The 57,671-nt window shown below is 48.8% G+C and carries 57 protein-coding genes and 1 riboswitch (2 of these 58 only partly in view); of the genes, 50 read left to right on the top strand and 7 right to left on the bottom strand.

The annotated features are described in order from the left end of the window. The 7 genes from AB4Y93_RS12285 to AB4Y93_RS12255 all read left to right on the top strand — a co-directional run. Positions 1-357, top strand: partial view of a UDP-glucose dehydrogenase family protein gene (locus tag AB4Y93_RS12285; RefSeq protein WP_441892263.1) — the end only. 1,002 nt of this gene lie to the left of the window's left edge; only the last 357 of its 1,359 coding nucleotides appear in the window; its start codon lies beyond the left edge, outside the window; its stop codon occupies positions 355-357. Further along, positions 354-1,391, top strand: a complete 1,038-nt coding sequence (locus tag AB4Y93_RS12280) for a GDP-mannose 4,6-dehydratase (RefSeq protein ID WP_441892261.1) — start codon at positions 354-356, stop codon at positions 1,389-1,391. The genes AB4Y93_RS12285 and AB4Y93_RS12280 overlap by 4 nt, the downstream gene beginning before the upstream one ends. Beyond that, on the top strand, positions 1,384-2,091 hold the full coding sequence (locus AB4Y93_RS12275; protein WP_441892259.1) for a glycosyltransferase family 2 protein: 708 nt from the start codon (positions 1,384-1,386) through the stop codon (positions 2,089-2,091). Before AB4Y93_RS12280 ends, AB4Y93_RS12275 begins: the two co-directional genes overlap by 8 nt. A gap of 2 nt (positions 2,092-2,093) precedes the next feature. Next, positions 2,094-2,417, top strand: coding sequence for a lipid-A-disaccharide synthase N-terminal domain-containing protein (locus AB4Y93_RS12270; RefSeq protein ID WP_208420382.1), 324 nt, complete (start codon positions 2,094-2,096; stop codon positions 2,415-2,417). 413 nt (positions 2,418-2,830) lie between these two features. Beyond that, entirely contained in the window at positions 2,831-6,925 is a 4,095-nt protein-coding gene (locus AB4Y93_RS12265) for a galactose-binding domain-containing protein (RefSeq protein ID WP_441892257.1), read from the top strand. A gap of 191 nt (positions 6,926-7,116) precedes the next feature. Then, entirely contained in the window at positions 7,117-7,383 is a 267-nt protein-coding gene (locus AB4Y93_RS12260; RefSeq protein WP_441892255.1) for an autorepressor SdpR family transcription factor, read from the top strand. 4 nt (positions 7,384-7,387) lie between these two features. Beyond that, on the top strand, positions 7,388-8,071 hold the full coding sequence (locus AB4Y93_RS12255; RefSeq protein ID WP_441892253.1) for an SdpI family protein: 684 nt from the start codon (positions 7,388-7,390) through the stop codon (positions 8,069-8,071). Between the two features lie 879 nt (positions 8,072-8,950). On the opposite strand, the gene AB4Y93_RS12250 is transcribed toward AB4Y93_RS12255, so the two are convergent. Next, positions 8,951-9,637 carry a TetR/AcrR family transcriptional regulator gene (locus AB4Y93_RS12250; protein WP_441892251.1) on the bottom strand — a complete coding sequence of 229 codons (687 nt, stop codon included), beginning with the start codon at positions 9,635-9,637 and terminating at the stop codon, positions 8,951-8,953. A 179-nt stretch (positions 9,638-9,816) separates the two neighbouring features. On the opposite strand from AB4Y93_RS12250, the gene AB4Y93_RS12245 reads away from it, so the two are divergent. The 18 genes from AB4Y93_RS12245 (at position 9,817) to AB4Y93_RS12160 (ending at position 29,073) form a co-directional block, all read left to right on the top strand. Beyond that, positions 9,817-11,268 carry a DHA2 family efflux MFS transporter permease subunit gene (locus tag AB4Y93_RS12245; RefSeq protein ID WP_441892249.1) on the top strand — a complete coding sequence of 484 codons (1,452 nt, stop codon included), beginning with the start codon at positions 9,817-9,819 and terminating at the stop codon, positions 11,266-11,268. Between the two features lie 273 nt (positions 11,269-11,541). Then, positions 11,542-12,339 carry an ABC transporter permease gene (locus tag AB4Y93_RS12240; protein ID WP_441892555.1) on the top strand — a complete coding sequence of 266 codons (798 nt, stop codon included), beginning with the start codon at positions 11,542-11,544 and terminating at the stop codon, positions 12,337-12,339. 16 nt (positions 12,340-12,355) lie between these two features. Continuing rightward, positions 12,356-13,255, top strand: a complete 900-nt coding sequence (locus AB4Y93_RS12235; protein ID WP_441892247.1) for an ABC transporter permease — start codon at positions 12,356-12,358, stop codon at positions 13,253-13,255. A gap of 81 nt (positions 13,256-13,336) precedes the next feature. Then, complete coding sequence (locus AB4Y93_RS12230) at positions 13,337-14,953, top strand: FAD-dependent oxidoreductase (protein ID WP_441892245.1); 1,617 nt, start codon at positions 13,337-13,339, stop codon at positions 14,951-14,953. Next, positions 14,950-15,282: a 4Fe-4S dicluster domain-containing protein gene (locus AB4Y93_RS12225; RefSeq protein ID WP_167279085.1), complete on the top strand. Its 333-nt coding sequence runs from the start codon at positions 14,950-14,952 to the stop codon at positions 15,280-15,282. The genes AB4Y93_RS12230 and AB4Y93_RS12225 overlap by 4 nt, the downstream gene beginning before the upstream one ends. A gap of 47 nt (positions 15,283-15,329) precedes the next feature. Continuing rightward, positions 15,330-16,400: an ABC transporter substrate-binding protein gene (locus AB4Y93_RS12220; RefSeq protein WP_441892243.1), complete on the top strand. Its 1,071-nt coding sequence runs from the start codon at positions 15,330-15,332 to the stop codon at positions 16,398-16,400. 30 nt (positions 16,401-16,430) lie between these two features. Further along, entirely contained in the window at positions 16,431-17,231 is an 801-nt protein-coding gene (locus AB4Y93_RS12215) for an alpha/beta hydrolase family protein (protein ID WP_441892241.1), read from the top strand. A gap of 66 nt (positions 17,232-17,297) precedes the next feature. Then, positions 17,298-18,923 (top strand): FAD-dependent oxidoreductase, encoded by a 1,626-nt coding sequence (locus AB4Y93_RS12210; protein WP_441892239.1) that lies wholly within the window; start codon positions 17,298-17,300, stop codon positions 18,921-18,923. Further along, positions 18,920-19,300 carry a 4Fe-4S binding protein gene (locus AB4Y93_RS12205; RefSeq protein WP_441892237.1) on the top strand — a complete coding sequence of 127 codons (381 nt, stop codon included), beginning with the start codon at positions 18,920-18,922 and terminating at the stop codon, positions 19,298-19,300. Before AB4Y93_RS12210 ends, AB4Y93_RS12205 begins: the two co-directional genes overlap by 4 nt. A gap of 130 nt (positions 19,301-19,430) precedes the next feature. After that, positions 19,431-20,108: a response regulator transcription factor gene (locus AB4Y93_RS12200; RefSeq protein ID WP_441892553.1), complete on the top strand. Its 678-nt coding sequence runs from the start codon at positions 19,431-19,433 to the stop codon at positions 20,106-20,108. Continuing rightward, complete coding sequence (locus tag AB4Y93_RS12195) at positions 20,105-21,484, top strand: sensor histidine kinase (protein ID WP_441892235.1); 1,380 nt, start codon at positions 20,105-20,107, stop codon at positions 21,482-21,484. Before AB4Y93_RS12200 ends, AB4Y93_RS12195 begins: the two co-directional genes overlap by 4 nt. A 65-nt stretch (positions 21,485-21,549) precedes the next feature. Further along, positions 21,550-22,677 carry an ABC transporter permease gene (locus AB4Y93_RS12190; RefSeq protein WP_441892233.1) on the top strand — a complete coding sequence of 376 codons (1,128 nt, stop codon included), beginning with the start codon at positions 21,550-21,552 and terminating at the stop codon, positions 22,675-22,677. Next, entirely contained in the window at positions 22,674-23,351 is a 678-nt protein-coding gene (locus AB4Y93_RS12185) for an ABC transporter ATP-binding protein (RefSeq protein ID WP_441892231.1), read from the top strand. The genes AB4Y93_RS12190 and AB4Y93_RS12185 overlap by 4 nt, the downstream gene beginning before the upstream one ends. Before the next feature lie 351 nt (positions 23,352-23,702). Beyond that, positions 23,703-24,239, top strand: a complete 537-nt coding sequence (locus tag AB4Y93_RS12180) for a hypothetical protein (protein ID WP_441892229.1) — start codon at positions 23,703-23,705, stop codon at positions 24,237-24,239. A 147-nt stretch (positions 24,240-24,386) separates the two neighbouring features. After that, positions 24,387-24,926: a hypothetical protein gene (locus AB4Y93_RS12175; RefSeq protein ID WP_441892227.1), complete on the top strand. Its 540-nt coding sequence runs from the start codon at positions 24,387-24,389 to the stop codon at positions 24,924-24,926. A gap of 146 nt (positions 24,927-25,072) precedes the next feature. Further along, on the top strand, positions 25,073-26,092 hold the full coding sequence (locus AB4Y93_RS12170) for a LacI family DNA-binding transcriptional regulator (RefSeq protein ID WP_441892225.1): 1,020 nt from the start codon (positions 25,073-25,075) through the stop codon (positions 26,090-26,092). A gap of 35 nt (positions 26,093-26,127) precedes the next feature. Continuing rightward, entirely contained in the window at positions 26,128-28,320 is a 2,193-nt protein-coding gene (locus tag AB4Y93_RS12165) for an alpha-galactosidase (RefSeq protein WP_441892223.1), read from the top strand. A gap of 105 nt (positions 28,321-28,425) precedes the next feature. Then, positions 28,426-29,073 (top strand): hypothetical protein, encoded by a 648-nt coding sequence (locus AB4Y93_RS12160; protein WP_441892221.1) that lies wholly within the window; start codon positions 28,426-28,428, stop codon positions 29,071-29,073. 179 nt (positions 29,074-29,252) lie between these two features. Here AB4Y93_RS12160 and AB4Y93_RS12155 read toward each other — a convergent pair whose 3' ends face one another. After that, positions 29,253-30,101: a helix-turn-helix domain-containing protein gene (locus AB4Y93_RS12155; RefSeq protein ID WP_441892219.1), complete on the bottom strand. Its 849-nt coding sequence runs from the start codon at positions 30,099-30,101 to the stop codon at positions 29,253-29,255. A 123-nt stretch (positions 30,102-30,224) separates the two neighbouring features. On the opposite strand from AB4Y93_RS12155, the gene AB4Y93_RS12150 reads away from it, so the two are divergent. Both AB4Y93_RS12150 and AB4Y93_RS12145 read left to right on the top strand, forming a co-directional pair. Beyond that, positions 30,225-32,633 (top strand): glycoside hydrolase family 2 TIM barrel-domain containing protein, encoded by a 2,409-nt coding sequence (locus AB4Y93_RS12150; protein WP_441892217.1) that lies wholly within the window; start codon positions 30,225-30,227, stop codon positions 32,631-32,633. 45 nt (positions 32,634-32,678) lie between these two features. Beyond that, positions 32,679-33,758 (top strand): glycoside hydrolase family 172 protein, encoded by a 1,080-nt coding sequence (locus tag AB4Y93_RS12145; RefSeq protein WP_441892215.1) that lies wholly within the window; start codon positions 32,679-32,681, stop codon positions 33,756-33,758. Positions 33,759-33,800: 42 nt separating this feature from the next. On the opposite strand, the gene AB4Y93_RS12140 is transcribed toward AB4Y93_RS12145, so the two are convergent. Continuing rightward, a complete protein-coding gene (locus tag AB4Y93_RS12140; RefSeq protein WP_441892213.1) occupies positions 33,801-34,211 on the bottom strand; it encodes a cupin domain-containing protein in 411 nt (136 codons plus the stop codon). Next, positions 34,208-35,083: an AraC family transcriptional regulator gene (locus tag AB4Y93_RS12135; RefSeq protein ID WP_441892211.1), complete on the bottom strand. Its 876-nt coding sequence runs from the start codon at positions 35,081-35,083 to the stop codon at positions 34,208-34,210. The genes AB4Y93_RS12140 and AB4Y93_RS12135 overlap by 4 nt, the downstream gene beginning before the upstream one ends. A 174-nt stretch (positions 35,084-35,257) precedes the next feature. Here AB4Y93_RS12135 and AB4Y93_RS12130 point away from each other — a divergent pair, with 174 nt between their 5' ends. From AB4Y93_RS12130 to AB4Y93_RS12110, 5 genes are all read left to right on the top strand, one after another. Continuing rightward, a complete protein-coding gene (locus AB4Y93_RS12130; protein ID WP_441892209.1) occupies positions 35,258-36,622 on the top strand; it encodes an MATE family efflux transporter in 1,365 nt (454 codons plus the stop codon). A gap of 691 nt (positions 36,623-37,313) precedes the next feature. Then, positions 37,314-37,676 carry a hypothetical protein gene (locus tag AB4Y93_RS12125; RefSeq protein ID WP_441892207.1) on the top strand — a complete coding sequence of 121 codons (363 nt, stop codon included), beginning with the start codon at positions 37,314-37,316 and terminating at the stop codon, positions 37,674-37,676. A gap of 77 nt (positions 37,677-37,753) precedes the next feature. Next, on the top strand, positions 37,754-39,637 hold the full coding sequence (gene htpG, locus AB4Y93_RS12120) for a molecular chaperone HtpG (protein WP_441892205.1): 1,884 nt from the start codon (positions 37,754-37,756) through the stop codon (positions 39,635-39,637). A gap of 189 nt (positions 39,638-39,826) precedes the next feature. Beyond that, positions 39,827-41,347, top strand: a complete 1,521-nt coding sequence (adh, locus tag AB4Y93_RS12115) for an aldehyde dehydrogenase (RefSeq protein ID WP_441892203.1) — start codon at positions 39,827-39,829, stop codon at positions 41,345-41,347. A gap of 5 nt (positions 41,348-41,352) precedes the next feature. Next, entirely contained in the window at positions 41,353-41,724 is a 372-nt protein-coding gene (locus AB4Y93_RS12110) for a DUF779 domain-containing protein (RefSeq protein WP_441892201.1), read from the top strand. Between the two features lie 91 nt (positions 41,725-41,815). On the opposite strand, the gene AB4Y93_RS12105 is transcribed toward AB4Y93_RS12110, so the two are convergent. Further along, positions 41,816-42,034, bottom strand: coding sequence for a hypothetical protein (locus AB4Y93_RS12105; protein ID WP_441892199.1), 219 nt, complete (start codon positions 42,032-42,034; stop codon positions 41,816-41,818). A gap of 153 nt (positions 42,035-42,187) precedes the next feature. On the opposite strand from AB4Y93_RS12105, the gene speD reads away from it, so the two are divergent. The 5 genes from speD to AB4Y93_RS12080 all read left to right on the top strand — a co-directional run bounded on the left by speD (position 42,188) and on the right by AB4Y93_RS12080 (position 45,871). Then, entirely contained in the window at positions 42,188-42,997 is an 810-nt protein-coding gene (speD, locus tag AB4Y93_RS12100; protein ID WP_441892197.1) for an adenosylmethionine decarboxylase, read from the top strand. Between the two features lie 150 nt (positions 42,998-43,147). After that, positions 43,148-43,636, top strand: coding sequence for a CYTH domain-containing protein (locus tag AB4Y93_RS12095; protein ID WP_441892195.1), 489 nt, complete (start codon positions 43,148-43,150; stop codon positions 43,634-43,636). 13 nt (positions 43,637-43,649) lie between these two features. Further along, positions 43,650-44,243 (top strand): AAA family ATPase, encoded by a 594-nt coding sequence (locus AB4Y93_RS12090; protein WP_441892193.1) that lies wholly within the window; start codon positions 43,650-43,652, stop codon positions 44,241-44,243. Beyond that, positions 44,233-44,763, top strand: coding sequence for a hypothetical protein (locus AB4Y93_RS12085; RefSeq protein WP_441892551.1), 531 nt, complete (start codon positions 44,233-44,235; stop codon positions 44,761-44,763). Before AB4Y93_RS12090 ends, AB4Y93_RS12085 begins: the two co-directional genes overlap by 11 nt. A gap of 319 nt (positions 44,764-45,082) precedes the next feature. Next, positions 45,083-45,871: a hypothetical protein gene (locus tag AB4Y93_RS12080; RefSeq protein ID WP_441892191.1), complete on the top strand. Its 789-nt coding sequence runs from the start codon at positions 45,083-45,085 to the stop codon at positions 45,869-45,871. Positions 45,872-45,914: 43 nt separating this feature from the next. On the opposite strand, the gene AB4Y93_RS12075 is transcribed toward AB4Y93_RS12080, so the two are convergent. Further along, on the bottom strand, positions 45,915-46,727 hold the full coding sequence (locus tag AB4Y93_RS12075) for an ABC transporter permease subunit (RefSeq protein WP_441892189.1): 813 nt from the start codon (positions 46,725-46,727) through the stop codon (positions 45,915-45,917). Then, entirely contained in the window at positions 46,727-47,626 is a 900-nt protein-coding gene (locus AB4Y93_RS12070) for an ATP-binding cassette domain-containing protein (RefSeq protein WP_441892187.1), read from the bottom strand. The genes AB4Y93_RS12075 and AB4Y93_RS12070 overlap by 1 nt, the downstream gene beginning before the upstream one ends. A gap of 150 nt (positions 47,627-47,776) precedes the next feature. Here AB4Y93_RS12070 and AB4Y93_RS12065 point away from each other — a divergent pair, with 150 nt between their 5' ends. From AB4Y93_RS12065 to AB4Y93_RS12005, 13 genes are all read left to right on the top strand, one after another. After that, complete coding sequence (locus AB4Y93_RS12065; RefSeq protein ID WP_441892185.1) at positions 47,777-48,379, top strand: TetR/AcrR family transcriptional regulator; 603 nt, start codon at positions 47,777-47,779, stop codon at positions 48,377-48,379. A gap of 86 nt (positions 48,380-48,465) precedes the next feature. After that, positions 48,466-48,645, top strand: a complete 180-nt coding sequence (locus tag AB4Y93_RS12060) for a DUF3934 domain-containing protein (RefSeq protein ID WP_441892183.1) — start codon at positions 48,466-48,468, stop codon at positions 48,643-48,645. 249 nt (positions 48,646-48,894) lie between these two features. Then, the gene (gene tenA / locus AB4Y93_RS12055) at positions 48,895-49,578 is read left to right on the top strand and encodes a thiaminase II (protein WP_441892549.1); all 684 of its coding nucleotides are present in this window, start codon (positions 48,895-48,897) and stop codon (positions 49,576-49,578) included. Next, positions 49,575-50,390 (top strand): ABC transporter ATP-binding protein, encoded by an 816-nt coding sequence (locus AB4Y93_RS12050; protein ID WP_441892181.1) that lies wholly within the window; start codon positions 49,575-49,577, stop codon positions 50,388-50,390. Before tenA ends, AB4Y93_RS12050 begins: the two co-directional genes overlap by 4 nt. After that, positions 50,390-51,142: an ABC transporter permease gene (locus AB4Y93_RS12045; protein WP_441892179.1), complete on the top strand. Its 753-nt coding sequence runs from the start codon at positions 50,390-50,392 to the stop codon at positions 51,140-51,142. The genes AB4Y93_RS12050 and AB4Y93_RS12045 overlap by 1 nt, the downstream gene beginning before the upstream one ends. Before the next feature lie 39 nt (positions 51,143-51,181). Next, positions 51,182-52,204: an ABC transporter substrate-binding protein gene (locus AB4Y93_RS12040; RefSeq protein ID WP_441892177.1), complete on the top strand. Its 1,023-nt coding sequence runs from the start codon at positions 51,182-51,184 to the stop codon at positions 52,202-52,204. A 227-nt stretch (positions 52,205-52,431) separates the two neighbouring features. Then, on the top strand, positions 52,432-53,454 hold the full coding sequence (locus AB4Y93_RS12035; protein WP_441892175.1) for a thiazole biosynthesis adenylyltransferase ThiF: 1,023 nt from the start codon (positions 52,432-52,434) through the stop codon (positions 53,452-53,454). Between the two features lie 24 nt (positions 53,455-53,478). Then, positions 53,479-54,123 carry a thiamine phosphate synthase gene (gene thiE, locus AB4Y93_RS12030; RefSeq protein ID WP_441892174.1) on the top strand — a complete coding sequence of 215 codons (645 nt, stop codon included), beginning with the start codon at positions 53,479-53,481 and terminating at the stop codon, positions 54,121-54,123. Next, on the top strand, positions 54,107-54,304 hold the full coding sequence (thiS, locus tag AB4Y93_RS12025) for a sulfur carrier protein ThiS (RefSeq protein WP_441892172.1): 198 nt from the start codon (positions 54,107-54,109) through the stop codon (positions 54,302-54,304). Before thiE ends, thiS begins: the two co-directional genes overlap by 17 nt. A 4-nt stretch (positions 54,305-54,308) precedes the next feature. After that, positions 54,309-55,088 carry a thiazole synthase gene (locus AB4Y93_RS12020; protein WP_441892170.1) on the top strand — a complete coding sequence of 260 codons (780 nt, stop codon included), beginning with the start codon at positions 54,309-54,311 and terminating at the stop codon, positions 55,086-55,088. 41 nt (positions 55,089-55,129) lie between these two features. Next, complete coding sequence (thiO, locus tag AB4Y93_RS12015) at positions 55,130-56,236, top strand: glycine oxidase ThiO (protein WP_441892168.1); 1,107 nt, start codon at positions 55,130-55,132, stop codon at positions 56,234-56,236. 27 nt (positions 56,237-56,263) lie between these two features. Then, positions 56,264-57,091 carry a bifunctional hydroxymethylpyrimidine kinase/phosphomethylpyrimidine kinase gene (thiD, locus tag AB4Y93_RS12010; protein WP_441892166.1) on the top strand — a complete coding sequence of 276 codons (828 nt, stop codon included), beginning with the start codon at positions 56,264-56,266 and terminating at the stop codon, positions 57,089-57,091. Positions 57,092-57,152: 61 nt separating this feature from the next. Further along, entirely contained in the window at positions 57,153-57,503 is a 351-nt protein-coding gene (locus AB4Y93_RS12005; RefSeq protein ID WP_441892164.1) for a hypothetical protein, read from the top strand. Between the two features lie 85 nt (positions 57,504-57,588). After that, a riboswitch (cyclic di-AMP (ydaO/yuaA leader) is annotated at positions 57,589-57,671 on the top strand; it runs 54 nt beyond the window's last position.

Here is a 57,671-nt window from a genome sequence, read left to right as displayed (position 1 = left end):
CGTTATGCTCCGAGCTATGAGATTATCCAAGGGCTGCTCAGCAGAGGAGCTTCCGTTAAGGTCTATTGTCCGCAAGGGATGAGATTAGCGAAGCAGCATTGGACGGAGCTAAGCAGCCGCATTCAATATTGCGATAGTGAGGCGGAATGCGCACAGCAAGCAGATGCTATCGTGCTTATGACGGAATGGGAGCAGTTCCGCACGAGCAATTGGGAGAAGATTGTAAGAACGATGCGTGGCAATGTCTTTTTCGATATGCGAAATATGTTCACCGAGGATTCAGCTGTGCGTCAATGGTTTCACTACTACCCAGTTGGTTCCAGCGAATACGGGTATCCATTGCAGGAGGCACAATGAAAACCTATTGCGTAACCGGGGGAGCGGGTTTTATCGGCTCTCATCTTTGCGAGCAATTGCTCAGTCAAGGTCATCGTGTCATTAATATCGATAATTTCAATGACGTGTACGACTATAAAACGAAAATCAGGAATATCCTGAGTAGTACAGGATCGAATTTTCCATATTCTTATTCGGGAGATAAAGCGAAGGATTTGGCCAAGCTCCAAGCTATGGTGGAATCAGATCATTACCGTCTTGTGATCACGGATATTCGTCATATGGACGAGCTGGACATGGTATTTGAAAGCGAGAAGATTGATGCGGTCATTCATCTTGCAGCAATGGCTGGGGTTCGGCCTTCTATTGATGATCCACTGCTATACGAGGAAGTGAATGTGAAGGGCACCCTGCAAGTGATGGAGGCGATGCGTAAGCATGGCGTTCGCAAATGGCTGTGCGCTTCTTCTTCTTCGGTGTATGGAAACAATAAGAAGGTGCCTTTTTCCGAGGAAGATGTGGTAGATTACAGTATTTCACCTTATGCAGCGACCAAGAAGTCTTGTGAGGTGCTGGGACATACTTACTACCATCTGCATCATATCGATACGATTATGCTGCGTTTCTTCACGGTCTACGGAGAGCGGCAGCGGCCGGATTTGGCGATCCACAAATTCGCGAAGATGCTCGATCGTGGTGAAGAACTAACGATGTACGGGGATGGTTCCTCGAGACGGGACTACACGTATGTCGGTGATATTATTGCTGGTATTCTTGGCGCATTATCGTATGTTGAACAGAGCACTAACGTTTATGAAGTTGTGAATTTGGGCACGAACCGAACCATTACGCTCCGAGATTTAATTACAAGCTTGGAACAGGAGTTTGGCAAAAAAGCTCTTATTCGTATATTGCCTAACCAGCCGGGAGATGTGGAGCAAACTTACGCGGACGTATCCAAGGCGAATCAGTTGTTCAACTATCAACCACGGACCGATTTTGCCCAAGGATTACACAAGTTTGTTAGATGGTATAGGGGGAATTCAAATGGTTAAATTATCGGTCGTTGCGCCAATTTATAACGAGGAAGAGAATATTAAGCTGCTGCATGAAGCTATTACGAATGCAGTGAAAGATAAAGTTGAAAGCTATGAGATTGTACTGATCAACGATGGCAGCAAGGATCGCAGCGCACTTCTGCTGGACGAATTGGCAGAGCAGGACCCTAACTTGAGAGTGATTCATTTCGAGAAAAACTGCGGTCAAACCGCGGCCATTTATGCAGGCTTGAAAGGCTCTACGGGGGAGCTTGTTGCCCTAATAGATGCCGATTTGCAGACCGATCCACGTGATATTTTCAAGCTGATGCCTTACATTCCGAACATGGATTTCGTAAACGGCAAACGCGTTAGACGAAGAGACACGGTTGTGAAGAAAGTATCTTCGCGTGTCGGGAATGGTATACGTAACTGGCTGACGGGTGATCAAATTTATGATACGGGCTGCCCGATGAAGCTGATGAAGCGTGAAGTGGCAGACAGCTATTATTTGTACGAGGGACAGCATCGCTTCCTGCCGACATTAGCGAAGATTAACGGCTTTAAGGTGATTGAGATTGCGGTATCCCACCAGGAAAGACAGCATGGCGTTTCCAAATATGGCGTATTGAATCGAGCATTCGTAGGACTTATGGATGCAATCGTCATTGGCTGGCTCCGTAAACGGGTCATTCGCTATCAGATTAAAGGTCATTAATCATGTGGTGGCATTCGATAATAGGCAATGTGTCGGCTGGCAACATGGGATGGATTATCTTTGGTTTCATTGGGCAAATCATGTTCACGATGCGGTTTATAACCCAATGGCTGGCAAGCGAAAAAGCGAAACAAACCGTTATACCTCAGTCTTTTTGGATCTATAGCATTCTAGGCAGCGCCGTATTATCCATTTATGCGATTTATCGCAAGGATCCGGTATTCCTGCTTGGTCAACTGCCTAGCGTCTTCATTTATTTCCGCAATATTATGCTGAATCGTAAAGCGCGATTGCAAACCTCGAACAGCAATTCCGTTGATCTATGAACGTTTGATGCACCTCTGGACAAGATCATCGGCTTACCTCTTTAGGTAATCCGGTGGATTTTTCCGGGGGTGCATTTTTATTTGACCAAGACGATGTGATTACAAAAGGACAAGCTCAAGAGATCGTGGCATAAAACGCTAATTATTGGCATGTTCTTCCTTTATGCCCTAGAAGTATACTAATCCGTGCATGGTGATGAAAGCGTTGCCAGTAATCGTTGATTTGGAAAGGAGGGCTGACAGGAGGCAAATCATGCGATTGACTCCAACTTAAGCGAAGCCATGAAATGATTATTTAAAATATAAGAAAGTATAAGTTTTCTCTATACTGTGCTTATATTTCATCCGCGAAACGACTGCTCCCCCTAAGGACGCAGCAGTCGTTTACGCTTGTCTAGGGAGGGAATCAACGAATGTACACCATTTATCGGACAACGACGACGAACAAGCTGCTTGTCCTGACGCTTTGCGCTGTCATGCTGGTCTCACTCGTATCGTCATTGTTCATCCGCGAAGCACACGCTGCGGGCTCTTATTTATTATCGCAAAACAAAACCGCATACGCTTCTTCAGTGGAAGGCGGAAATGCAGCAAATCTGGCCGTGGATGGTACAACGGGGACACGTTGGGGAAGCCAATGGGGCGTTGATCCGCAATGGCTTTATGTCGATCTTGGTGCAAATGCTGCTATTGACCGTGTAAAGATTCAATGGGAAGGCGCTTTTGCAACGGCCTATAAGGTTCAAGTATCAAGCGACGAATCCACATGGACGGACGTCTACTCCACAACGACCGGAGACGGTGGTGTGGATGATCTGACTCTTACAGGCAGCGGACGTTATGTAAGAGTGTACGGCACACAGCGGGCCCTCGCCGCTTATGGCTATTCCATTCTGGAGTTTGAAGTATACGGTACTGGCGGATCGACAGCGCCACCGGTTGACTACGGTCCAAACGTTGCGCTGAACAAACCAGTTACGGTTTCATCGACTGAAAATTCCGCCTATTTGCCGCCAGGCTCAACACTTGCTTCCAATGCTGTTGATGGTAATGTAACGACTCGCTGGTCATCCAATGCGACAGATAGTGAATGGATTTATGTGGACCTTGGTGCAGCCCATCAGATCGGCCGGGTTGTCCTGAATTGGGAAGCCGCAGCCGGACGGGCTTATGATGTTCAAGTATCGAATAACGGATCGCAATGGACAACGGTCTATCGTGAGCTCCACTGGGCGGGAGGCAAGCAAGAGATTCCGCTATATACAAACGGACGTTACGTTCGGATGAATGGCATTGGGCGTGCGACAAGCTTTGGTTATTCCCTGCTTGAGCTTGAAGTCTATGATTATATCGCTGGCCAGCCGCAGCCGACGTATTCGATTCCGGCTTTGCCAACACCAACAACTGTACAATCGGGCTCTGGTAGCTATTTGACGAATGATATGCATATGCCGCAGCCGAAATATCCGGCAAACAAGTCATCCAATATTACGACCCCAATCCCGTCGAATGACTGGTGGCAGTCCATCCTGATCAAGCCTTATGGCGACTATCTGGTGACATTGCCGCTGAAAGCGAAGTACTTCCAGCAAGGTCTTGGTATCTTGAACCCGGGAGCAGGCTGGCTGTCTTCAGACGGCAGAGCGGTTAATGCGGATGGAAATCCTGATCTATACGTCATGGCAAGCAGCATTAATACATCCAAGATTCAAACCCGTGTCACCGGTTACGGAGACTGGTCGGTAGACGCTGTTGTAAGTGATGACGCAACAGACAAGATGAAATCTACTTTTGTAAAAGGCTCGCCTTACGTGTATAACACATTTGCGGATCCAAACTCGGTAGAAATCTATTCTTCGCTTATCACGCAATTATTCGATGATAACGGCAATTCCGTTCTGGCAACAGAAGGCGCAACACTAACAGCAGACCACATCGGGGTTAAGCTTACGAATACAGATGGCAGCGGCGCATCCTACACCCGTTACTATGGCATTTTCGCTCCTGCCGGAACGGTGTTTAAGAAGGTTGGAGCTAAGGTGAAAATCCAGCTTGGCAGCGGTGGAAATTACCTGTCAATTGGTGCAATGCCGGCGGCTTCGAACCTGAACTACTTCTATCAGCATGCATATGCCTATGTAACGGATACGAAGGTAAACTACAACTATAACGAATCAACTTCGCAAGTCACAACAGATTACACGTTGACGACTGCGCTCAAGCGTACAGGCTTCTCGAATCAGGCGCTGACAACACTGCTTCCGCATCAATGGAAAGTGTCTTCGGCACCACTTACAACGCTGACGTATCCTTCAGTCCGTGGAACGTTGAAATTGAGCGAAGGAAATACATTTACAACGGTGGACCGTTTCTACGGTATTGTACCGCAGTTCACACAGCCAACGGATTCGGCTTATGACAAGTCGCTTATGGTTTCTTATTTGAAAGCATTGGATGAAGAAACCACAAGTAACTTAATGGCTGCAGATGCTTACTGGCAAGGCAAGAAGCTTCATCCGCTTGCAATGGGCGTACTTGCAGCTAATGAGCTTGGCGAGACGGCTTACCGGGATAAATTCCTGTCACGGATCAAGACTATTTTGACAGACTGGTATACGTACACGAATGGTGAACCGGACTACTTCCTGTACTACAACTCGGATTGGGGTACAACGTATTACAAATCCAGTGAGTTTGGCGCAAACAACGGCATTACAGACCATCACTTTACGTATGGCTACTATGTCTTTGCTTCAGCTGTACTCGCTACATTCGATGATGATTTCAGAACACAATACGGACCAATGATTGACCATCTGGTTCGTGACTATGCGAACCCATCACGTACAGATTTGATGTTCCCGTTCTTCCGCAGCTTTGACCCGTATGAAGGCCATTCATGGGCAGGCGGTTATGCGGATAATGACAACGGTAACAACCAGGAAGCGGCAGGAGAATCACTGTTTGGCTGGGTAGGTCAATACATGTGGGGCTTGACCAATGGAGATACGGCATTCCGCAATGCGGCCATTTATGGCTTTACGACAGAATTGAATGCCGTTATGCAATATTGGTTCAACTTCGACGGAGACAACTGGCTTCCGCAATATACGCACAAAACGGTTGGACAAGTGTATGGTGCCTCCAACTTCTTCGGCACCTTCTTCAACGGAGATCCGGTTTATGTATACGGTATCCACTGGCTGCCAACTGCTGAGTATCTGACAAGCTACAGTCTTCCACAGGGCAAAGCAGCCGCTCTGTACAACGGCTTTGTCGCCGATAACGGCGGTCAGGAGACAGACTGGTATCATATTGTGTGGCCGATCCAGGCGTTAAGTGATCCACAGGCGGTCATTAACAAATGGAGCACGACAAGTATGCAGAAAAATGAGATTTTCAACACGTATTGGTTCGTTCATAACATGGCAACACTTGGTTCCCGCACGAAAGACGTCTGGGCTACAGGCTGGACAAGCGCAACCGTGTATAAGAAAGGAACCACTTATACAGCGCAAGTATGGAATCCAACTTCCAGTCCTGTAACGGTAACGTTCAAGAACGCTGCAGGTACGACAGGAACAGCAGTTGTAGCGGCGAAATCGCTCGTAACCGTTAATCCGATGGTGAATTCGAATACCGGCGATAACTGGGCTCCAGTTGGAAGCGGCGGCGGAGACAACGGTGGCGATAACGGCAATGGCGGCAACAATGGCACAGACACTAACGTAGCGCTTAACAAAACGGTAACGGTATCGTCTACAGAAACACCATTTGCCGGTACGAATGCGGTTGACGGCAGTGCGGCTACACGCTGGGCATCCGTGACGAGTGCAGATCCGCAATCCATTACAATTGATCTTGGCTCCTCGCAGCAGCTTAGCCGTGTAAAGCTGAACTGGGAGACAGCTTACGGCAAATCGTATAAAGTGCAAGTGTCTGTTGACGGCTCGAGTTGGTCCGATATTTACACGACAACAACTGGCGATGGCGGCACGGATGATTTTAACGCAGCAGGTACAGGACGTTATGTAAGAATCTATATGACCGAGCGCGGGACAACCTTCGGCTATTCGCTTTATGAAGTTGAGGTATACGGTCATGCGGCAGCAACGTCGAACTCTTCGCTTCTGTCCGTAGGCAAGACGGCAACCGCATCATCTTACCAAGCTCCTTTCGTTGCGGCTTCGGCATTTGATAATGATCCAGGCACACGCTGGGGTTCGGAAACAGGTGTTGATCCACAATGGCTTATGGTTGATCTTGGGCAGAATCGCGCGGTAACCAATATTAAGTTGAAGTGGGAACCCGCTTATGCGAAGTCGTTCAAGCTGCAAATCTCAACTGACGGCAATAGCTGGACCGATCTGTACAGTACAACAACAGGCACAGGCAGCGATCTTGATCAGAACGTAAACGGCAGCGGCCGTTATGTACGAATGCTTGGCACAGAGCGTGGGACGCAGTGGGGTTACTCGCTCTGGAGTTTTGATGTGTACGGGTATTAATATTTTATAATGGACTGAATGGTAGGTAAGCCCTGCAGCCGATTGGCTTCAGGGCTTATCTTGTTAATAGAATAGTTGTGCGGGCAGAGGGGAAAATACAAATAATGTTACTCCGTTACTCCTTGCCTTAATTCGATATTTAGATTATTATCTAAATATCGAATAGAACGATTTATAAGAAGGTGAGCCACTTGAATGATGCGTTCAAGGCGTTGTCCGACCCAACTCGTCGTCAGATCCTCCAGATGCTAAAGGAACAGGATTTATCCGCCGGACAAATCGCCGATCAATTTAATATTTCCAAGCCGAGTATTTCCCATCATTTGAATCTGCTTAAGCAAGCGAAGCTGGTTAGCGAAGAACGACAAGGACAGAACCGGGTATATTCGCTGAATATGACCGTCGTGCAGGAAGCGATGGGCTGGTTTCTCGGGATGCTTGGGACGAAAGGGGAATGAACGAATGATGAATGAAACAACGGAACAAACGGTACGTTGGACAAGGCAAGATTGGATTTTGCTTGCTGTTAATGCCGTTATCTTTGGCATTGTATTTCTATCTTTTAATCACCGTCTTCCTGATGTTGTGGGTACTCATTACAATATGAGAGGCGAACAGAATGGCTCGATGTCCCGATTCCACATGTGGCTTGTCTATGCTGGTATTGGTATCGTGCTTCCAGCTTTTCTGTCGATGATGAGATTTGTTGATCCTCGGCGGCAAAACTATGAACGTTTCAGCGGCTACTATACATTAATGCGTTGGGTCATCAGCTTATTTCTTCACGGTACCTTCGTGCTTATGATGATGCAAAATCTAAATTACGATTTGCCTTTCTTCCATATTGTGCTTGGCGGGCTAGGCGTTATGTGGATGATAATCGGCAACCGGATGGGCCAGCTTCGCAGCAATTTCTTTGTTGGTATTAAGACACCTTGGGCAATCTCCGACGAGAACAATTGGCGCAGCACACATCGGTTGGGCGCACGGCTTTGGTTTATAGCGGGAATTCTGATGTTTGTTGGCGCATGGGTTCTCCCAGCAAATTGGCTGGTCGCTGATCTTGTCTTTGCCGTTGTACTTAGCTCAGGCGTGCCGTATTTCTATTCCTACCTCTTGTATGCTCGTGCAAAAAAGTCATCGTAACCGAAAAGCAGCTTTGCGGGAACTATCCCTGCAAAGCTGCTTTTTGGTTTAAGGGTTGTAGTAACTTCGTTGGCTACGTTGGAGTTCATACAGTATAATGCAGCGTTCTCGCCCAGTAACTTGAGCTACATTGGATTGCATACAGTATAATCCGAACATTCCAGAGGATAAAAGCTGGCCTGGTGATTATTATTGGAGTAAATCCAACGTAGTACCGGACTACTCCAGTGTAACCTTATTTCACTGGAGTAAATCCAATGTAGGATGCTAAGCGAAAGCGATTTTTCAGAAAGCAAAGGCATCTTTCTGAAAAACGCTTAACAGTCGCGATTTTCCCGAAGCAAGAGCACTTCGGGAAAACGCTTAGACCGCGAATTTCCCGAAGCAGAACACTTCGGGAAAACACTTAGACCGCGATTCTCCCGAAGCAGAACACTTCGGGAAAACGCTTAGACCGCGAATTTCCCGAAGCAGAACACTTCGGGAAAACGCTTAGACCGCGATTTTCCCGAAGCAGAACACTTCGGGAAAACGCTTAGACCGCGATTTTCCCGAAGCAGAACACTTCGGGAAAACGCTTAGACCGCGATTTTCCCGAGGCAGAACACTTCGGGAAAACGCTTAGACCGCGAATTTCCCGAAGCAGAACACTTCGGGAAAACACTTAGACCGCGAATTTCCCGAAGCAGAACACTTCGGGAAAACACTTAGACCGCGATTTTCCCGAAGCAGAACACTTCGGGAAAACGCTTAGACCGCGATTTTCCCGAAGCAGAACACTTCGGTAAAACGCTTAGACCGCGATTTTCCCGAAGCAGAACACTTCGGTAAAACGCTTAGACCGCGATTTTCCCGAAGCAGAACACTTCGGGAAAACGCTTAGACCACACCAAATGTAACTTTACGTACCAAATAGTCTACTTTTTCCGACATAACCTCATCGTTAACCTGAGGGATTATATCGTGTTTGAAGAGCTGCTGTTTCTTGATTTGATAGTAGTCCCAGATTGCGTTACGCAGCGTAAGGTTGTTTTTCATGAGATAAAGGGGATCGAGCAGCTTCTGGAAGATCAGCTCATCCTGCAATATATACAGCATTGCGTTCAAATCATTCATATAACCTTCGGCAATACCTCGCTCATAAAACGACCGCAAGCGGTTGTTTCGATCACTAATCGCCACCTCGATCGAGGCCATCAGCTGCGGATATACCTCACGCAAATCATGGAAGAAGGCTTCCGTACCATAGTTTGCAATTAGAAGCGTCTGGGCAAAGGTGGACTGAAAGCCCTGAATATAAGCTTCACTGCTGCCTTCCTTCAATTGGCTCTCATCACATACGACATATCTGATATAAAGGGCTGTAAGCCGTTCGATAATCTCATCACGAGAAGGGAAGTACTTGTATAATGTCGCTTTGGACAGATCCATCGCTTTGGCGATGTCATCCATGCGAAGTCCTTGGAAGCCGTTCGCCTTTATGGGATGCAACAGCTTTGCGACATATTTGTTTTTGGTTGTTTCATCGGTGTATCGGCAGCTCTGCGTTTCGTTTGTTGTTTCCATACGCGCTCACACTCACTTCCTATGTAAGGAGTATACATGATTTTTTCGGATAAAGAAATGGACTAGTTAGTCAAAGTAAACTAATTTTATGTAAATGAGTTTACTTTGACTAACTTTTGCAGTATGATCATTTCTACAATAGGCCAACTGGCCAATAGAGAACAGGAGAAGAGAAACATATGAGTACTTCATCCAACCAGAATATTCGATTCTGGCCGATTATGACTGCTATATTTTTTGGTGCTTTTCTAAGTATCCTTGGGATCAGCACCATTAATGTGGCGTTGTCGATCTTTATGCAGGACTTCCATACGGACCTAAGTACGGTGCAGTGGACCTTAACCGGCTTTATGCTTTCCTTAGGAACAATAGCGCCGTTGACTGGTTTCCTGGGGAATAAGTTCGGTTATAAAAATGTTTATCTTTACGCAATGATTGGCTTTGTTCTATTTTCCTTATTGTGTGGATTTTCATGGAATGCGGGATCTCTGATCACATTCCGTATAATTCAAGGTATCTTTACAGGGCTTGTCATGCCAGCGACAATGACGATTATTTTCCAAACCATTCCGAAAGAGCAGCAGCCGTTTGCCGTTAGTATCTGGGGCTTATCCGGTATGCTTGCACCAGCTTTTGGGCCAACGATCAGCGGCTGGCTTATCGAACAATTTAACTGGCGTTGGATTTTCTTCATGAATGTGCCGATTGGTATCGTTGCGATCTTGTTTATTATCGCGATGATTCCGGATATTAGATTAGGCGCTGCCAAACAGTTAGATAAACTCGGTCTTGCTACCGTTGTTCTCAGCAGTGTTGCACTGCTAGTGGCTTTGAGCGAAGGCCGCCAGTGGGGCTGGGATTCAGGTAAAGTCATCGGCTTGTTTGTATTTGGCGCCCTCATGCTTGTTGCGTTCATATGGCGTGAGCTTAAGGCCGAGAATCCTTTACTTGAACTGAGAGTATTTAAGAACTATCGTTTCTCCATCACGTTAGTTGCCAATACGATCATTACAATCAGCTTGTACTCCGGTACGCTGCTAGTACCTTTGTTCTTGCAAAACGTTCAGGCGATTACGGCGATGGACACAGGACTTATCCTGCTCCCATCCTCGCTTGTTATGGCGCTTGCCATGCCGATCGCTGGTAAACTGTATCCGCGGATCGGTGCCAAATGGATGACCATTGGCGGGCTTGTACTCATTATTGCGGGCAGTTATGAAATGACTCATCTGCATACGGACAGCTCGCATTTCTATATTATTTTCTGGATGGCTGTTCGTAATCTTGGTGTTTCGTTTGCTGCTGCTGCAACAAGCACAGCTGGTATGGAGGAGATTCAACCGCAGATGGTGGGTCACGCTTCTTCCGTAACGAACTGGGTTCGTAATGTGGGTGGATCCTTTGCGATTGCCTTATTTACATCACTGCTTGCTTCCCATACGATTACGCATGCTACTGATCTGACGCAAGCTGGCCAAGAGAGTGCGAAGACTATACCATTGTTCGCCTTTACACTGAGCGTCAATGACGTCTTTATGATCGCGACTTATATTGCTGTAGTAGCCATTCCGTTTACGCTCGTTATTCGTAAAAAAGCGATGCGCGCAAAGACGGTTACGGCTGCAGCCTGATGAATAATAAAGAAGCACTATGATTCATAACAGAAGCCCGAGTGTCACTTTTCAAAGTGCCATTCGGGCTTCTGTTTAGGTCATGGTCATTTTTTTGTTATTGACAGTAAAATACCTCCATGCTAATCTTAAACCACAGTTAATCAATAGGAATTAATGTAATTAATCATATCGTCTACCGTTCTAACGGAGGCATTCTCTCGCATGATGAGGATGCCTCCTTTTTGTTTTCTACTTGTCCTTCATAATGAGATGGTGAAAGTGGTGATGAAGATGAGCAGTCAAGCTGCAGCAGCGGTCAAAACGCCAGGCAGGCTGGCGCTTACAGGACTTGCGCTTGTTTTTCCGGTAACCTTACTTGTCCTATGGCAAGTACTTGGGCATTACGGCTATATCTCTGAATTGCTGTTCCCTACACCGTATACGATTATTGAGTCTGGTATTTCCTTAGCGGCCTCCGGAGACTTATGGACGAACATTCGGGTCAGCGTCATAAGGGCTCTGCTGGGATTTGGGCTTGGCGGCTCGCTTGGATTGGTGTTTGGTATCGCAGTAGGGCTGTTCAGAAGGACAGAAAAGCTGCTTGATCCTTCCATTCAGATGATTCGGATGATTCCAAGTCTTGCTGTTGTGCCGCTGTTTATATTGTGGTTCGGCATCGGCGAGGAATCCAAAGTACTGCTTATTGCCAAAAGCGCATTTTTCCCGCTGTATATCAATACGTTTCTTGGGATCCGCAATGTTGATAATAAGCTGTTTGAAGTGGCGAGAGTGCTTGGCTTCAGTCGTCTCAAGCAAGTGACTAGGCTTATCCTGCCGGCGGCGCTGCCGAACATCATCTTGGGGGCGCGGCTTTCGGTCGGACTTTCCTGGCTGGGCTTGGTTGTAGCAGAGCTGATTGCTTCGACCTCAGGGATCGGCTATATGATGTCGGATGCGCGGCAGTTTGCCGATACGCCGGTTGTATTCGTGGGGATTTTCACCTTCGCCATACTGGGACTGTTTACGGACTCCTTGCTCGCTTTGATCGAACGACGGCTGCTCAGATGGAAAGACCGTTATGACGGATAGACAGGAGGGATAAAAGATGAGCAATTCTATCGAAGCAATCGTTCCGCCTCAAGTGGCAACAGAAGCTGATCATGGAACGGGGCCAGCAGGACAGGAGAGAGCGGTTAGAAGCGGAGCGGCAAGGCACAAATGGCGGCCATCGAAGCTTGTTGCAGTCGTACTGAAGGATATAGCGATTGGTGCAGCTATTCCCGTTATTCTCCTCATCTTATGGCAGATTGCAGCATCGGCCGGATATATCTCCCCGACGTTCATGCCATCGCCGGGTTCCATTCTGCAGGCTTTCTGGACACTTGTGACATCGGGAAATTTGCTGCATCATCTGCTGGTCAGCATGGGCAGAGCCGGTCTTGGCTTTCTGATCGGAGGAGCAGCAGGGCTTTTGCTCGGATTATTAAATGGAATGTTCAGGAAAGCTCAATATTTGCTTGATCCAAGCATTCAAGCGCTTCGGCTAGTTCCACATCTTGCCATCGCACCGCTTATTATCCTCTGGTTCGGTTTCGGAGAAACCTCGAAAATAGCGATAATCGTGACCGGTTCCTTCTTCCCGTTGTATATCAATACGTTTCTAGGGATCCGCAATGTGGACAATAAGCTGTTTGAAGTGGCAAGTATACTAGGCTTCAGCCCACTGAAGCGATTGATTAAACTTATTATTCCGGCATCGCTTCCTGATATTCTGATTGGTATGCGCATCTCGCTTGCCGTGTCCTGGATTGGGCTTGTTGTAGCGGAGTTGATCGGCTCCCGTTCAGGTATTGGCTTCCTCATCAATGAGGCGAAGCAGAATTCGGAAACCTCTATTATATTCGTTGGCATAATTATATTTGCCGTTATTGGCAAGCTTATCGATTCTTTCATGAAAGGTTTTGAGAGCAGATGGCTGAACTGGCGGGACAGCTATAAAGGTTAACGACTTAAAGCTGTCCTCGCCCTGCAAGCTCTATAATAGTCGAAATATTCAATTAATTATTTAATGAGGGGGAATAGGAAAATGTCGATTTTATCATTAAGTGGTGCTATTCAATTGCAAGCGGATGTACTTGTTATCGGTGGTGGACCAGCGGGAACATGGGCAGCGATCACAGCTGCTTCGCAAGGAGCGAAGGTGATTCTGGCGGACAAAGGCTATTGCGGCTCAAGTGGTGCAACAGCTCCATCCGGTACCGGCGTTTGGTATGTGAAACCCGAAGATCGGCTGCGTGAGGAGGCGAAGGCGAGTCGTTACGAAATGGGCGGCCGCCTAGCCGAGCACCGCTGGATGGATAGAGTGCTTGACCGTACGTACGAGAACATGAACCGTCTGGGCCATGCGGGATATCCGTTTCCGAAGGATGATGACGGAAATCTGCATAAGAGAGGGCTGCAGGGGCCTGAATATATGCGGTTAATGCGAAGACTGGTACAGAAAGCAGGCGTAAAAATTTTGGATCACAGCCCTGTCCTTGAACTGCTTGTGGATCAATACGGCGTTGGCGGCGCGTCTGGCGTACAAACACAAACCGGAGATGCATGGACGGTACATGCTGGTGCCGTTGTAATCGCTACGGGTGGATGTGCATTCCTCAGCAGGGCACTTGGCTGCAATGTCTTGACTGGTGATGGATATTTGCTCGCAGCTGAGACAGGCGCTGAGCTGTCGGGCATGGAGTTTTCGAACGCTTACGCAATCAGCCCGACCTTCTCTTCCGTTACGAAGACGGCTTATTATTCCTACGCTTCATTTTATTACGAGGATGGTACGCCGGTGGAAGGCGCAGGTTCGAAACGCGGCCGCTCTATCATTGCCCGTAAGCTTCAGGAGGGGAGGCAGGTGTATGCGAAGCTGGATCTTGCTCCGGAGGAAATTAAACCGCTGCTGCGGGTGAACCAAACGAATTTCTTCCTGCCGTTCGACCGCCGCGGAATTGATCCGTTTACGGATTTGTTCCCGGTAACGCTTAGGCTTGAAGGGACTGTTCGCGGAACAGGCGGTATCCGCATTACAGATGAGACCTGTGCTACATCGGTGCCTGGCTTATATGCAGCCGGTGATGCAGCTACACGTGAGCTGATCTGCGGCGGGTTCACTGGGGGCGGCAGTCATAACGCGGCTTGGGCGATGTCCTCTGGCTCATTCGCTGGGGAAGGCGCTGCCGCTTATGCGAAAAAAGCAGGAGACCATGCAACTGACCGCAATCTTCGTAGTGCTTCCACTTCAGTCATTACGAATACTGCAGCCTCGTCTTCTGGCAAGACGGAGGAAATAGTCCGTGCGGTGCAGGATGAGGTTACGCCGTATGATCGCAATCTGTTCCGTACGGAGCAAGGGCTGAAAGGCTCGCTCGAGCGGCTTGATGGGCTGTGGAATGACCAGCGGAATCAGGTGGTGGAGCGCTCGGCTAAGGGGGTAAAAGCACGCGAAGCTGCTGCGATGACCGCTACGGCAAGATGGATGTACAATTCTGCACTTGCCCGGAAGGAGACACGCGGCATGCACAAGCGTGAAGATTTCCCGACATTGGATGCGGGGCAGCATTATCGTCTGATCAGCGGAGGGCTTGATCAGGTATGGGTGAAGCCGGAAGCCGTCAATGAAACTCCTGCAGTGAAGGAGGTTATCGCACCATGATTGAGGTAGTAAGCGAGTCCCGGTGCGTCTCCTGTAACCAATGCGTATCCGTATGCCCAACGAACGTATTTGACCGCGGGGAGGATGGCATTCCCGTCATCGCCAGACAAGACGATTGCCAAACCTGCTTCATGTGTGAGCTGTATTGCCCGGTTGATGCGCTGTATGTGGCACCGGATTCGGAGCAGGTGATCGGTATTTCGGAGCAGGAGGCTGAGCAGCAAGGTCTGCTTGGCGGCTACCGAGAGAAGGTCGGCTGGGGCAAAGGCAGAAAGCCTGTAGCTTCGCATGATTACATGTACCGGCTGTCGCTGTTCGCAAGGTTCTAATCATTTAATGTAATTTGATCATTTAACCACTGAGAGGGGTCTGTTTTATGAAGAAGAGTAGAGAAAATCAAAGAGGATTGCGTGGGCCGATCAGGCTCGCCTTAATGGCGATGCTGATTCTGGCTACAGCATGGCTGCAGGCTTGCGGAGCTAATGGTAACTCGAATTCGAATTCGAAGGATAAGAATGCGAGTGCTTCAACAGGCACGGAGACAGCAGCAGCAGCGGATACGAACAGTAAAGTCCCGTCTGTGCTGAACTACGGCTACATTGGAAGCAATGATAAGAATCTTCCCGGCGGAGCGGAAGGCTGGGGCTTTTACAAAGGCATCATTCAAGAGGAATTGAAAAAGTATGGCATTGAAGAAGTAAAGCTGACGGGCTTCCCGAACGGCCCAGACCAGACGGAATCGCTCATCAGCGGACGGCTTGATTTTGGCGGGTTGGGTGATACTCCTGCGATAATTGCGCATGGATCTGGTGCAAAAACAAGACTGATCAATCAAACGAACATTACCAATGTCGGTTACTTAATTTCCGGACCTAATGGTCCTAAGACGATAGAAGAGCTGAAAGGCAAAACGATTGCGATTCAAAAAGGCTCCTATATGCACCGTTACGTTGTTGGTCTGCTTAAGCAGGCGGGCATTACAGATTACAAGCTGGTGCATATGCTTATTCCTGATGCACAGGCCGCACTGGCTAAAGGCGACGTGGATGCTATGACAAATACGGGCTACACAGCTCAAAAGCTGCTGGCACAAGGGTATACGCTGATCGATGATTCAACCAAGCATCCTGAGCTGCATGGAACAGGTGTGACCGTTGTATCGGAAAGCTATCTGGAGAAGTTCCCTGACTTCCCGAAGGTATGGAACGAAGCTCGTCAAAAAGCGCTTGAGGATTTAAAACAGCATGAAGAGGAGTACTACCAATTTATTGCTGATCTGAATAAAACAACGGTGGATCTGGCAAAGAAGGTAAGCCCAATCAGTGATATTACCGTAGAGCCATTCCCGACAGATGGTATTACGCGAATTACCGGCACGAAGGACTTCCTCGTTGAGGAAGGTCTGGCGAAGAAGGATTACAAGATCGAGGATTGGGAAGTGAAGTAACTCGTAAGGGGACGAAGGAGAGGGATAAGCATGGGGAATCATACGCTGACCATAGAGTCATTCACATTAGTATCAAGCAAGGGGAGCCGTTTGCAAGGAGAGGTAAAAGTGTTGGATGATGGTTTGCCTCACCCGGCCATTATTGTCAGCCATGGCTTTAGAGGACACAAGGATTGGGCGTTTTGGCCGGAGGTTACAAGTCGTTTGGCCGAAGAAGGCTTTTATACGGTCAGCTATAATTTCTCTCGTGTTTCCGCTAAGGAAGACGACTTGGAAGAAGGAGCTGTTGCAGCAGCATCTACCTTCTCTCAAGAGTTGGATGATTTGGATTTAATTCTTGAAGCTCTGCAGGGCGGCGATTTGCCGCTTCCTTATGCGGCGGATAAAGCGCGAATTGGGTTGCTTGGCCACAGCAGAGCTGGCGGAAGCAGTATTGTGACAGCGGGTGAACATGCTGAGCAGGTGAGTGCGCTGGCTGTATGGAATGGCGGTCCTCCGCCTTCCCGCCAGCCGCAGGAAGGCGAATCGGAACTGTCTCTGTTAGAGCAAGTCGTTCAGGAGGATTGGAAGCGGAATGAAAAGCGTTTTAATGTTCGTGATGCATTCACCGGCCTGCGGATTCCCGCCCTTATTGTGCAGGGGGATCAAGACCGCGAGCCGCTGCTTGCGCAGCTTCGCTACTTCCGGGAAGAGGCACCCCATCAGCAATATGTGCTTGTGCAAGGAGCGGACCATACCTTTAATGCAGTACATCCATACGAAGGGGCAACTCAGCAGCTGCAAGTCGCCTTGCAGGCGACAATCGACTTTTTCAAGAAGCAATTGGATTAAGAAAAAAGGCGCTTGAAGCGATTCAAGTGCCTCTTTGATGTGGATAAGCCAAGAAGGAGGACAAGAATGAGTGATTCAGCAGAACGTCAGCTGACGGCTGATGTATTGGTCATTGGCGGAGGCCCCGCGGGTGCTTGGGCGGCGTGGAGCGCCGCAACAAATGGGGCAAAGGTTGTGCTGGTAGACAAGGGGTACCTTGGCAGCAGTGGTGCAACCGCACCGGGTGGAACAAATCTGCTTTATTTGCCTCCGGACAAGGAAATGAGAGAGCAAGCTGTTGCAAGCAGGATGAAGCAAGGCGGCTATCTGGCTGAACCGGCATGGATTCATCGGGTGCTCGATCAGGTCTATACGAACATGGAGCTGATTGAGAAGTGGGGCTATCCTTTCGTGCGCGATGAGAATGGAACGCCAATGCGTGACCATCTGCATGGTCCGGAATATATGGCGATTATGCGTAAGGTCGTAAAGCGAGCTGGAGTGAAAGTTCTCGACCAATCACCAGCTCTAGAGTTACTAGTCGATGAGTTTGGTGTAGGCGGTGCCCGCGGCGTATCCCGTCAGGAAGACCAGACATGGGAGGTGCGCGCCAATGCCGTTGTGATCGCAACGGGCGGCTGTGCATTTTTGAGCAACGGGCTTGGCTGCAATGTGTTGACAGGTGACGGTTACCTGATGGCAGGTGAGCTTGGCGTCGAGTTGTCGGGAATGGAGTTTACCCGCAAATATGCACCGTCTCCAGCATTTGGATCAAATACGCGCTCCAGACTGCTTGGTTGGGCAACTTATTATGATAGCGACGGTAATGAAATTGTCGGCGGTCGGCAGGGAGATTTTCTGGCAGAGGCCCTCCTGAAGGGACCAGTCTACGCCATTATGAATAAGGCAGATACCCCAGAGAAGCAGGCTTTCCTAAGAAAATCCCATGCGATTTTCTTCCTACCGTATGACCGGGCGGGTATCGACGTGTTCACCGAACCTTTCCCTCTGACGCTTCGATATGAAGGAACAGTCCGCGGTACAGGGGGCATTCGAATTGTAGGCGATGACTGCAGCACAACTGTTGGCGGATTGTTCGCGGCAGGCGATGCAGCGACACGTGAGCGGATTACCGGTTCGGCATCCGGAGGAGGTGCGTTTAACGCTTCGTGGGCGATCTGCTCTGGAACTTGGGCGGGCAAAGGTGCGGCTGCTCATGCTTTATCCCATAGCCAAAGCGCTGCGGTACGTGATTTGAAGCCGGCCGGGCGATATGGGCTTGGTGCTGCTGCTACTTCGGGTGAGAATGCCGTCCCTTCGCAGGAGTTAATTAAGGAGATTCAAGATCAGGTGCTGCCGCTCACCATTAATTATTTTCGTACAGAGCGGGGGCTGAAGCAGGCATTACATCGTCTCGATGACGTATGGAATCGAGTGAACAGTCAAACCCCTCAGAACGTGCGGGAACAGGTCCGTGCACGAGAGACGGCGGCAATGGCCGCAACTGCCCGTTGGATGTACACAGCAGCTTTATCCCGGAAGGAAACCCGAAGCGGAGGTCTGCACGGGCTGGTGGAATATCCTGGACAGGATGAAACGCAGCAGCATCGGCTGCTCGTATCCGGGCTTGAGGAGATCCGTGTCCAAACAGAACAGGTGCCGGAATTACCTGCTGCCTTAACGGCAGCAGTCGAGGGGGTGCAGGCGGGATGATTGAGTTAGTAAGTGAGGAGCGGTGCATATCCTGCAATATTTGCGTCAAGGTATGCCCGACTAACGTATTTGATAAAGGCGAAGACGGCGTGCCTGTCATTGCCCGGCAAAGTGATTGCCAGACCTGCTTCATCTGCGAAGTTTATTGCCCGGCAGATGCACTTTATGTCTCTCCGTATGCCGAGCAGACGGTAGAAGTCAACGAGCAGGAGCTCGCGGACAAAGGTGTACTGGGCAGCTGGCGTGCGATTATCGGGTGGGGACCAGGTCGTACGAAGATCGCGGCGATTGATACGACGTCGTTCATTGACCGAATCCTGCCCCCTCGGACTGTCCGTCCGCAAGGTGTATCGGAAGTGTTGCGTGGCGGTAGCTAAATGAAAGGGATAGACGGAAAGAGCAAGGCCTAGGGAATCGTACTGCGATCCTGGGCCTTGTTTTTGTTTGTTGGGTAATGTGCTATGCTAGCAACGAAAAAGTACTGGAAATAGACAGGAGGTTACTATGATGAATCACCTGCTCCTGGCTGACGATGATCCCAATATCAGAGCGCTTGTCCGTTTCGTTATGACCCGTGAAGGTTATCAGGTGCATGAAGCGCGCGACGGGGCTGAAGCGATAGAGGTGATGACACGCGCGCCGATCAATCTGGCCATTATTGATATCATGATGCCGCATCTGGACGGGTTTGAGCTTTGCGAATATATTCGGGAGCACTTCGATATTCCGATCATTATACTCACGGCCAAGGATCAACTAATTGATAAAGAGCAAGGCTATCTAAAAGGGACGGATGATTACGTGACCAAGCCCTTCGAGCCAGAGGAGCTGCTCTATCGGGTCAAGGCGCTGTTTCGCCGTTATAAAAAGGTATCCAATGACATCATCCGAATGAATAGCATTACGATTGACCGTATAAACGTAGAAGTTACTGATGGAAAATCGGTACTATTGCTGCCGATGAAGGAATTTGAGCTTCTCGCCCAGCTTGCTCAGTATCCGGGCCGCCTCTTCTCCCGTGACGAGCTGATTCGTCTTGTATGGGGGGCGGATTTCGAGGGAGATGATCGGACCGTAGATGTTCACATCAAGCGACTCCGCCAGCGTTTTGCCGATTATGCTGATGATTTTACGATACAGACGGTACGGGGAATTGGCTACAAGGTAGAGGTGAGAGGCAAATGAAGTCATTGTACTTTAGGGTCTTTTTCATGACATTAGCGGTTATTCTTGTCAGCAGTATACTCGGGTTTCTGGTCTCTAACTATTATTATCATATAAAGCTTAAGCCTTATAACGATGACAAGCTGGTTAGTATTGCTGAGCAAATGAAGGATTTCATTGAGGCGGAGCCTGCCGGTATGGATCGTTATTTGCGCAATGCAGCAACTCTTGGCTATGAGATTTATGTGACGGACGGGCAGGGAGAATCACATGATTACGGCCGGAGCTTTCGTGAGCATGACTTGGACAATCAGGCTGTTGCAGCTGTTCTTGCTGGAGGAGTATACCACGGCGTAGCACAGTTTCCGAATAAGCCGTTCATAACCGGATTTTTCGAAAATCGGTTAAGCAACACCGTTGGCGTGCTCGTACAATCACCCGATAAGAAATATGCCTTGTTTATGCGCCCTGACGTTCTGCTGCAGTTCGGCGAGCTTCGAACTTTCTTTGCTCTGATTGGGTTGTTGACGGTAATCATCAGCGTTTTATTTTTTATAATCAGTACACGTTATTTGGTCAAGCCCATTACACGACTGACGGAGGCCACCAAACGGATCGCACAAGGGAATTACAATCTTCGCCTGCCAAAAAGAAGACGTGATGAAATCGGACAGCTTGCCGAGCATTTCATGACAATGAGTAAGGAGCTCGAGCGGGTTGATCAGTCACGTCAGCAGTTTGTCTCGAATGTCTCGCATGAAATTCAATCACCGCTTACCTCTATCCAAGGGTTTGCCAACGTATTAGCAGAGCAAGAGCTTCCGAAGGAGGAGCGTAAGCATTACGCCTCTATTATTGAAGCTGAAAGCCGGCACCTCTCTGTACTCAGTAAGCAGCTGCTAATGCTTTCTTCGTTGGAACAAGGGGAGGAGGCGTTAAACAAGAAGCACTTCCCCTTGTACAAACACATTCGCCAAGCTGCACAGGTTATGCAGTGGCAGCTCGAGGAGAAGGAGCTGCTGCTTAAGCTGTCCATTCCCGAGTCCATCACTCTTTACGGAGATGAGGTGCTGCTGCAGCAGGTGTGGATGAATCTGATTGGCAATGCGGTAAACCATATTCCGCCAGGGCGAAGTATTGAAGTTCGGGCGGAACAGATGCAATCCCAAATCATCATTGTTGTAGCGGATACAGGTGAGGGTATTCCTGCCGAGCATCTGCCGTTTCTGTTTGACCGGTTCTACCGCGTCGACCGCGCCCGCGAGCGTGCTTCAGGCCGGACAGGATTGGGACTGGCCATCGTCAAAAAGGTTGTACAGCTGCATGAAGGCAAAATCGAGGCAGGCAGTTCACTTGGTCAAGGCACCTGGTTTACGGTGACACTGCCCCAATTGTAATGGTCCGTTCATATGCCGTTCATTTTCGCTTCCTAAACTTGAGTCATTAAAGGGAGGGAAGCATCATGTATCTGGCCATTCGTGAGATTAGATTCGCCAAAGTTCGTTATTCGCTGATCGCAGCCATTATGCTGCTGGTCGCCTTTCTTGTGCTGTTCGTTACCGGGCTGGCGCAAGGTCTAGCCTATGATAATGCAGCTTCCATTGAGAATATGAATGCTACGCATTTTGTGATGGAGAAGGATTCCAATCATCGTTTTACACGGTCCCAGATTAAAGAGCAGGCGCTGACCCAAGCGGAGGCCATAGTCGGCGAGAATAACGTGCAGCCACTGGGTGTTCGTATGACAACCGTGACGGCCAAAGCTGCAAGCCTCAAGCTTGACGTAACACTGCTCGCTGTCAAGCCTGAGGGCTGGCTTTTGCCATCGGTCATTGAGGGGAACACCCTCACAGTGAAGAGTGAAGGACAAGTGCTTGTGGACGACAAGTTGAAGGATTCAGGGATTCGGATTGGTACGGTGATCGTAGACCAGACATCTGGTATGAAGTGGACCGTCAGTGGTTTTGTAACCCAGCAATCATTTAGTCATTCACCTGCGGTATTCTTAAGTGATCGAGACTGGCAGCAGCTTCAGTTGGTGTCGGCGACGAGACAAGGTGTCAGCGGGACGGATACCGATAAAGCTTATAGCGCATTTGCCATTCATTCAGATAAGGCACAAGTTGAACGTCTTGCGGCTGCTTTGCCGGATGCTGAGATCGTGACCAAATCGGCTGCAGTCTCTGCGATCCCGGGCTATAAGGAAGAGCAAGGCTCGCTAAAAATGATGATTGCATTTTTGTTTGTCATTTCTGCATTTGTACTTGCGGTGTTCTTCTACGTCATTACTATCCAAAAGAGCAGCCAGTTTGGCATTTTGAAGGCTATCGGTACACGTACCACATACTTGCTTTTAAGTGTTACCTTACAAGTGCTGCTCTTATGTGCAGGGAGTCTTATGATCAGCGTACTGCTCGTCCTTGGAGTAAAAGCATTGCTGCCAAGCGGCATGCCGTTTCAGCTTGATGCTTTTACACTAGCCGTTTCTTGTGGTGCATTTCTCGTCATGTCACTCGCAGGCTCCTTGTTTTCCGTATGGAAAGTGGCCAGAATTGACGCCTTGGATGCAATCGGGAGGACAGCGGCATGAGAGAAAGAATAATTCTTCATAATATAACCCGTAGGTTCGAGGATGGCGGTATACAGCGTACGATCCTTGATCAGTTGAATTTGTCTGTGTCGGAAGGAGAGCTGGTTGCTGTAATGGGACCTTCTGGTTCCGGTAAAAGCACATTCCTGTCCATTGCAGGTGCGCTTCTAGAGCCTACAAGTGGAGATGTTCTGCTCGATGGAGAATCGATCATCGGTAAAGATAAGCAGGCACTCTCGGATATGCGGCTGCATAAGCTCGGGTTTATTTTTCAAAGCGCGAATTTACTTCCTTATCTAAAGATTGAGGAGCAGCTGTTATTTGTGGCAAAACAAGGAGGTATGGACAACGTGCAGGCAGTTGGAAGAGCGAGGGGACTGCTGCAAAAGTTAGGCTTAAGCCAGCGCAGCCACGCTTATCCAGATAAGCTGTCCGGAGGGGAACGCCAGCGCGTCGCCATTGCTCGAGCACTTATGAACGATCCGGCTGTGCTCCTGGCTGACGAACCAACGGCAAGTTTGGACGCAAACCGGGGGATGGACGTTGTGCGTATGATTGCAGACGAGGTTAAGGAGCAAGGGAAGAGCGCGATCATGGTCACGCATGACGATCGAGTTCTGCCGCTTTGCGACCGAGTACTGTATTTGGAGGATGGACGTCTGGTTGAGCATTAAACGCGCTGTTCTGCTGGTCGCCAACTGAAGGAATGGAATGCGCTACGTTGGATTTCATGCAGGATAAGGCTCCATTCTCTCTTGGGAACTTGAGCTACGTTGGATTTCATGTAGTATAATCCGATTGTTTCGGCGGTAGAAGCTCCATTCATCGATTTTTTATTGTAGGGAATCCAACGTAACTAAGCCGTCGTTTAATTTAGCCTCCTTTTATTGGAGGAAATCCAATGTACAAGGCTCTGGAGTCTGATGAACTCTAGAGCCTTGTTTTTATTTGAACCTTTTTCGCCATTGCGCTCGTTATATCTCATATGGTAATTTCTAGGAGTAGAGAGGGGCACGGCGTTGATCATGAACAGAACATTGAAAATATCCGGAATCGTATTATTTATTCTACTGGCTGCAGCCGGATTGATCATATGGAAATATGACTTTCCGAAGAAGATTAATCTTACTTATCCGGCAGTCGAATTCAGGGCGGGTGATCCGTCTTCGGTGGATAAAACAACGATAACGATTAAAGGAACGTTGCACCGGAAGCTATGGCGCAATGAAAGCTTTTCAGGGCAGATTGATATTGCGAAGTATGAAGTAACAAAGTCGAGGATGGCTCCGTTTATCTTCCATAAAGAAATAAATTATGGTTGGGGCGTTTTAACTTATTTTAATGAAGCCTATAAAACGACGGGGGCAGTTAAAAGTTCAATTATTGTAATGTTAAGCTCAATTTGGAAAATAGGTGAGTTCGAGAGCTTAAAGCTGCTGCTTAATGAACCTGTTGGACAAAGTCCAAGTCAAGGAAAAGACCTCGAAATCATGGCCCCGGCTACTGATTACGAAAGTGCTCTTGCATTAGACCGTCAGTACAAGGAGCGGAATCAAAAATAATTAAACACGCGAAATCGAGCGAAGCATGCGATGGCCATCCCGGCCACCCGCAAGCTTCGCTCTTGTTTTTATTTGAACCTTTTTCACCATTGCGCTCGTTATAGCTCGTATGGTAATTTTTAGGAGTGGAGAGGGGCAGCATTGATCATGAGCAGAGCTTTGAAAATATCAGGAATCGTAATATTCATTCTACTGGCTGCAGCCGGATTGATCATATGGCAGTATGATTTTCCGAAGAAGATTAATCTTACTTATCCAGCAGTGGAATTCAGGGCAGGAGATCCGTCTTCGGTGGATAAGACAACGATAACAATTAAAGGAACTTTGCACCGGAAGCTGTTCCATGAACAAAGACGATTCACTGGGCAGATTGAAATTACGAAGTATGAAGAGACGAAGTCGAAGATGGCTCCGATTATATTCATTAAAGACTTTAATAATGGAGGGGGTTTTTTGAATTATATTGGTGCAGACTATAAACCAAATGGTGCAACTAAAAGGTTATATACAATCGGGATGGGTAGCATTTGGAAAGTGGGAGAGTTTGAAAGTATGAAGCTTCTCCTCTTTGAACCCGTTGGGAAAAGTGAAGGTGCAACCAAAGATCTCAAGATCATGGCCCCTGCTACTGATTATGAAAGTGCTCTTGCCCTAGACCGTTTATACAAAGAGCGCAATCAAGATTAATTAAGTATGCTAAAAATCGAGCGAAACCAACCAAGGCCTATAGGGCCTCATGTTGGTTTCGCTCTTGTTTGTTTTCGGCCAATTTGCTACAATAGAATTGTAGTTTAGTAAATTTATTAACTAAATTTTAAGTGAATGAGGCATATATGGCTACGATTAAACAAATTGCAAGCGAAGCAGGCGTCTCGTCTGCAACGGTATCCCGTGTGCTGAATAACGACTTGTCGCTAAGTGTCAGCGAGGAGACACGCAGCCGCATCTTTAATATTGCCGAACAGCTGCAATATAAGCCATCGCGCCTTAAGCGAATGAAGCAGGACAAGCTGCTATCGACGTTAAAGATTGGCCTCGTGATGTGGTCAACGCTTGAAGATGAGCATAGTGATCCTTATTTCAGTGCCATCCGGCGCGGGATTGAGACGCATTGTGAGGAGCTTGGCATTGCGATTGACAAGGTTATACGAGGTGCATTGAAGTCCGATATGACACCACTTAACGAGCTGGATGGCCTTATTGTCGTTGGCTCAGTTGATGATCAGGAGGTTAACCGGCTTTACCCGCATCGGGACAAAATTATTTTTGTAAACCATGATCTTGCTCCTGATGATTGTGATTCCGTTGAGCTTAACTTCGGGCAGGCGATGAAGGAAGTGCTTCGTCATTTGCACAAGCTTGGGCATACGGAGATTGGTTTTATCGGAGGCAGCTCTAATCCTGTCTCGCAGCAGGAAGAGGGGGATCAGGAGGATCCGCGTACAAGGATATTCGCAGAGCTTCAGCAGAAGCGCGGATTTTACAATCCCGATCTCATGTATTTGACGGATTGGTCTTCGAACGGCGGATACGAGACGATGCTTCGGATGCTGGATGCCGGGCATAGGCCTACGGCCTGTTTCGTAGCCAGCGATCCGATGGCTGTAGGTGCTCTTCGTGCGCTTCATGAGCGCGGTTTGCATGTGCCAGAGGATATGGCGATTATCGGCTTCGATGATATTGAGGTCTCCGCTTTTCTCACACCGCCGCTGACTACCGTTCGTGTCCATACCGAGCTGATGGGTCGGACGGCTGTGCAGTTATTGCTCGAGCGGGCAGAGGGCAGAGAAGTGGCCTCGCATATCACGATTAATACGAAGCTGATCATCCGAGAGAGCTGCGGAAGTAAGTAAACAAACTTTCCCTAACATGAGGAGGAACTAAGACAATGGCTATTTTTTACGATAAGGAACTAAATCTATTTCATCTGCAATCGAAGAATACAAGCTATGCTTTTCAAATTCTGAAGCAGGGTTATCCCGCTCACATCTATTGGGGCCGTAAAGTAAAAGGCTTGCAGCTCGACCGTCTGCTTCAGATTAAAGAAAGAGCATCGTTTAGCCCGAACCCGGATCAAGGTCAGCTGGATCTGTCCCTTGATGCGCTGCCGCAAGAGTTCCCTTCTTACGGAAGCACGGATTTCCGTTCGCCGGCTTACCAAGTAAAGCTGCCAAACGGCTCGACGATTTGCGAATTGACGTATGACTCCCATGTAATCTTCGACGGTAAAAAGAAACTCGATGGCTTGCCTGCCGTTTACGTAGAATCCGATTCGGAAGCGCAGACGCTTGAACTGACGCTGAAAGATGATCTGACAGGACTTACAGCTGTTTTGTCCTATACCGTATTTGAGAATCATGACGCGATTACGCGTTCTGTGAAATTCATCAACAGTGGTGAAATGACTCTTGATCTGCAGCGTGCGCTTAGCATGAGCGTTGATTTTGTTCATGACCGCTTCGAAATGCTGCAATTATCCGGGGCTTGGGCGCGTGAGCGTTATGTGCACAAACGGAAGCTTGAGCCTGGCATGCAGTCTGTTGAGAGCCGCCGTGGTTCTTCCAGCCATATGCAAAATCCTTTCCTCGCGCTGCTTGCTGAAGGGGCGACAGAGGATCATGGTGATGTTTATGGCGTTAACCTTGTCTACAGCGGCAGCTTTATCGCAGGAGTTGAGGTTGACCAGTATCATTCTTCGCGTTTATTTATTGGCATTAATCCATTTGATTTTAACTGGAAGCTTGAAGCAGGCCAGCAGTTCCAAACACCGGAAGCCGTTATGGTCTTCTCGCCAGACGGACTTGGCGGCATGTCCCGCATTTATCATGAGCTGTACCGGACAAGACTTGTTCGTGGTGAGTTCCGTGACAAGACTCGTCCAATCCTCGTGAATAACTGGGAGGCAACGTACTTCAACTTCAACGCGGACAAAATTGAAGCGATCGCAACAGCCGGCAAAGAGCTTGGCATCGAAATGTTTGTGCTGGATGACGGCTGGTTTGGCAAACGGAATGCGGATACGACCTCGCTTGGCGATTGGTTTGTTGACCGTAACAAGCTGCCGAATGGACTTGAGGATCTTGTTGATCGGGTGAAGCGTCTGGATATGCAGTTTGGCCTGTGGTTCGAGCCAGAGATGATCTCGCCGGAGAGCGAGCTGTACAAGGCACATCCGGATTGGTGTCTCCATGTAGAAGGACGCCGCAGATCGCAGGGCCGTAATCAGCTTATTCTCGACTACTCCCGCCAAGATGTTAGAGACTACATCGTGAAGACTGTATCGGATATTCTGTCGAGCTCGCCAATTACGTATGTAAAATGGGACATGAACCGCAATATGACAGAGATTGGTTCGGCTCTTCTGCCGGCAGACCGCCAGCGTGAGACTGCTCATCGCTACATGCTGGGACTTTATGAAGTGCTTGAGACAATCACTTCTTCGTTCCCACATATCCTGTTCGAAAGCTGCTCAGGCGGTGGCGGACGGTTTGATCCAGGTATGCTGTACTACATGCCGCAAACGTGGACGAGCGATAATACCGATGCGGTATCCCGTCTGAAAATCCAATACGGTACGAGCATCATCTATCCGATTAGCACGATGGGTGCCCATGTGTCGGCGATTCCGAATCATCAGGTAGGCCGTAAGGCATCTCTTGAGACAAGAGGAAATGTAGCGTTGTCCGGTAACTTCGGCTATGAGCTAGATTTGACGGTGTTCACAGAAGAAGAGAAAGAAGCTGTGAAAGAGCAGGTTGCTCTTTATAAAGATGTGCGTCCTCTCGTGCAATTCGGTGATTTCTATCGTTTGCTGAGCCCGTTCGAAGGTAATGAGACGGCTTGGATGTTCGTATCGAAAGACAAAAGCGAAGCATTTGTTGTCTATGTATCTGTCCTTCAAGAGGCAAATGCCAAGCTTGATCGTATCCGTCTGAAAGGGCTGGATCCTAACCTTGAATATGCACTTGATGGAGAAGACGGTGCATATGGCGGCGACGAGCTGATGCACGCAGGTCTGCAGACACCACTGTTCCACGGTGATTATGCAAGTAAGGTATACCGTTTCCGCGCGGTGAAATAAATAGAAGACTCTGAAGGGACAGTTCCTTTCAGAGTCTTTTTTTTTGTGTGGAGGTTTGTATAAATTTTGCTAATGCGCATATGTATGGAACGGGGAACAAGTACAATGGTAGTAAGTCAATCGGAAACGAAGGAGGTTATGATGAAGGTGAATATTCGCAGTTATCCGCTTAACCGGATGATGTCAACGAGGAACCTGACCGCTTTGCTGATTGCTTTCATGCTGACTCCTTTAATTTTGACCATACATGCCATGCTCCAGCAACGCTATTCGCAGTCGGCAATTGAGGACAATATATTCTCCCAGAATCGTTACCGGATCACCAGCCAGCAGCAGTCGATTAAGCTTGAGTTCCGAATTGATCCTGCTTATATTCCACGGAAGCCTGGTGAGGTATTCCATCTACATAAACTGATCTATAATCATCATCATACGAAAATATATTTGGAGACAGTTGCCTGGTACAACCCGCCTAAGAATTCAGATAATATCTACATTACATTAAAGTTTGATCCTACCTATCTGTACAGCAAGGGCAGTTTTGTTACGAGTACTATATTTAAAGAGGAACATAGCTATGGTGATGTGATGTTTCTTCCAACGTATTATGCCGATGATGGCAGCGTAATCCCCATTAATGACGGGAATAGCAGCCGGGAAGTCTTTATCCCAACCGAACAGCTGGAGGGCTTGAACGGCGGATTAACCTTAAAGTATGAAGGATTTAATCTGGTTAAATACGAGCGAGAGTAGATGGCTAGCGGCAAAGCCTTTGTTGTACTAAATACAACAATTTACATGATTAGCTAAAGTTATGTTGTTTTAATTCGATTATCCCCGGCTATCCCTATAAGATTATAACAACCATCTCTCCCTTATAATTGCGCCCTGTTCCCGTAATAGGGCTTTTTATTTGCTCACGATTCTTTCCTTTATAGAAACTGCTTCTTATATTCGCTTGGCGGAATGCCAACGGTGCTGCGGAAGATCCGGCTGAAATACAGCGGATTATCGTAGCCAACAACAGCTGCAACTTCCTTCACATGGAGAGAGGATTCGGAGAGGAGCTTTTTCGCTTCATTCATCCGAATGTCGGTAATATATTTCATCGGCGTCATGCCGGTTACTTCCTTAAACTTATGAATAAATCGGAATACACTTAAGCTGCATTCTCCTGCGAGATCAGAGATGCTTAAGTTGTCGCTGTATTTTTCATGCATGAAGGCAATCATCTGATTAATGTCAGGATGCCGGCCTTGTAATCCCAGCTCTTCTGTCGACTGCAGCCTTCTCCCAAGAAGGGTGAGCATCTCGAGCAGATAGGCGGTTGTCAGCTGACCACGAAGCGGCATATGGCTGTTTAGTTCTTGTATGATTTTTTTAAACAATGCAATCACTTCGTCTATGATTCCAATCGTATGAATGGACTGCTTCAGCAGACCAAATTGCTGCAAGTATTCATGAGCACTATATCCGGTAAAATGAATCCAATAAGCTTCCGTTCCATCCTCCGCCTGATAGCTGTAATGCTGCGGCTGCCCGGGTGTGTAGATGACGAGGTTCCCGCTTGTTACCTCGATCGTTTCGTCTTGAAAGCGAAATAATCCTTTTCCCCCTGTAATATAGATCAGTTGAAAATCAACCCGCCCTTGCTCCCGATTACGCGACAGGCTTTTGGTTTGGAGCCTTTGATAACCACACCAATTGACCGCTAGAAATTGCTCTGTATTGTTAAGGCCATGCTCCTGCCAACTATGCGCATCGCCGGAAATACTGATCACAAGCCTCACACTCCTGAAACAATTTTGTGTATGTTTACAGCAATTTGATTCATTCTATATTCCCTATTATAGCTCTATAATCTAGGTGAATCGCAATTTTGTGAATGCGAAAGGGGAAAGAAGATGAACAAGGGGCGTATCATTAATCATATCAATTTGGGCTGGAAGTTTTATAGAGGCGATGAGCCTAGTGCTTGGTATAAAGGCTTTGATGATTCCGATTGGCGCAATGTCACTCTTCCTCATGATTGGTCCGTTGAGGAGCCGTTCTCGGAGGAGCATTCCAGTGGAACTGGTTACTTGCCGGGTGGCATAGGCTGGTACCGGAAATCGATATCCCTCCCTTCGGATCTCCAAGGAAAACGTGTCTTCATTACATTTGAAGGCGTTTACAATAATTCGCAGGTGTGGTGCAACAGCTATTATATCGGGAAAAGGCCTTACGGCTACAGCTCGTTTACTTATGATATAACCGATTTTATTTCTTTCGGCGACAGCCCAAATGTTATTACGGTGAAAGTCGATCATAAGGACATTGCAGATTCCAGATGGTTCACCGGCTCCGGTATTTATAGAGATGTATACGTGACCGTTACGGATCAGGTTCATATGGATACATACGGTGTGTTTGTCACCACGCCAGAAGTATCGGAGGAGCAGGCAACGGTGGCTGTTGACGTTCGGTTATCGAATGGAAATGCCAAGGATGAATCTGTACAGATTCGAAATGTGCTCTTGGATCAGGCAGGGCAAATCGTTCAAACCGTGAACAACAGCGTAACGGTATCGGGTGAGTCTATAAAAGATACGGAGCAGTCCATGATTGTCGCGAATCCGAAGCTTTGGTCGCCGGATACCCCTTATCTCTACACTCTACGGACAGAAGTGAGCAAAGACGGCGAGTTGATCGATCATGTTGAGACACCGGTCGGCATTCGTTGGTTTACTTTTGATCCCGCGCAAGGCTTCTTCCTTAATGGCGTTAATATGAAAATGAAGGGCGTATGCGTTCATCACGATGCAGGTGGTCTAGGTGCTGCTGTTCCGGCAAAAGTATGGGTTCGCAGGCTTGAGGCTTTGAAGGAAATGGGATGTAATGCAATTCGGATGAGCCATAACCCGCCAGCTTCTAATTTGCTGGATCTATGTGATCAGATGGGCTTCCTCGTCATTGACGAAGCATTTGATGAATGGGAAGGCGTGAAGAATAAGTGGTCGACTGGCCATAACGTCTACCCGCCGAAGCATTTTGGCTATTATGAGGATTTCCCGCAGTGGGGTGAGATTGATCTGAAGGAGATGGTGCTGCGTGACCGCAACCATCCATCCATCATTATGTGGAGCATCGGCAATGAGGTCGATTACCCGAATGATCCGTATTGCCATCCTTATTTCGAGACAATGACTGGCAATAATGATGCGAACAAACCGGCTGCCGAGCGGCAATATGATCCGAATAAGCCCAATGCGGATCGTCTGGCAACGATTGCGAGACGACTTGCGAAAGCGGTCAAGGAATGTGATACAACTAGACCGGTTACAGCAGCACTGGCTTTCCCGGAATTATCGAACTTAACAGGCTATGCGGAAGCGCTCGATATTGTAGGCTACAACTATAAAGAGCACATGTATAAAGATGATTTGCAGCAATATCCGGATCGGGTGACTTACGGCAGCGAAAATAGCTCCAGCCTCGAAGCCTGGCTTGCTGTTCGGGATAATGATGCAATAAGTGCCCAGTTCATCTGGACGGGCATTGATTATTTGGGTGAAGCAAGAGGCTGGCCAGTACGGGTAGCTGGTGCCGGCTTCCTAGACACGGCCGGATTTAAGAAGACGAGCTATTATTACCGTCAAAGCTTATGGAGTGATAAGCCGGTAGTCTTCCTCACGGCGATGAAGGCTGACGAAGCGGAGAAGGGATCCAGAAGATGGACCGGCGGCGATCCGTATTGGAATTTTGAAGCGGGAGAGCTGATGAGGGTTAGCTGCCATACGAATTGTGAAGAGGCGGAGCTGTTCCTGAACGGGCGGTCGCTTGGCAGCAAGAAGCTGGCGGATGCCCCGCGGTTGTATCTGACTTGGGAAATTACCTATGAAGAAGGTACGTTAGAGGTGGCTGCGAAAGCGCAGGATGGAGCTATCCATACTTGCACGCTGAGTACCGTATCGAAACCGGCTCAATTGCAGGTGAAAGTGGATACTGCCGAGCTTCATGCCGATGGACAGGATATTGCTCATATCGAGATTCAGATTACGGATGATGATGGCCGTCCAGTCTATACAGCTGATCATCCTATTGCCCTGTCTATTGAAGGTCCAGGTGAAATTATCGGGATGGAGAATGGCAATATTCAAGATTTGGAGCCGTATAGCTCAAGAACTCGGAAAGCCCATCACGGCAAACTTCTTGCCTATGTAAGAACAACAACGCAGGTTGGAGAGATCGTCGTGACCGCGGAGGCAGAAGGACTGGGGACTTCGAAGGTAACGATCAAATCAGTAGATATTGTTGAAACCGTGCAAGCATAAGCAGGCATTGCAGCCTAATCATCTCTTGGGAGGGATCTAACAAATATGAACGCATTTAACGGACTAGGTATGGGACTTGGTAATTTAGCACGGGTATCAAACGCGGTGACGCGGTCGATTTCGCCGGAGAATTTTACGGGCGAGAAGGGCAAGGGAGCGATGGCGACAGAAGGAACGGGTGCTCAGGCGGCCCGCGACTTAGGATTAGGCTGGAAAGTGTCTCCTTCCGTAAAAATCGAAGGGCATGAAGAGTTCACGATGGGCGTTATCGACGGGCCGGGTATGATTCAAAATATTTGGCTGACCTGTCCTCATCAGGCAGTAAGATCCCTTATCTTCAAAATTTACTGGGATGAGGAAGAGGATCCGTCCGTGTGTGTACCGGTAGGCGATTTCTTCTGTAACGGCTGGGGTGAACGGGCACTGGTCAATTCGCTGCCGATCTCGGTTAATCCGGCTGGGGGCTTCAACAGTTATTGGGAGATGCCTTTCCGCAAGAAGGCACGAATTGTCATGACCAACCTGTCGCATGAAGCTACGTTCCTGTATTACCAAATCAACTACACACTGACGGACATTCCAGAGGATATGGCTTATTTCCATGCGCAGTGGCGCCGCAGCAATCCAGTCAAATATATGGACGTTCATACGATTGTTGACGGCATTAAAGGTAAAGGTCATTATGTCGGTACTTATCTCGCCTGGCAGGTGAACAGTAACAACTGGTGGGGAGAAGGCGAGATGAAATTCTACATGGATGGGGATAAGGATTATCCGACAATCTGTGGGACAGGTACCGAGGATTATTTCGGCGGAGCCTGGAACTGGGATATGAACGGGCAGTACGTAACGTACTCCACGCCGTTCCTCGGCATGCATCAGGCAATTAAGGCGGATGGCTTGTACAAGGCGAATCAGCGCTTTGGCATGTACCGTTTCCATGTGATGGACCCGATCCGTTTCGAGGAAGACTTTAAAGTAACAGTGCAGGCACTAGGTTGGCGCTCGCATGGACGATATCTGCCGCTGCAGGACGACATTGCATCGGTTGCTTATTGGTATCAGCTTGAGCCGCATGCTGCTCATCCGGCTATGCCAAGCCTTGATGAATTGGAGATTATTTAACTTTGTGAAAAAAGCCGACCAATGGTCGGCTTTTTACTTTTATTACAGGTCCAATAGTTCAGACTCGTAACGTTCGAACAACCGTTTCAAAGCTTCCATACTTCTATCGGAGGTTGAATGTATGGCCTCAATTAACTCATTAATTCGAGTTGTCATGATGAGGAGATATTTTGCTTCCTCGGTCCCCGGATTCCAGTAGGTGTGGGCAATCCCTCTTGGAGCGATAACCGCATCGCCAGCTTGTGCCTCAATCACTTGCTCTCCAATTTGAAAGCCAAGTGTCCCCTTTAGGATGTACCAGGCTTCGTCATCCTCATGATGAATATGCAACGGGGCAATCTTCATAGGTTCAGCTCCTGCTGTACATCCTTCGGCTGTCCATTCTGCCATGACGAGATTTGCTCCTGCGTTCGCTAATAATTGCCCAGCTAACGGTGATGAAATGATATTCATATTGGCTGCCCCTTCCTCATATCGCGTGGAGATAAGCCCCTAAGCTGACGGAACAGCTTCGAGAAGCTGTTAATGCTGCTGCATCCGACTTCGGCGGCAATATCTGTAACGCTCATCGAAGTATTTTTCAGCAGGTACTCTGCTTTATTGACTCGGTTCAGATTCATATATTGGACGAGTGTTTGGCCAGTCATTCTTTTGAACATCCGGCAAAAATGGTACGGGCTTAAATGAACGAAGGAAGCTGCCTGCTCAACAGTGACACGTTCAGTCATGTCGGATTCAAGAAGAGTAAGCAGCTCCTTGAACTGGTCAGTCTTCGTGCGAAAAGCATTCATCTCCGTGTCGCTGCGCTGCTTCACGGTAAACTCCCGGCTGAGCCAGGTGAAGAGCAGCTGGCAGTAGGAGCGGACGGCAAGCTCGAAGCCATGGCGCTTTTGCTCGAATTCGTCGGCAAGCTGCATGGCGATCTGTTTCAAAAGCGGATAAAAAGGATCTGTCTGCTCGATCCGGTTCGCGATCATCGATAAGCCGTTCGTATAAGGAGCGACCAAGTCTACAATATGCGGCTCCTTCAGCCCCAGCATGGACGGGTTGAACACAAAAGCATAGACCGTGAATGGTTCATTCGGGTGAAGCGAGGTGGCCGAGTGCAGCTCGCCGCTGTTGACGAACAGCATATCGCCGGGTTTGGTCGGGAAGGGCTGTCCCCCAATTTGATAAACAACCTCACCACTCTCGACATAGATCAGCTCGAAATGCTCATGCCAATGAAGCCGCAGTGAGCATCCGGGCCGGAAGGTGGGGTGAAATACATTGATTGGCAGAGCAGGGTCGGTCATGATTGTATTTTCCCATAAGTCTCTTCGCATGATGCTGCCTCCGGCAATCAGATTAGCAAGATCGGGATAATAAAGAACAAGAAGTAGTAAGACATTTTCAGTTGAAAGTTCTATATTGATTAATGTTATCACAGATTCAAGAATTGGTGGATAACTGAATCGTTGAGCAAAATTGTTTAACAAGCTGGGAGGCAGCAGACAGTAATGGTGCGCATCAAGACAGATAAGTCTCTTTCGTTATACACACTCGCTTGGCCGATTGCCATCGAGTTGATTTTACAATTTCTAATGGGAACTGTGGACTCCTTGATGGTCAGTAAGCTTGGGGATAACGCGGTATCGGCCGTAGGCGTATCCAATCAGGTTATGCGTTCTTTGTTAACCATCTTTGTGCTGATAAACGGTGGTGTAGGCATTATTATTGCGCGGAAATGGGGAGCAGGCGACCCGAATACAGCACGTCGTGCAGCGGCTATGGCTATAAAAGTTGGCGTTATTGGCGGAGCGCTTGTCAGTCTCTTGTTTGCTTTTGGCTCAGGGGCGATCGTACATCTCATGGGTACACCAGCCGAAGTAGTGCCGCAGGCAACCACCTATATGACGTTTATTGGAGCATGCTCTATCCTGACGGAGATGACCATGATGCTGACGGTGATGATCCGGAATACAGGCAATACGCGCGGGCCGATGATGATTGCCATTGGGATGAATGCAGTTCATGTTCTGCTGAACTATGTGTTTATATTCGGAGAGTTTGGGTTTCATCAGATGGGGATTGAAGGGATTGGGATCTCGACCATCATCAGCCGCCTGCTTGCGGTAATCGTTGGAGTATGGCTACTGCTTCGATCATTCCCGAGTTCGTTTCAGCGGAGTGACTGGCGTGGTTTTGACCGTCCGCTGCTGAAGGAAATGCTCGGAATTGGTCTGCCGAATCTGGGTAATGCCGCATCCTGGGGCTATTCCCAGATCGTAACGCTGGCCATCGTATCTTCTATGGGGGCAGTCCAGCTCGCGACATTTTCTTACTTCAATATTATCCAGCAGCTGCCGTGGCTGATTGGTAATTCGATTGGAATGGCCGTTCAAATTCAGTGTGGCCAGCTATACGGCGGGAAGCGGTATGACGAGGTATACCGGGCGCCTTATAGAGCCGCAGCAATTGGAATTATTCCGACACTTGCGCTTGCCATTCTTCTATATGTATTCGGGAATAGGACGGTCGGGTGGTTCACTTCCGATCAGGAGATTACCAGCTTGCTGCTGCCATTATTCCTCTGGTGTATGGTCTGGCAGCCGATGCGTACATGGACCTATTCGTTCAATCAGTCTTTGATGGCGATAGGTGAAGCCAGGTTTGTTGCGCTGAGTAGTGTCCTTGGCATGTGGATCTTTGCAACAGGCGGAGCTTATGTATTTGGCGTGGTGCTTGGAATGGGTGTCAAAGGTGTATTATTCGGCTTATTGCTCGACGAGTTCCTCCGTGCGATCCTTGTCGGTTGGCGCTGGCTCGGCCGCCGCAAGCTGCCCCGGCAAATCGAGCAGCAATCTGTTGTGCAGACGGTGTAGACGAATTGTTGGGGGGACTTCCATCATCGGACTGTCCAAGTAAGTCTAGCTGCGCTATTCGATAAGACCCTGCGGGGGTCTTATTGGGTGAGCGTTAAGTGAAATTAGTGATCATAAGACCCTGCGAGGGTCTTATTTTTTTGAAATTAGCAGAAAACGGCCCCGTTGTGATCAAAATGAGATCCAATAATACCCTGCGGGGGTCTTATCTGGTGATCGTTAAGTGAAGTGAGTAATCATAAGACCCTGTGAGGGTCTTATCGCTATGCATCCGTGTACCAAAACCCATCGTCTTTTTAAACGACTTATGAGACCCCCCCCTTTTTTTTCGGGCAGCAGAGCGTACGTTGGAAAATATCCAGCATAACGGCGGAAGGATTTTCTGCTCAAAAGCTGCGTTGGAGTTCATCCAATGAAATGGACGCTAGAGAGGCAATTTTGCTCTCTAGAGGTCTTTTCTACTGGATGAAATCCAGTTTGTGACGGACAGTGGCATGAATACGGGCGATTAAGCTGTGCGAAATCCAGTCTGCGTTTAGCGGGCAGCGATGGAATGGCTTTGAAGGGAAGTGAAGTTAAAGTAAAGTGGCGCTAGAGCAGCACCTGTACGGTGCATCACATACTCCCAAATGAAGGAATTACCAGCTTCATGCTTGAACTTGTATGTTAATCAAGCATTGGAGGAATGTAATTGTACCGGTATGTTCTATTACTCGCGTTTGTGCTGGTGGCAGGCTGCAGCAACCAGACTAACACGATTCAAAAGAATAGCAGCGCAACAATCGCGCTTGAGCAATATTATTTCTCGGGCATAGTGGAGCGGATCAATCAGTTAAGCACAAAGCTGCTCGCTGACGGCTATAAAGTGAGCGCCCCAGTCTCGTACGAGCATGAAGGCTCAACCGAATATTCTATATACTCAACGAAAGAAATACCTAAAGGTCAAATTGTGGTTGAAGATCAGAAAGCAGCGCGTTACGCGGATGAGTTCGATGTAGGCTATGATGGTAATGGCTTTGTTCCGGTTGACACCGAAAATCCCGTTATTATATAGTTAGATTATAGATTAGCACTCTGATATTGAGAGTGCTAACGCAAAAGTTTAATAACGGAAGGGAGAACGTTATCTCAATGGAAAAGCAACAATTTAAAGCAGAATCGAAGCGCCTCTTGGAGATGATGATCAACTCTATTTATACACAGCGCGAAATTTTCTTAAGAGAGCTGATCTCGAATGCCAGTGATGCGATCGACAAGATTTACTATAAGGCACTGACAGATGATCAACTGGTATTCAACAAAGAAAGCTATTACATAAAAGTAACAGCTGACAAAGCAACCCGCACGCTGACTCTCTCCGACACGGGGATCGGCATGACGCAGGAAGATCTGGAGAACAACCTTGGCGTCATCGCAAAGAGCGGATCGCTGGCGTTCAAGAAGGAGAACGAAGCGAAGGATGGCCACAATATTATCGGCCAATTTGGCGTGGGCTTCTACTCGGCGTTTATGGTGGCTGACAAAGTTGAAGTCATCAGTAAAGCGCTGGGTGAGAAAGAGGCTTACAAGTGGGAGTCGGAAGGCGCTGACGGCTATTCGATTACACCTGCGGACAAAGAAACGGTCGGCACGGACATCATTATGACGATCAAGCCAAACACCGAGGACGATAACTACGATGAGTTCCTTGAGGAATACCGCCTCAGAGCCATCATCAAGAAATACTCGGATTTCATCCGTTACCCAATCAAGATGGATATGAAGGGCCAGCGTCCGAAAGAAGGCAGCGAAGGCGAATTCGAGGAATACCAAGAAGAGCAAACCGTCAACAGCATGGTGCCAATCTGGCGGAAAAATAAAAGCGAGCTGACGCAGGAAGACTACGATAACTTCTACTTCGAGAAGCGCTACGGCTTTGATAAACCGCTGAAGCATCTTCATATTAGCGCGGATGGTGCTGTTGTTTATAACGCGATTCTCTTTATTCCGGAGAATACGCCATTTGACTATTACACGAAGGAATTTGAAAAAGGTCTTGAGCTGTATTCGAACGGTGTCCTCATTATGGACAAATGCGCGGATCTGCTGCCGGATTATTTCAGCTTCGTGAAAGGGATGGTCGACTCCGAGGATCTGTCGCTGAACATTTCCCGGGAACTGCTGCAGCATGACCGTCAATTGCAGCTTATTGCGAAGAACATTAAGAACAAAATCAAAAGCACACTGCAAAGCCTGTTGAAGGAAGACCGCGAGAAGTACGACGGCTTCTACAAGTCGTTTGGCAGACAGCTGAAGTTTGGCGTATACAACGACTACGGCGCGAACAAAGATACACTGCAAGACCTGCTCTTGTTCTACTCCTCGAAGGAGAAGAAGCAAGTTACGCTGGATGAATACGTATCGCGTATGCCGGAAGATCAGAAGTACATCTACTATGCAGCTGGCGAGTCGATTGACCGTCTGGAGAAGCTGCCGCAAGCAGAGATCGTGGCGGACAAAGGCTACGAGATGCTGTACTTCACAGACGATATCGATGAATTCGCGATCAAAATGATTGGAACGTACAAAGAGAAGTCCTTCAAGAACGTATCAAGCGGCGACCTCGGTATCGAGTCGAATGCGGAAGAAAAGCAAGCTGAGGAAGAAGCAGCAACGGAGAACAAAGATCTGTTTGTTTCGATGAAAGAGCTGCTTGGCGACAAAGTTACAGGCGTAAAAGCTTCGAAACGTCTGAAATCCCATCCGGTTTGTCTGTCGTCAGATGGCGAAGTAACCATCGAGATGGAGAAAGTGCTGAAGGCTATGCCTAACGGCCAAGACGTGAAAGCGGACAAAGTGCTGGAGATCAACGTTAACCATGAAGTGTTCCAAGCACTCAAGGAAGCTTATAGCAATGACCAGCAGAAGCTGAGCCTGTACACGAATATTTTGTACAACCAAGCTCTTCTTATTGAAGGCTTGACGGTGCAGGATCCGGTACAATTTACGAACGATATTTGTAAAATCATGGTGTAATCGTCTGCATCAGCAGTAGAAGCCGGCCTTAGGACAATGTCCTGAGGCCGGCTTTTTGCGCATTCGTTCTAACATCAACCTGCCACGCATAAGCTTGTATCACTATGGTAGCGTTTACCAAATACCTATGCGACGGAATCTATCAATAACGCTAGCAAGCTACTTTTCGAAAAGGGAGATGGTTAGCCAATGATTTACGCTGAGCCGGGCAAGCAAGATTCGAAGATTTCGTTTAAGAAACGGTACGACAACTACATAGGGGGCCGCTGGACGCCGCCAACGCAAGGCCAATATTTCGATAATGTATCTCCAGTGAACAATGCGGCTTTCTGTGAGGTAGCTCGCTCCACGTCGGAGGATATTGAGCTTGCTCTTGATGCGGCACATGCTGCGAAAGTTGATTGGGGACGGACATCTGCAGCAGAGCGCGCTAATATATTGAACAAGATTGCGGACCGGATCGAGAGTAATCTGGAGACATTAGCCGTTGCAGAGACGTGGGATAACGGCAAGCCAATTCGTGAATGCCTTGCGGCGGACCTGCCGCTGGCGGTTGATCATTTCCGGTATTTTGCCGGCTGTATCCGCGCGCAGGAAGGCTCTCTCAGCCAGCTCGACAACGACACGGTTGCTTATCATTATCATGAGCCGCTAGGTGTCGTTGGCCAGATCATTCCTTGGAACTTCCCGCTGCTCATGGCGACATGGAAGCTTGCGCCAGCGCTTGCGGCGGGCAACTGCGTTGTCCTTAAGCCAGCCGAGCAGACACCTGCGTCGATCTGTGTTCTGATGGAACTGATCGAAGATTTGCTGCCTGCAGGTGTGATTAATATTGTAAACGGTTTCGGCCTGGAAGCCGGCAAGCCGCTGGCCTCAAGCAAACGGATTGCTAAAATCGCCTTTACCGGCGAAACAACAACGGGCCGCCTCATCATGCAATATGCTTCACAAAATCTCATTCCCGTCACGCTGGAGCTTGGCGGTAAATCACCAAACATCTTCTTCGAGGACATTATGGCGAAGGATGACGCTCTCTTTGACAAAGCGCTCGAAGGCTTCACGTTGTTTGCGCTGAACCAAGGGGAAGTGTGTACCTGCCCGTCCCGTGCACTGATTCAAGAATCGATCTACGACAGCTTTATGGAGAAGGCACTGCGGCGTGTCGCATCGATCAAACAAGGAAATCCGCTTGATACGGATACGATGATTGGAGCTCAAGTCTCGACAGAGCAAATGGAGAAAATATTAAGCTACATCGACATCGGACGCCAGGAAGGGGCAGAATGCTTAATTGGCGGAGGCCGAGCAGCAATTGGAGGCGACATCGCAGATGGCTACTACATTCAGCCAACGGTGCTTCGCGGGGACAATAACATGCGGATTTTCCAAGAGGAGATCTTTGGACCAGTCGTTGCTGTGACGACCTTCCGTTCGCCGGAAGAGGCGCTCGCGATTGCGAATGATACGCTGTATGGTCTAGGCGCAGGCGTCTGGACAAGGGACATTAATGCGGCGTTCCGGATGGGACGGCAGATTGAAGCGGGCCGTGTCTGGACGAACTGCTATCATGCTTACCCGGCGCATGCGGCATTTGGCGGCTATAAAATGTCCGGCGTTGGCCGTGAGAACCATAAGATGATGCTGTCGCATTACCAGCAGACGAAGAACCTGCTCGTCAGCTACAGCCCTGACGCGCTTGGCTTTTTCTAAACGTAATGGCAGCGGAAACCGTATTAAAGGTACTCGCCACGGAAAGTGCGCTTGAGCTGATCGATCGGCTGCGGGCAAAGTATGGCGACGTCATGTTTCATCAATCTGGTGGCTGCTGTGATGGCAGCTCGCCGATGTGCTTTCCGCTAGGCGAGTTCCTGATTGGTGAGCAGGATGAGCTCCTTGGCGAGATTGGCGGAGCACCCTTCTATATGAGTAAAGCGCAATACGATTACTGGAAAAATACACAGCTTATCATCGACGTTGTACCTGGCCGCGGCGGGATGTTCTCGCTGGAAGGACCGGAAGGATTCCGCTTCCTGACGAGGTCTCGCGTTTTTTCTGCTGAGGAGCTGCGCAGTTTAGGTCTGCTATAAGCGTAAACGGTTCTTCTTATATTTTAAGAAAAACGGTCCCTGCCTTGCCTGCGACAGGCAATGCGGGGACCGTTTTTTTTGTGTGCGTGATTTAGTTAACGGCTTCTTCGTCTTCCTCTTCTTCGTCCTCACTGTAAGCGCCGACGCGGTAATCATCCGTCTTCTCGCCGTCTTCCCAAACCTCGACGAACAGCGCATCGCAGTTCTCGAAATCTTCAGCTTTCAGAGCAAGCACTCTTTCCTCGTCGTCACCGACGTATACATTTTCCATCCCGTCTTCCGTGAACGAGAGAACAACAAAAATTTTCAACTTGCAGGCCCTCCTGTGCAATTGTTATTGAAGCAGTATACCATATTGGGCTTATCCAGCGCCTCTCATTGATCGAGATTCATGCCAATATTTGAATCAGTCGCGGAAAAATGGGTAATAGTAGTGGAGGAGTAAGGAACGGGGGGATTCAAGGTGAAGTTTACACCCGAGCAGCGGATTACACTGCATGGTTTTAACAATTTGACGAAGTCACTTAGCTTTAATATGTATGACATCTGTTTTACGAAGACGAAGGAAGAGCGCGAGGCATACATCGCCTACATCGATGAACAGTATAATTCGGACCGCCTGACCAAAATTTTGAAGCAGGTAGCCGATATTATTGGGGCGCATGTTCTGAATATCGCGAAGCAGGATTATGTTCCGCAGGGCGCTAGTGTAACGATTCTTGTCTCGGAAGGGCCTATCGTTGAAGTGCCGACGGAATCTACGTATGACGAGTCGCCGGGGCCGCTTCCGGATAATGTTGTGCTCCAGCTCGACAAAAGCCATATTACCGTACATACGTATCCCGAATATCATCCAAGCGAAGGGATCAGTACATTCCGTGCCGATATTGACGTCGCTACCTGTGGAGAGATCTCGCCGCTTAAGGCGCTTAATTATTTAATCCATTCGTTTGATACGGATATTATGACGATTGATTACCGGGTGCGGGGCTTTACGAGGGATATTGACGGCAATAAGCTGTTTATTGATCATGATATCAACTCGATCCAGAACTATATTCCAGATGAGGTTATTGACCAATACGACATGATTGACGTTAATGTGTATCAGGAAAATATTTTCCACACCAAATGCAAGCTGCGGGAATTCGATCTGAACAATTACCTGTTTGGCTATACGAAGGACAAGCTGAGCATGGACGAGCAGAAGGAAATTACGGAGCGGTTAACGGACGAGATGTATGAGATCTTTTACGGGAAAAATATTAAATGAGGTTACGGACCGGGGGATCAGGCTTCCCCTGGTTTTTTGGCGAGTCCTTTTAGCTGTTCACCGGCATGAAACGCGCTCCGCCATCAATAGATGGCGAAATCACCTTGTGGTATGATTAAGCAAATTCATAGTTATGGGGGAGAATATTTTATGGCATTTGAGATCGAACGGAAGTTTCTGCTCGCAGTTCCTTATGAGTCTATCGGAGACCGTATTCAGGTGCGTTCGGAGCAGCGGATTGAGCAGACTTATTTGGCGCTGGAAGAGGATCAGGAATTACGTGTACGCCGGATTACGGATGTGGGCAGTGGTGAAGTGACGTATACCCATACGTTCAAGAAGGGCTTCGGCATTAAACGCGAGGAAGTGGAGTATTCGATTAATAAAGGGCTGTACGAGCAGGTCGTGACGGCTTTCGGAGCAGTTGCTCTGACGAAAAATCGGATTACGGCGGACTGGAACGATATCGTTATTGAGATCGATATGTATGACCAAATTCAGCTGACGGTGCTGGAAGTGGAGTTTGATTCCGAAGAAGCTGCAAATTCGTTTGCTGCACCGGATTGGTTTGGTGAGGATATTAGCAGATCGAAGGAATACAGCAATAAGACGGTCTGGAAGCAGCTGCAGCAGAAGTAGGGAGGCGAGGGACATGCGCAAGCTTGTGTTTTTCGTTGGCGGAGCAGGCGCGGGGAAAACAACGCTGGCCAAATCGCTGGCACGCAAACGTGGTGTGACGGTACTGGATATGGACACGATGCTGCGTCCGGCTGCCGTACAGATTATGACCGTTGCAGGGCTTGATCCAAATGACCGTGATTCGGAAGAGTATAAGGTGCTATGCCGAGACCTTGGGTACCGGATTACGATGGATGCCGCGCTCGAAAATATTGAGTTAGGTACCGATGTCTTTGTCATCGGACCCTTCACCAAAGAAACAAGCGATCCGTCTTGGATTGTGAAGGAATTAGCGGCGATTGGCGCCTCCCTTCATGATGTAGATGTGAAGGCGGTTATCGTCTATTTGCAGGATAATCGGCTGCATTACAACCGGATTGAGCAGCGTGGGCTTGAGACCGATCACTATAAGCTGGAGCACTGGGACTCCTTCAGTCGCTCGCTTGTCAGACGAACGCTCGCCTGGGAGCTGCCGGAGTCATCGGTCTTGTACTATGATAATTCGCGGGAGTTAGATGAATCGGCGTTAGAACACCTGGAAAGGTTCGTGTTTGGTGATGTTATTTGATCCTACGATATTTGATAATTTGAAGGTTGCTTTGGAGAACCAGATTTATGATTTAGACAACCTGGATGAACGAATCCGGGTTGTTGATCGTGTAGACAAGCTGGATATGGCGGTAATGTCCCGCGAGTTCGCGCTGCAGTTTGTGCTGGCTGGTGCGGAGCGGGAGAAGTGTGTGAAGGCTGAAATTAAGCTTGATACTACCATTCGTGATTTGGCGACAGAGCTGCTGGAGCTGCAGGAAGGAGATCCGCCGGGCTGCAGGCTCCGCTTGCTGTATCATCTGTCGGTGACGGATGTGGAGGTGCAATGCCGCCAGATTGAGGAGGCTGTACGGGAGAAATGGGGAACGGAGCTATTGCTCACTCAAAAGCTCAGCTTCATCTATGGTGAAGAAAGCGGACGTTATAGCAACACGGTGGAGCTTCGTTTCAACCGCCGCATTGATGAGGAGCAGATGAACGACTTGCCCGAGCTGCTTGAGCATATGATATTGACGCTTGAGGCGCTGGAGCTCCTGTAAAATGAAAGACATACCTCATTGCCCGGACAAGCGATAAGGCACTGAGAGGGCCTTATTTGTCCAATATATAGTAAGAAAAGTAATCATAAGACCCTGGCAGGGTCTTATTTACTTTCAGGAATCGAAAAAGAGGGGTATGCTGGGTGCCCGGACAAGCGATAAGGTACTGAGAGGGCCTTATTTGTCCAATATATAGTAGGAAAAGTAATCATAAGACCCTGAGAGGGTCTTATTTGCATTTCAGTTTCATTAAAGGTTCTAACTCCATAATAGGTTTTGTAAGCAGGACAAACTTAAACCTACTGAGGAGGAAATGAACATGAACAAGTACGTAAAAACATTTGGTATAACAGCAGCCCTGGCGGTAATGGTGCCACTAAGCGCATTCGCGGCAACCAGCTCAACAACATCGACAACAGGAGCTGCTGCAACGGCACAAGTCCAAGCTGATGGCAGTACGAAACAAGCAGATGGGATGCATGGCCGTGGCGGATTTGGCGGTAAATTCATCTCTGACTCCGTATTGACTTTACTTAAGCTGGATCGCGAAACACTCAATGAGAAGCTTGCTGCAGGCAGCACACTTGCAGAAATCGCTACAGAGCAAGGTGTGTCGAGTGACGATCTGAAGGCGGCTTTAACCTCAGCATTCAAAACCAATGATAAGAGTCAATTCTCTGCGAATTTAGATAATCTGATCAATACAGAACAGCTCGCCACAGGACGTGAAGACCGCAGAGGACGTGGTTTTGGACATAACCTGGATGCTGCTGCAACTGCGCTGAATATGACGGAAGATGAGCTGAAAACAGAGCTGCAAGCCGACAAAACAATTGCAGCCATTGCCGATGAAAAAGGCATTAGCGAAGATACGGTGATTGCAGCGCTCGAAACAGCGATTAACGCTGAAATTGATCAAGCCGTCACAGATGGCAAGCTGACAGCAGATGAAGCAGCAACGAAGAAAGAAGAAACTGCCGCACAAGCTCAAAGCATCGTAAATGGTGAATTCAATCTCAAAGGTGACGGTTCGCATCATGGTGGTGGCATGAAACAGAAAGCCCAAACAGAAACAGACGATACTACAGCTGCCGAGACCAACGCTTAATGTAAGGCACGTAAATCGTCAGTAATCCCGGCAAATGCCGCTGCTACAGCGGCAAATCACGTTTGCTGAAGGCGATAATGCCTGCTGCAAAGCTGGCGAGACCAATAGCGAGCAGGATCATTGCTGCGAGCAGCGGATGCCCGTTGCCCGCAGCGATATCGCTTGGCCGGTACAACGAGAAGATCGAGGCGTATCGCAGCCATTCGACACTGCCGCTGATTTTGCCAAGCATATCGAGGGCGAACATCCCAAATACGATAAAGCCGGAGGTGCCGAGTGCTTTTTTCTCATCGTTCATAACCGAAGATAGGAGAAACGCGATGCCGCTTGCAGCTATAAACAGCATCCAAGCAACGACATTCATTTGAATATAACGCGCACCGTTAAATGCATACTTATCGCCGATAAACCAGATGTACCCGAGCATTCCTGCTGCAGTTGTCACAACCATAATAAGCAGAAGTCCTGTGGACAGCACGCCTGCTTGCGTTGTGGCAATCTGCCGGCGGGTGGTTGGCGTGGAGAGCAAGTAGGCCATCGAGCCCTGATCCACCAAGCGAGCCATTAGTCCAGTAGAAAGCATAATGCTGAATATAGAAAGCAGAAGAGGTAATATAAGTCCGTAATATTCTCCAGAGATGAAGGCCTCCATACTGCCAAAGCCGCCTTGAATATTAAAGGCGTTTACGATACCCTCGGGCATTGATTTCAGCAGTTCATTTAGTGCTCCCGTATTGTCCGCAATGCCGGGATAAAGCCAGAACATAAGCAGAATATAGAAGGCTGAGCCAAAAGCATAATTGCTCATCCCCTTCGCGTGAATTTTCATCATTTGCTTGAATAATGGGAGGTTCATCAGACAACAGCCCCCTTGTCAACGCTTTGGTCGTAATACTGCATAAAGACATCTTCAAGATTTTGCGCGGTAATATCCAAGCTGCGCACCTTATATTTCGCAGCTTCATGAATAAGCTCATTATAATTACCCTGCACAGCCACGGTTACCCTTCTTCCATCATGCGACTCTATCGGCACATTGCGGCTCTGCACGAATGCCTCCGCATCTTCCGTATGCTCGAACACTATCACCAGCAGCTTCCGCTGCATCGATTGCAGCTCATGAATATTGTTTGTTGCCACTAGGCGTCCATCTTTTATAATTGCGGCGCGATCACAGGTCCGTTCGATCTCCGGGAAGCTATGCGAGGACATAAGAAAAGTTGTGCCCCGGGCTTTCTCTTCCAGCACAAGCTCGATAAAGAGCTGTTGCATCAATGGATCAAGGCCGGAAGTGGGCTCATCCAAAATAATAAGCTCTGGGCTATGCATAAAGGCAGCGACGATGCCAACCTTTTGCTTCATCCCTTTGGACATTTTCCGGATAGGAGTATTCACATCGAACTGAAGCCGATTAATTAGCTGCTCGCGTTTCACAGAGCTGTCCACGCGCTGCATACGGGCTAGAAAATCTAAAAACTCCTTCCCCGACATCCCTTCAATAAATGCAATCTCTCCTGGTAAATACCCAACTAGCTTCTGCACCGCACCTTGCTTCTCCCAACTATTAAGCCCCTTAATGGCTGCACTGCCGCGATCGGGCTTCATGAAGCCCATAATGTGGCGGATCGTTGTGGATTTTCCCGCACCGTTAGGTCCAAGAAAGCCAAATACTTCGCCTTTCTCTACGGTGAAAGAGACATCAGTAATTCCTTTACCGCCTGGAAAAAGCTTCGTCAAACCTTCTACGACCAGCATGCTGACCGCACCTCTTTTCGAAAAAGTTATGAAATTTAATAAGTGTTATATTTCATAATTATGATAGGCTTGGCCTATACAGAAGTCAATGGGTTATGAAATATTTATGTGCTATAATTTCATTAATTCCTATTAAAGCCGGAGGGTAAAATGAACGGATTTGAAAAAAGAGCCGAGCAGTTGAAAGCAAGAATCAGGACAGTCGTTCTGGAGATGCTTCAGACTTGTGAGCCTAAAAATATTCGCATTGCCGATATCGCCGCAGAAGCAGGTGTGTCTCAGGTAACGATCTATAATTATTTTGGCAGTAAGGAAGAGCTTATTCGGGATGTCTTCAAGCAATATTACTGGGGCAAAGTAGAGGAGTTTGAACGTTTTGTTGAAGGCCAGCCGTCCTTTAAGCAGTTTGTGGAGTACATCATTCTGGAGGATAAGGAGGCTTTCCGCAAATTTACACCGGCTGCGATTCAGGAGATGATGCGTTCGGACGAAGAGATCAGCCGGGATATCGATGAGATTTATCGGACGAAGGGTTTGCCGCTTGTCACCCAGCTTATTGAAGGCTACAAGCAAAAAGGAGAAATCTCGGATAAAGTATCTACGACTGCGATATTGGCCTATATCAACATGTTTAACGCACAATCTCGTATGCTGCTTGAGCAAGCGGAGCAGAGCGGCCAAGGGGATGTTTTTTTCGAAGAGTTTATTCATTTGTTCTTCTACGGCATATGCGGGATTGAGCCAAGCCTCTAAGTAAATGGATTTATTGTTAGATTGCTATTCCTGCCTTGCTATTGGTACAATACACCGTAGTAGAGAAGACAAGGGAGCTGTATCGATTGACGAAAGCAAAGAAGAGCGGTATCGGGCAAGGAACGGGCAAGAAGGGCTGGAGCCGCTGGGATAAAGCAGCAAAGCAGAAGAGTGCCAAACGGATCTTCGGCAAAGGAACAAAAGCGGGAGCAGATAAGAAGGAAGAAGCTGGCGGAGCCGGAAACGGAGAAAAAGCAAGCAAGTGATTGCCTAAATATCACATATCCGTTATAGTTGATTCAATTGCATAATGCGTGCGGGTGCTGGATAAAGTCCGGCTGAGATAGGTAACTTGTTTGCCTGACCGTTAATCTGAACCAGGTAATGCTGGCGTAGAGAACCGATTGAATTGTAACCATTCGTGTAATCTCGAGTGGTTTTTTCTGTTGTTCGAACGCCTTCATGTTTAGTTACCAATGGTTACTAAAGCAGAGGAGTGATAAGGAACAATGCAAATGCAAACACAAACAAGCAAGTTTAGTGAAAGACTGTATGAGAGCTCGAAGGTGATCTGGGAACAGAGCCATCGGCATCCTTTTCTCGAGGAATTGAAAGCCGGGTCGCTGGATCCCGCGAAGTTTATTTTTTACCTCAAGCAAGACTACATCTACTTAATCGATTATGCCAAAATGTTTGCTTACGGCAGCATTAAGGCAAACGACCTCCAAACGATGGGGAAGTTCTCTGAGCTATGCCACTCGATTCTTAATGTGGAGATGGGGCTGCATCGGCTGTATGCCGAGCGCTTTGGCGTCACCAAAGAAGAGCTAGAGAGAACGGAACCAACACCTACTACAATTGCTTATACCAAATACTTACTCGATGTTGCCGCGCATGGCTCTCTTTCTGAGGTTGCGGCTGCGGTGCTGCCATGTATGTGGAGCTACCGCGAGATTGGCGTCTTGTTCGCAGCTGAGCCTGGCGTAATGGAACATTCGCTTTACCGTGATTGGGTTCTGATGTACAGCTCTGAGGAGTTTGGCGAGCTGACGGACTGGTGCATCGGCATCATGGATCAACTGGCTGACGGATTGCCAGAGCAGGAGCTTGCAAAGCTCGAGCAGCATTTCATCATGGCTTCCAAGCTTGAATATATGTTCTGGGATATGGCTTACAGGCTGGAAGGCTGGCCGGTGTGAGCGGGCAGCAAGTAACCGATGAAGAGCTGAATGCAGGTTTATCGGTTAAGGGATTAACCTACCGATTTGATGGCGAGGAGCCGTTGTTCGAAGGACTTGACCTGGAAATCCCACAAGGGCAATTCGTCAGTATCGTGGCGGCAAGCGGTATGGGCAAAACAACTCTGTTCCGCCTGCTGGCGGGTCTGCTTCAGCCAAACGCCGGCACGATTCGTGTAGCCGGGGTTGGGCAAGGGCATGGGCAAGGAAGCCGCAGCGGGATTGGCTACATGCCTCAGCGGGACTGCCTGATGCCTTGGCGGACTGTACAGGATAACGCAGCAATTGGGCTGGAACTTGCAGGAGTATCAAAGCGGGATGCCCGCCGCAGAGTGCTTGAACTGCTGCCCGAATTGGGGCTTGCCGGTACAGAAACGAAATATCCGCATGAGCTGTCTGGAGGAATGCGGCAGCGGGTTTCTTTCCTCCGCTCGCTGCTTGGCGGCGGAGAACTGCTGCTCCTCGATGAGCCGTTTAGTGCACTTGATGCGATGACACGGGTCAGCATGCAGCAATGGCTGCTCCAGGTATGGGAGAAGCATCGGAAGACAATTCTGTTCATCACACATGATATCGACGAAGCGCTTCTGCTATCGGATCGAGTATTAATTGCAGCAACCAGGCCAATCACCAAGCTGGAGCCGCTAGAGGTAGAATTGCCGCGTCCACGTACATACGAGACCACATTGGATGAACGATTTGTGGCGCTCAAGCGGCAGCTGCTCCGGCAGCTTGGCCGGATCACCTCCACCTTGGAAGGAGGTAACAGCTGATGCGGAAATGGACAGATAAGCTGCCGATCGTTCTATTCATTGTTCTTTTAGCGGCATGCTGGGAAGTTGGAACGATGGTATTCGATATTCCACCATATATCATTCCGAGGCTGTCGGATGTTTTCGCCGCGATAGGGGATAACGCAGCACTTCTAGGCAAGCATTTTGTTATAACGCTGTGGGAAGCGCTGCTTGGCTTAACCTTCTCCATCCTATGCGGCATGTTATCTGCGATTTGGATTGACAGTTCAAGCCTGGCACGTAAGACGATCTACCCGTTGATCGTTGCTTCGCAGACGATTCCGATTATCGCGCTGTCGCCAATTATGGTCATGTGGTTTGGTTATGAGATGGGGAGTAAGGTTGCGGTGGTTATCTTATTTACATTCTTCCCTGTAGCGGTTAATACCGCAGACGGATTCCGTATAGCAGATCGGGAGATCGGAGAACTGCTTCGATCGATGGGTGCGGGAAGAACGCAGCTGTTTCTCAAATGGAAGATCCCTTCCGCGCTGCCGTCCTTCTTCACTGGACTCAAGATGGCAGCGGCCATCAGTGTTGGAGGTGCAACACTTGGCGAATGGCTTGGCGGAGAAGCTGGCCTTGGTGTATTTACGAAACGGGCGGCGAATATGCTGCGCGGCGACGATGTGTTCGCCGGAGTGCTGCTGCTGTCTCTAATGGGAGTTGCCTTGTTTGTTGCTGCACAATTCATAGAGAGACTGGTGCTTGGGCACCGGCGAAATGGCTAGAGTTAGCCATCTGAAAGGCATTTGAAGGGAGTTTTAACTATGTTTTGGTCTAATAATCGATTTATAAAATCAGGATTAGCCTTAGGGCTCGTATTCACTTTGCTGCTGACAGCTTGTTCCTCCACGAAGGACAGCAATAATTCCGGCAGCAGTGCGGGGAAAGAAACGGAAGAATTGACCGTCTTGCTGGATTGGTATCCGAATGCGGTACATACCTTTTTATATGCGGCGGAGCAGCAGGGATATTTTGCAGAAGAAGGGCTTAAAGTTAAGCTACAGATGCCTGCCGATACGACGGATGCGCTGAAGCTTGTAGCTACGGGCAAGGCTGATCTGGCGCTCAGCTACCAAATGCAAGTTGCATTAGCGCGTTCGGAACAGATTCCGGTTGTCTCTGTTGGGGCGATCGTCCGTCATCCATTGAATCAGCTGTTTGTACCGGAGGCATCTGGCATTAAGAGTCCGAAGGACCTTATCGGGAAAAAAATCGGGTATCCATCCGCTCCGCTTGATGAAGCGCTTGTTAACACGATGGTGCAGGCGGACGGAGGCGATCCGTCGAAATTAGATTATGTAGATATCGGCTGGGATCTAATCCCGGCGATGACGACAAATCGTGTTGACGGTATTATTGGTGGTTATATCAATCATGAGAAGCTGCTGCTTGAGAAGGAAGGCGAGAAGCTAACCTCGTTCAACCCAGCAGATTATGGCGTGCCGGATTATTATGAGCTAGTTCTTACGGCAAGTGAGAAAGAGCTCGACAGCAAAGGTGATGCGATTAAACGTTTCCTTGCAGCCGCAGCCAAAGGCCAGGCATATACCGTAAGCCATCCGGATGAAGCCTTACAGCTGCTGCTGGATAAGCAGAGCACAGACTTCCCGCTGGATGCAGATATCGAGAAGCAAAGCTTAGCTATTTTGCTTCCGCTGATGGACGCGGGTGAAGAAGCTTTTGGCAGCCAAACGGAGGAGTCCTGGAACAAGGTGATCAACTGGCTGACAGAGCATGATCAGATTAAGACGCCGGTGAAGGCGGCGGATGCTTTCCGCAATTTGTAGGCAATATTGGTTGATGCTTACGAAGTAAGAATCGCCACAATGGCCTTTAAGAGGCCATTAGTGTGACAATTCTTTAAGCGAATGCTTACGAAGTAAGAATTGCCACAATGGCCTTTAAGAGCCCATTAGTGTGACAATTCTTTAAGCGAATGCTTACGAAGTAAGAATTGCCACAATGGCCTTTAAGAGCCCATTAGTGTGACAATTCTTTTTAGGAGGTTTGGCAGATGGATGAGAGACTGGAGAGATATTCAAGGCAGATGCTGTTCGCCCCTATCGGCGAAAGTGGGCAGCAGAAGCTGAGCGAAAGCGCCGTATGCATCATTGGCATGGGCGCGCTTGGTACCGTACTGGCCAATCATATGGTTCGGGCAGGCGTCGGAATGGTTCGAATCGTGGACCGGGACTATGTCGAGAAAAGCAATCTGCAGCGTCAAATGCTGTATGACGAGGATGATGTGCGGGAGGGGTATCCGAAGGCGATTGCTGCTGAACGGAAGCTTCGCCGCATTAACTCGGATGTGAAGATTGAAGCGGTAGTGGCAGATGTAACGGTCCATAATATCGATGATTTGCTCGACGGTATGGATCTGGTGCTCGATGGTACGGATAATTTCCAGACCCGGTTCCTGCTGAACGATGCTTGTTTCCGAAGAGGTATTCCTTTCACCTATGGCGGCGCAGTAAGCTCGCGCGGCATGAGCGCGATTCTGGTGCCGGGCAAGACGCCTTGCCTGCGCTGCTTCCTGCCCTCGGCTGACAGCGGCGGCCAAACCTGCGATACCATTGGCGTTATTGCGCCGGTTGTTGATATAGTCGCCTCCTACCAAGCGGTAGAGGCGCTTAAATATTTGGTTGAAGCGGATAAAGCAAGACGAAACAGTCTTGTCACATTTGATCTGTGGAGCAATTACTACTACGAGATGAAGCTGGGTGAAGCGGCGAAAGAATGCCCATGCTGCCAATTAAAAGAATACCCTGCGCTGCAAGTGTCTGAGACGGATCAGACGGTTTCATTATGTGGACGCAGCACAGTTCAGATCAGTGGACACGGGCCTCTTAATCTGGAGCAATGGCACAAACGGCTGGAGCCTGCTGCGGTAAAGGTAGAGCTAAACGCATACTTGCTGAAAGCCGAGCTGCCGGAAGGCGAACGGCTTGTCCTATTCCCAGATGGCAGGGTTCTTGTGCAGGGGACAGAGGATATTGTGCGCGCGAAGACGTTGTATGCCCGATATATCGGTTATTAAAACATAGAGGGAGATGAGAGCAGGATGAAGGAGTTTCGTCTGTACGCGATAACGGGAGAACAGTTCCACCCTGGCCGAGAGATGCTGGAAGTGATGGAGGAAGCGATGAAGGGCGGCGTAGACATCGTTCAATTGCGGGACAAAGACAGCAGCCCTGAAGTAGTGCTAAGCAAAGCAAAAGCGCTGCGCGAGCTGACTCGAAAATACGGTGTGACCTTTATCGTGAATGATTATATCGACATTGCGCTGGAAGTAGACGCAGACGGTGTTCATCTCGGACAGGATGATGTATCGCTTGTAGAAGCAAGACGTCGTGTCGGCAATAAAATCATCGGAATTTCCACGCATGCGATTGAGGAAGCACTGCTTGCAGAGGAGCAAGGCGCCGACTATATCGGGGTTGGTCCAGTATTCCTAACGAAGACGAAGGTGGACGTTGTTGATCCGGTGACGGTTGCTTATGTGAAGCAGGTGACGGAGCGGGTTACCATCCCATATGTCGCCATTGGCGGTATTAAGCTCAGCAACGTGGATGAAGTTATTGCAGCCGGAGCTACCCGTATTTGCGCGGTCAGTGAGATCGTCGGAAGCTCTGATGTCGCAGGTACCTGCCAGGCCTTCCTCCGCAAGCTGGAAGGAGCGGGTCAATCTCATGCAGCTGATCATTAATGGCGAAGCCAAGGAACTGGACGCATGTACGATTCAGGATGTTGTTGTCCATTTTGGCTTAGAAGGGCGGCCGCTCGTCGTGGAAGCGGACGGTGAGATTATTACAAAGGAACAATGGCCGGACATCGAGGTTCGACCACTGATGAAGATCGAGCTGGTTCATTTTGTTGGGGGAGGCTGAGCAGATGAAGAAGGATGTATGGCATATTGGAGGACATGAGCTGACCTCGCGGTTTTTTATCGGGACGGGATTATTCCCAAGCCCCTATGTGCAAAAGGAAGCAATCCGGGAGTCCGGGGCAGAAGTTTTAACCTTCGCTATTCGCAGGATTAACCTGGCATCAACGGAGGATGATTCAATCCTGCAGCACGTGGAAGGTGAATCGTTCCAATACCTGCCGAACACGTCGGGAGCCAGCACAGCAGAGGAAGCGGTGCGGATCGCAAGACTAGCTCGTGCTTCAGGGCTTAGTGATTGGATTAAGGTAGAGATCAGCGCGAATGAGCGCACGCTGCTGCCGGATCCGCTCGAGACGCTAAAGGCAACGGAAATTCTCGTAAAAGAAGGCTTTACAGTGCTCCCTTATACGTCTGATGATCCGATTCTATGTAAAAGGCTGGAGGAAGCCGGAGCAGCAGCCGTTATGCCTGGCGCCGCACCTATCGGTACAGGGCTTGGGATCCTGAACCCGTATAATATCGGCCTTATTGTAGAAGAAGCGAAGGTGCCGATTATCGTGGATGCGGGTCTTGGATCGGTCAGCGATGTCGCGCAGGCGATGGAGCTTGGCGTCTCTGGTGTATTGATGAATACGCCGGTAGCGAAGGCGAAGGACCCTGTTGGCATGGCACGGGCGATGAGACTTGCCATTGAAGCAGGCCGTCTGTCGTATTTGTCGGGACGGATATCGAAGAAACGTTATGCCTCTGCAAGCAGCGGGCATGAACAGTATATTGTGAAATAGTCCTATCATCGTGGATTAATAAATAGAAAGCTGGTTTAACCATGGGAGAAACAATTGTCATTATGGGCGGAGGCGTTGTTGGTCTCTCCTGCGCTTTTGAATTGCAGAAGCGGGGTCATCAAGTGACTGTACTGGAGATTGGCCGCTGCGGCGGGCAAGCCTCCGGTGCTGCTGCCGGGATGCTGGCGCCTTACTCGGAAAATGTAGAAGGGCCGGATGACTTTTTTCATCTTTGCAAGGAAAGCTTGCGGTTGTATCCGGCTTGGCGGGATGAGGTTCGCCGCATATCCGGCAGAACCTTTGAATACACCGAATCGGGCAGCCTTTATATTGCCTATCATGAAGCCGATCGCCTTGCTCTGGAGGGGCGGCGGCTCTGGCAGAACGAGTATGGTTCAAGCGGTATTGTGTTAGAGGGAGAAGCGATGTTCCGTCAGGAGCCGATGTTGTCCCGCGAAGTGAAGGCCGCTCTTTATACACCAGAGGAGAGCCACGTGTATGCACCGGATTATGTTCTGGCGCTTGAACAAGCATGCCGATTAATCGGCGTTCAGATCTTTGAGCAGCTGGGTAAGGTGACTGTTGCCGAATGGCGTAACGACATCGTTGTTACCTCACAGTATGGCCAAAGCTTTACTGGCGATCGGCTTGTTGTCTGCAACGGCGCGTGGGCACAGGAACTGGAAGAGGCATTTGATATCCGCATTCCGGTATACCCGATCCGTGGACAGATATGCGCGTACGAGGCGAAAGTGAAGCCGGTACAGCATATGGTGTTCTGCAATCAGGGATACCTGGTTGCCAAGGAGAACGGCACGCTTGTCTGCGGTGCATCCGAGGATGTAGCGGGGTTTGATACCAGCGTTACGGAGCGCGGGATCGAGCGGCTGCGCAAATGGAATAAGCAGGCGTTCCCGTTCCTGGCGGAGCAGGAGCCATTCCATCGCTGGGCAGGCCTTCGCCCTTCCACGCAGGATGGTTTCCCGCTGCTGGGGCCTTTGCAGCAATCTGCCGGTCGTGTCGTCATGGCGGCTGGTCATTATCGCAATGGTATTCTGCTTAGCCCAGTAACGGCGCAGGTCGTTGCCGATTATATCGATGGCGGCAGTCCATTATCGGCGTTTGCGCCTGAACGGTTCTCTCATTAATACAATAGAAAGGGGGTTAGATTTAAGATGTCGGAGTACATAAACGGGCAAGTGGCAAGAGCTTTGACGATTGCTGGCTCAGACAGCGGCGGAGGAGCCGGTATTCAGGCAGATTTGAAAACGTTCCAGGAGCTAGGCGTCTACGGCATGTCTGCCCTGACTGCAGTAACTGCGCAAAATACGCTTGGTGTTCAAGGCGTATTCCCGCTGACGAAGGAAGCAGTAACAGCACAAATTCATTCCGTGGGCAGCGATATTGGTGTTGATGCGCTGAAGACAGGAATGTTGTTCAGTGCGGAGATCATTGAGGCGGTTGCAGAGGCGATTGTTTTCTTCGGCTGGACGAAGGTAGTGATTGATCCTGTGATGATTGCCAAAGGAGGAGCTTCACTGCTTCAAGCGGATGCGATCCGGGCGCTCACCCGCAAGCTGCTCCCGCTTACGATGATTATTACGCCTAACATTCCAGAAGCCGAGTATCTAACTGGGATGGGAATCCGCAATAAAGCCGATAAGGTAGAAGCAGCCAAGAAGCTTGTTGATTTTGGCGCCAAGTATGTCCTTATCAAGGGCGGGCATGAAGCAGGAGCAGAAGCGGTTGATTTGTTGTTCGACGGCAGCAGCTTCAGCGAGTTGTCGGGCAAGCGAATCGAGACAGCGCGTACGCATGGCACCGGCTGTACGTATTCGGCGGCTCTGACAGCAGGCCTCGCGGAGGGACTTGGAATAGAGGAAGCTGTACATCAAGCAAAAGCCTACATTCAAGCGGCCATCGAGGATAGCATCGCAATCGGCAGCGGACATGGCCCGACCAACCACTGGGCTTACCGCCGCAGAGGACTTGTCCCTCAATAGCATGTCTTGTCCTAATTCCGCTCTCTTGATCATACATATGAGAAAGAGGAGCGTGAATAATGTGGAAGACAAGACGGTTAAGCGATATTACCGATTGAAGCAGAAGCAGAAAGAGATTGAGCAGGAATTATCTGAGCTGCGCGGTGAAATTGTGAAGCATTGTACCGAGCAGGAGCTCTCCGAACTGGAGATTGGTAGTTATAAAATAAGGATTGTCGCACAGGAGCGTAAGGAATTCGACGAGACGAAGCTGTTCGCAGCACTTCCGGATCCGGAAGTATGGCGGCTGCTCTCGAAGCCTGACTCCTCGAAAATCGCCGGTCTGATTAAGCTGAATGTGATTTCAGAAGATACAATCAAAGATACGTATTCCGTAAAGCACTTATCTCTTCTTCAGGTGGATAAGAAGTGAGTGAACGTAGCAGGGAATCCCGTCCGTGAAATTTGGGCGGGATTTTTATTTACTTAATTATTGACAATATTAAGAATTGTGAGATAATTACAATAAGCTTAGTTCTCGGTACGCCGAGAAGCGGGGAAACCAATCTTTTGGGGCGAATCAGCCAGACTTTGGCTGTAG

This window comes from Paenibacillus sp. YAF4_2 (assembly GCF_052113225.1).
In the GTDB taxonomy this organism is placed as follows: Bacteria; Bacillota; Bacilli; order Paenibacillales; family Paenibacillaceae; genus Pristimantibacillus.
Note: the sequence above shows the minus strand (reverse complement) of the source record. Positions and strands in the feature narration are given on the sequence as shown.

What these genes read in the sequence shown, in the direction of transcription:
- AB4Y93_RS12280 (WP_441892261.1), top strand. Translation starts at nt 354, where the DNA reads ATGAAAACCTATTGCGTAACCGGGGGAGCGGGTTTTATCGGCTCTCAT.
- AB4Y93_RS12275 (WP_441892259.1), top strand. Translation starts at nt 1,384, where the DNA reads ATGGTTAAATTATCGGTCGTTGCGCCAATTTATAACGAGGAAGAGAAT.
- AB4Y93_RS12270 (WP_208420382.1), top strand. Translation starts at nt 2,094, where the DNA reads ATGTGGTGGCATTCGATAATAGGCAATGTGTCGGCTGGCAACATGGGA.
- AB4Y93_RS12265 (WP_441892257.1), top strand. Translation starts at nt 2,831, where the DNA reads ATGTACACCATTTATCGGACAACGACGACGAACAAGCTGCTTGTCCTG.
- AB4Y93_RS12255 (WP_441892253.1), top strand. Translation starts at nt 7,388, where the DNA reads ATGATGAATGAAACAACGGAACAAACGGTACGTTGGACAAGGCAAGAT.
- AB4Y93_RS12250 (WP_441892251.1), bottom strand. Translation starts at nt 9,637, where the DNA reads ATGGAAACAACAAACGAAACGCAGAGCTGCCGATACACCGATGAAACA.
- AB4Y93_RS12245 (WP_441892249.1), top strand. Translation starts at nt 9,817, where the DNA reads ATGAGTACTTCATCCAACCAGAATATTCGATTCTGGCCGATTATGACT.
- AB4Y93_RS12240 (WP_441892555.1), top strand. Translation starts at nt 11,542, where the DNA reads ATGAGCAGTCAAGCTGCAGCAGCGGTCAAAACGCCAGGCAGGCTGGCG.
- AB4Y93_RS12235 (WP_441892247.1), top strand. Translation starts at nt 12,356, where the DNA reads ATGAGCAATTCTATCGAAGCAATCGTTCCGCCTCAAGTGGCAACAGAA.
- AB4Y93_RS12230 (WP_441892245.1), top strand. Translation starts at nt 13,337, where the DNA reads ATGTCGATTTTATCATTAAGTGGTGCTATTCAATTGCAAGCGGATGTA.
- AB4Y93_RS12225 (WP_167279085.1), top strand. Translation starts at nt 14,950, where the DNA reads ATGATTGAGGTAGTAAGCGAGTCCCGGTGCGTCTCCTGTAACCAATGC.
- AB4Y93_RS12220 (WP_441892243.1), top strand. Translation starts at nt 15,330, where the DNA reads ATGAAGAAGAGTAGAGAAAATCAAAGAGGATTGCGTGGGCCGATCAGG.
- AB4Y93_RS12215 (WP_441892241.1), top strand. Translation starts at nt 16,431, where the DNA reads ATGGGGAATCATACGCTGACCATAGAGTCATTCACATTAGTATCAAGC.
- AB4Y93_RS12210 (WP_441892239.1), top strand. Translation starts at nt 17,298, where the DNA reads ATGAGTGATTCAGCAGAACGTCAGCTGACGGCTGATGTATTGGTCATT.
- AB4Y93_RS12205 (WP_441892237.1), top strand. Translation starts at nt 18,920, where the DNA reads ATGATTGAGTTAGTAAGTGAGGAGCGGTGCATATCCTGCAATATTTGC.
- AB4Y93_RS12200 (WP_441892553.1), top strand. Translation starts at nt 19,431, where the DNA reads ATGAATCACCTGCTCCTGGCTGACGATGATCCCAATATCAGAGCGCTT.
- AB4Y93_RS12195 (WP_441892235.1), top strand. Translation starts at nt 20,105, where the DNA reads ATGAAGTCATTGTACTTTAGGGTCTTTTTCATGACATTAGCGGTTATT.
- AB4Y93_RS12190 (WP_441892233.1), top strand. Translation starts at nt 21,550, where the DNA reads ATGTATCTGGCCATTCGTGAGATTAGATTCGCCAAAGTTCGTTATTCG.
- AB4Y93_RS12185 (WP_441892231.1), top strand. Translation starts at nt 22,674, where the DNA reads ATGAGAGAAAGAATAATTCTTCATAATATAACCCGTAGGTTCGAGGAT.
- AB4Y93_RS12180 (WP_441892229.1), top strand. Translation starts at nt 23,703, where the DNA reads ATGAACAGAACATTGAAAATATCCGGAATCGTATTATTTATTCTACTG.
- AB4Y93_RS12175 (WP_441892227.1), top strand. Translation starts at nt 24,387, where the DNA reads ATGAGCAGAGCTTTGAAAATATCAGGAATCGTAATATTCATTCTACTG.
- AB4Y93_RS12170 (WP_441892225.1), top strand. Translation starts at nt 25,073, where the DNA reads ATGGCTACGATTAAACAAATTGCAAGCGAAGCAGGCGTCTCGTCTGCA.
- AB4Y93_RS12165 (WP_441892223.1), top strand. Translation starts at nt 26,128, where the DNA reads ATGGCTATTTTTTACGATAAGGAACTAAATCTATTTCATCTGCAATCG.
- AB4Y93_RS12160 (WP_441892221.1), top strand. Translation starts at nt 28,426, where the DNA reads ATGGTAGTAAGTCAATCGGAAACGAAGGAGGTTATGATGAAGGTGAAT.
- AB4Y93_RS12150 (WP_441892217.1), top strand. Translation starts at nt 30,225, where the DNA reads ATGAACAAGGGGCGTATCATTAATCATATCAATTTGGGCTGGAAGTTT.
- AB4Y93_RS12145 (WP_441892215.1), top strand. Translation starts at nt 32,679, where the DNA reads ATGAACGCATTTAACGGACTAGGTATGGGACTTGGTAATTTAGCACGG.
- AB4Y93_RS12140 (WP_441892213.1), bottom strand. Translation starts at nt 34,211, where the DNA reads ATGAATATCATTTCATCACCGTTAGCTGGGCAATTATTAGCGAACGCA.
- AB4Y93_RS12135 (WP_441892211.1), bottom strand. Translation starts at nt 35,083, where the DNA reads ATGCGAAGAGACTTATGGGAAAATACAATCATGACCGACCCTGCTCTG.
- AB4Y93_RS12130 (WP_441892209.1), top strand. Translation starts at nt 35,258, where the DNA reads ATGGTGCGCATCAAGACAGATAAGTCTCTTTCGTTATACACACTCGCT.
- htpG (WP_441892205.1), top strand. Translation starts at nt 37,754, where the DNA reads ATGGAAAAGCAACAATTTAAAGCAGAATCGAAGCGCCTCTTGGAGATG.
- adh (WP_441892203.1), top strand. Translation starts at nt 39,827, where the DNA reads ATGATTTACGCTGAGCCGGGCAAGCAAGATTCGAAGATTTCGTTTAAG.
- AB4Y93_RS12110 (WP_441892201.1), top strand. Translation starts at nt 41,353, where the DNA reads ATGGCAGCGGAAACCGTATTAAAGGTACTCGCCACGGAAAGTGCGCTT.
- AB4Y93_RS12095 (WP_441892195.1), top strand. Translation starts at nt 43,148, where the DNA reads ATGGCATTTGAGATCGAACGGAAGTTTCTGCTCGCAGTTCCTTATGAG.
- AB4Y93_RS12090 (WP_441892193.1), top strand. Translation starts at nt 43,650, where the DNA reads ATGCGCAAGCTTGTGTTTTTCGTTGGCGGAGCAGGCGCGGGGAAAACA.
- AB4Y93_RS12085 (WP_441892551.1), top strand. Translation starts at nt 44,233, where the DNA reads ATGTTATTTGATCCTACGATATTTGATAATTTGAAGGTTGCTTTGGAG.
- AB4Y93_RS12080 (WP_441892191.1), top strand. Translation starts at nt 45,083, where the DNA reads ATGAACAAGTACGTAAAAACATTTGGTATAACAGCAGCCCTGGCGGTA.
- AB4Y93_RS12075 (WP_441892189.1), bottom strand. Translation starts at nt 46,727, where the DNA reads ATGAACCTCCCATTATTCAAGCAAATGATGAAAATTCACGCGAAGGGG.
- AB4Y93_RS12070 (WP_441892187.1), bottom strand. Translation starts at nt 47,626, where the DNA reads ATGCTGGTCGTAGAAGGTTTGACGAAGCTTTTTCCAGGCGGTAAAGGA.
- AB4Y93_RS12065 (WP_441892185.1), top strand. Translation starts at nt 47,777, where the DNA reads ATGAACGGATTTGAAAAAAGAGCCGAGCAGTTGAAAGCAAGAATCAGG.
- tenA (WP_441892549.1), top strand. Translation starts at nt 48,895, where the DNA reads ATGCAAACACAAACAAGCAAGTTTAGTGAAAGACTGTATGAGAGCTCG.
- AB4Y93_RS12045 (WP_441892179.1), top strand. Translation starts at nt 50,390, where the DNA reads ATGCGGAAATGGACAGATAAGCTGCCGATCGTTCTATTCATTGTTCTT.
- AB4Y93_RS12040 (WP_441892177.1), top strand. Translation starts at nt 51,182, where the DNA reads ATGTTTTGGTCTAATAATCGATTTATAAAATCAGGATTAGCCTTAGGG.
- AB4Y93_RS12035 (WP_441892175.1), top strand. Translation starts at nt 52,432, where the DNA reads ATGGATGAGAGACTGGAGAGATATTCAAGGCAGATGCTGTTCGCCCCT.
- thiE (WP_441892174.1), top strand. Translation starts at nt 53,479, where the DNA reads ATGAAGGAGTTTCGTCTGTACGCGATAACGGGAGAACAGTTCCACCCT.
- thiS (WP_441892172.1), top strand. Translation starts at nt 54,107, where the DNA reads ATGCAGCTGATCATTAATGGCGAAGCCAAGGAACTGGACGCATGTACG.
- AB4Y93_RS12020 (WP_441892170.1), top strand. Translation starts at nt 54,309, where the DNA reads ATGAAGAAGGATGTATGGCATATTGGAGGACATGAGCTGACCTCGCGG.
- thiO (WP_441892168.1), top strand. Translation starts at nt 55,130, where the DNA reads ATGGGAGAAACAATTGTCATTATGGGCGGAGGCGTTGTTGGTCTCTCC.
- thiD (WP_441892166.1), top strand. Translation starts at nt 56,264, where the DNA reads ATGTCGGAGTACATAAACGGGCAAGTGGCAAGAGCTTTGACGATTGCT.